22 protein-coding genes and 2 pseudogenes (1 of these 24 running past the window's edge) are annotated in these 57671 nt (G+C 74.2%); 9 read left to right on the top strand and 15 right to left on the bottom strand.

All coding sequences use genetic code 11. The annotated features are described in order from the left end of the window. The 5 genes and pseudogenes from ACFV9H_RS14860 to ACFV9H_RS14840 all read right to left on the bottom strand — a co-directional run. On the bottom strand, window positions 1-635 hold the 5' portion of the coding sequence (locus ACFV9H_RS14860; protein ID WP_385397710.1) for an SDR family NAD(P)-dependent oxidoreductase. It extends 15835 nt beyond the left edge of the window; only the first 635 of its 16470 coding nucleotides appear in the window; its start codon is at window positions 633-635; its stop codon lies beyond the left edge, outside the window. A 70-nt stretch (window positions 636-705) separates the two neighbouring features. Continuing rightward, entirely contained in the window at window positions 706-5652 is a 4947-nt protein-coding gene (locus tag ACFV9H_RS14855; protein WP_385397708.1) for a type I polyketide synthase, read from the bottom strand. A gap of 32 nt (window positions 5653-5684) precedes the next feature. Next, window positions 5685-8987, bottom strand: a pseudogene (locus tag ACFV9H_RS14850) (type I polyketide synthase); the annotation flags it as partial. 263 nt (window positions 8988-9250) lie between these two features. Continuing rightward, window positions 9251-19591: pseudogene (locus tag ACFV9H_RS14845) on the bottom strand (SDR family NAD(P)-dependent oxidoreductase); the annotation flags it as partial. 61 nt (window positions 19592-19652) lie between these two features. Further along, window positions 19653-36188 carry a type I polyketide synthase gene (locus tag ACFV9H_RS14840; RefSeq protein ID WP_385397706.1) on the bottom strand — a complete coding sequence of 5512 codons (16536 nt, stop codon included), beginning with the start codon at window positions 36186-36188 and terminating at the stop codon, window positions 19653-19655. Window positions 36189-36505: 317 nt separating this feature from the next. Between ACFV9H_RS14840 and ACFV9H_RS14835 the strand changes: the two genes are divergently transcribed. Genes ACFV9H_RS14835 through ACFV9H_RS14825 form a run of 3 tightly spaced genes read left to right on the top strand, consistent with a single transcriptional unit; the run spans window position 36506 to window position 39076 of the window. Further along, complete coding sequence (locus ACFV9H_RS14835; protein ID WP_385397704.1) at window positions 36506-38065, top strand: acyl-CoA carboxylase subunit beta; 1560 nt, start codon at window positions 36506-36508, stop codon at window positions 38063-38065. 26 nt (window positions 38066-38091) lie between these two features. Beyond that, complete coding sequence (locus tag ACFV9H_RS14830; RefSeq protein WP_385397702.1) at window positions 38092-38289, top strand: acyl-CoA carboxylase epsilon subunit; 198 nt, start codon at window positions 38092-38094, stop codon at window positions 38287-38289. Between the two features lie 28 nt (window positions 38290-38317). Beyond that, window positions 38318-39076, top strand: coding sequence for a thioesterase II family protein (locus ACFV9H_RS14825; RefSeq protein WP_385397700.1), 759 nt, complete (start codon window positions 38318-38320; stop codon window positions 39074-39076). 77 nt (window positions 39077-39153) lie between these two features. On the opposite strand, the gene pqqB is transcribed toward ACFV9H_RS14825, so the two are convergent. From pqqB to pqqA, 5 genes are read right to left on the bottom strand one after another with little or no spacing between them, the layout of a single operon-like run. After that, window positions 39154-40050 (bottom strand): pyrroloquinoline quinone biosynthesis protein PqqB, encoded by an 897-nt coding sequence (gene pqqB / locus ACFV9H_RS14820; RefSeq protein WP_385397698.1) that lies wholly within the window; start codon window positions 40048-40050, stop codon window positions 39154-39156. After that, window positions 40047-41159 (bottom strand): pyrroloquinoline quinone biosynthesis protein PqqE, encoded by a 1113-nt coding sequence (pqqE, locus tag ACFV9H_RS14815; protein ID WP_385397696.1) that lies wholly within the window; start codon window positions 41157-41159, stop codon window positions 40047-40049. The genes pqqB and pqqE overlap by 4 nt, the downstream gene beginning before the upstream one ends. Then, window positions 41150-41404 (bottom strand): pyrroloquinoline quinone biosynthesis peptide chaperone PqqD, encoded by a 255-nt coding sequence (gene pqqD / locus ACFV9H_RS14810; RefSeq protein WP_385397694.1) that lies wholly within the window; start codon window positions 41402-41404, stop codon window positions 41150-41152. Before pqqD ends, pqqE begins: the two co-directional genes overlap by 10 nt. Window positions 41405-41433: 29 nt before the next feature. Beyond that, window positions 41434-42159 (bottom strand): pyrroloquinoline-quinone synthase PqqC, encoded by a 726-nt coding sequence (pqqC, locus tag ACFV9H_RS14805; RefSeq protein WP_385397692.1) that lies wholly within the window; start codon window positions 42157-42159, stop codon window positions 41434-41436. A gap of 58 nt (window positions 42160-42217) precedes the next feature. Then, window positions 42218-42322 (bottom strand): pyrroloquinoline quinone precursor peptide PqqA, encoded by a 105-nt coding sequence (gene pqqA, locus ACFV9H_RS14800; protein WP_385397690.1) that lies wholly within the window; start codon window positions 42320-42322, stop codon window positions 42218-42220. Between the two features lie 203 nt (window positions 42323-42525). Between pqqA and ACFV9H_RS14795 the strand changes: the two genes are divergently transcribed. Further along, window positions 42526-43434 (top strand): ion transporter, encoded by a 909-nt coding sequence (locus tag ACFV9H_RS14795; protein WP_385397689.1) that lies wholly within the window; start codon window positions 42526-42528, stop codon window positions 43432-43434. Here the strand turns inward: ACFV9H_RS14795 and ACFV9H_RS14790 are convergent. The 4 genes from ACFV9H_RS14790 to ACFV9H_RS14775 all read right to left on the bottom strand — a co-directional run bounded on the left by ACFV9H_RS14790 (window position 43417) and on the right by ACFV9H_RS14775 (window position 51590). Beyond that, window positions 43417-47076, bottom strand: a complete 3660-nt coding sequence (locus ACFV9H_RS14790; protein WP_385397688.1) for an SAV_2336 N-terminal domain-related protein — start codon at window positions 47074-47076, stop codon at window positions 43417-43419. The genes ACFV9H_RS14795 and ACFV9H_RS14790 overlap by 18 nt on opposite strands. Continuing rightward, window positions 47073-48155: an AAA family ATPase gene (locus ACFV9H_RS14785; RefSeq protein ID WP_385397686.1), complete on the bottom strand. Its 1083-nt coding sequence runs from the start codon at window positions 48153-48155 to the stop codon at window positions 47073-47075. Before ACFV9H_RS14785 ends, ACFV9H_RS14790 begins: the two co-directional genes overlap by 4 nt. Before the next feature lie 73 nt (window positions 48156-48228). Continuing rightward, a complete protein-coding gene (locus ACFV9H_RS14780) occupies window positions 48229-50355 on the bottom strand; it encodes a hypothetical protein (protein ID WP_385397684.1) in 2127 nt (708 codons plus the stop codon). Then, window positions 50352-51590 carry a hypothetical protein gene (locus ACFV9H_RS14775; RefSeq protein WP_385397682.1) on the bottom strand — a complete coding sequence of 413 codons (1239 nt, stop codon included), beginning with the start codon at window positions 51588-51590 and terminating at the stop codon, window positions 50352-50354. Before ACFV9H_RS14775 ends, ACFV9H_RS14780 begins: the two co-directional genes overlap by 4 nt. A gap of 264 nt (window positions 51591-51854) precedes the next feature. Between ACFV9H_RS14775 and ACFV9H_RS14770 the strand changes: the two genes are divergently transcribed. Continuing rightward, a complete protein-coding gene (locus ACFV9H_RS14770; protein WP_385397680.1) occupies window positions 51855-52793 on the top strand; it encodes a trypsin-like serine peptidase in 939 nt (312 codons plus the stop codon). Window positions 52794-52840: 47 nt separating this feature from the next. Next, window positions 52841-53398, top strand: coding sequence for a proline dehydrogenase (locus ACFV9H_RS14765; protein ID WP_385397679.1), 558 nt, complete (start codon window positions 52841-52843; stop codon window positions 53396-53398). A 284-nt stretch (window positions 53399-53682) separates the two neighbouring features. Here ACFV9H_RS14765 and ACFV9H_RS14760 read toward each other — a convergent pair whose 3' ends face one another. After that, window positions 53683-54615, bottom strand: a complete 933-nt coding sequence (locus ACFV9H_RS14760; protein ID WP_385397677.1) for an oxidoreductase — start codon at window positions 54613-54615, stop codon at window positions 53683-53685. 179 nt (window positions 54616-54794) lie between these two features. On the opposite strand from ACFV9H_RS14760, the gene cbiE reads away from it, so the two are divergent. The 3 genes from cbiE to ACFV9H_RS14745 are packed head-to-tail and all read left to right on the top strand — an operon-like array spanning window position 54795 to window position 57533. Further along, on the top strand, window positions 54795-56042 hold the full coding sequence (gene cbiE / locus ACFV9H_RS14755) for a precorrin-6y C5,15-methyltransferase (decarboxylating) subunit CbiE (protein WP_385397675.1): 1248 nt from the start codon (window positions 54795-54797) through the stop codon (window positions 56040-56042). Next, a complete protein-coding gene (gene cobM / locus ACFV9H_RS14750) occupies window positions 56039-56788 on the top strand; it encodes a precorrin-4 C(11)-methyltransferase (protein ID WP_385397673.1) in 750 nt (249 codons plus the stop codon). The genes cbiE and cobM overlap by 4 nt, the downstream gene beginning before the upstream one ends. Next, on the top strand, window positions 56778-57533 hold the full coding sequence (locus ACFV9H_RS14745) for a cobalt-precorrin-6A reductase (protein WP_385397671.1): 756 nt from the start codon (window positions 56778-56780) through the stop codon (window positions 57531-57533). The genes cobM and ACFV9H_RS14745 overlap by 11 nt, the downstream gene beginning before the upstream one ends. Window positions 57534-57671: the final 138 nt, after the last annotated feature.

Below are 57671 nucleotides of genomic sequence, written 5' to 3'. Positions count from 1 at the left end.
GAGGAGGAGCAGGCCGTGTCGACGGTCACCGCGGGGCCTTCGAGGCCGAGGGTGTAGGAGATCCGGCCGGAGATGACGGCGGCCGCGTTGGCGGTGGTCATGTAGGCCTCGGCGACCTCGCCCGCCGCGCCGATGAGGTACTCGTAGTCCTGGATTCCGGAGCCCGCGAACACGCCGACGGGCTTTCCGCGCAGCGACGCCGGGTCGATCCCGGCCCGCTCGATGGCCTCCCAGGACACCTCCAGCAGCAGTCGCTGCTGGGGGTCCATGGTGAGGGCCTCGTTGGGGCTGATCCCGAAGAAGCCCGCGTCGAAGTCGGCCACGTCGTGGACGAAGCCGCCCTCGTTGACGTAGCTGCTGCCGGACCCGGTGGTCTCCGGCTCGTCGCCGCGGAGCCCGTCGAGGTCCCAGCCGCGGTCGGTGGGGAAGGTGGTGATGGCGTCCCGGCCCTCGGCCACGAGCCGCCACAGGTCGTCGGGGGTGCTGACGCCTCCTGGGTAGCGGCAGCTCATCGCCACGATGGCGATGGGTTCGTGGTCCTGGTTCTCGACCTCCTGGAGCCTGCGCCGGGTCTGGTGCAGATCCGCCGTGACCCGCTTGAGGTAGTCGAGAAGCCTTGCGTCGTCATTGGACATCTTGGGTCCCACCGAGTCCTTGTTCATGCCGTGAGGTCGAGTCGGGTCGTCGCGGGGTCGCGAGGCGCAGTCAGGTGAGGCCGAGTTCGTTGTCGATGAAGGCGAAGACGTCGTCGGCGGAGGCGGTCTCCAGCTGGTCGCCGATGGCCTGCCCGGCGCTGCCGGTCTTCGCGTCGAGGGTGCCGGTCAGCCGTGCCAGCAGGCTCTGCAGGCGGGCGGTGATGCGGGTGGCTTCGATGTCCTCGGCGGCGAGGGTCGCGGCGGCCGCTTCGAGCCGGTCCAGCTGGGCCAGCACGGGCAGTTCGCCACCGTCGGCGTCCTGGCAGAGCTCGGACCAGAGGTGGGCGGAGAGGGCCCCGGGGCTGGGGTGGTCGTAGATCATGCTGGTGGGCAGGGGGCGACCGGTGGCCGCGACGAGCTTGGTCCGCAGGTCGACGGCGGCGACGGAGTCGAAGCCGAGGTCGGTGAAGCCGCGGTCGGGCGCGACCTCGGCCGGGTCCTCGTAGCCGAGCAGCGCGGCCACGTGCGTACGGACCAAGTCCAGGAGCACGGAACGCTGTTCGGGCCCGCTCAGGCCGGCCAGTCGGCCCGCCAGGCCGGGATCGTCCCCGCCTCCTCCTTGAGATCCGTCCGCGCCGAGGGCGGCGCGGGCCTCGGGCAGGGCGTCGAGGAGCGGGCGCGGGCGGGCCAGTACGTAGGTGGGGGCGAAGCGCTCCCAGTCGAACTCGGCGACGACCGCGTGCGAGGTCCCGCCCTGCGAGGTGCCACTCCGCGCGGCACCGGCCAGGATGCGGCGCAGGGCCCCGACGGCCAGGTCGGGCCGCATGGCGGGGGCGCCGATCCGGCGCATGACGGCGGCCAGTTCGGCGTCGACCATGCCCCCGTCCCAAGAGCCCCAGGCCACGGAGGTGGCGGCGAGGCCGCGGGCGCGGCGGCTGTGGGCGAGACCGTCCAGGTAGGCGTTGGCGCTGCCGTAGGCGGACTGGCCGGCGCTGCCCCATACGGCGGCGCCGGAGGAGAAGAGCACGAAGGCGTCGAGCGGGGTGTCGCCGAGGAGTTCGTCGAGGTGGCGGGCGCCGAGCACCTTCGCCTCGGCCACCTCGGCGAGGTCGGCGAGGCTCAGTTCGCCGAGCGGGGCGACGCGCTGTGGCAGGCCGGCCGCGTGGAAGACGGCGGTCGGCTCGGGCAGCCCGGCGAGGAGGGTGCGTACGGCCTCCCGGTCGGCGATGTCGCAGGCTTCGACGGATACCCGTACGCCCGACTCCCGCAATTCGGCGGCGAGTTCTGCCGCGCCGGGGGCGTCCGGGCCGCGCCGTCCGACGAGGACCACGTGCTCGGCGCCGTCGGCGGCGAGCATCCGGGCGACGTGGGCGCCGAGTCCGCCGGTGCCTCCGGTGACCAGGACCGTGCCGCGGGGCTGCCAGGGCCCGCTCGGGTCGGGTTGCGCGGGGCGCACCATGCGGCGGGCGTAGGTGCCTTCGGGGCGGATGGCGACCTGGTCCTCGCCGGGGGTCCTGGCGAGGGTGTCGCAGAGCCGCCGCGCGACCGCTTCACCGAGGTCGGTCCCGGCCGGAAGGTCGACGAGGCCGCCCCAGGTGGCGGGGGCCTCCAGGGCGAGCGCCGCGCCCAGGCCCCAGACGGCGGCCTGCTCGGGGTGCACGGGGCGGGCCGCCGCGTCGGCGTCGTTCGTGGCCACCGCCCCCTCGGTGAGGCACCACACCGGGGCGGTCCACTGCCGGGCGGCCGTCTCCTGGAGCAGGGCGACGGTGGCGGCGAGGCCCCGGGAGAGCGCCGGGTGGTCGGGATGCGGGGTGTCGTCGAGGGCGAGCAGGCTCAGTACTCCGGCGGGCGCGGCGTGCGTGTCGGGGAGTACGGGGCCCTGCGCGCCGCCGGCCTCCACGAGTACGGGGGTCGCTCCCCGGGCGGTCAGCGCGGCCGCGAGGACGCCGGCGAGGGCCCGGCGCTCAGCGGTGTGCGGCACGAGCCAGTCCCCGGTGAGCGGGGCGGCGGCGGCCGGTGCGGGGTCGGCGACGGGCGCCCAGGCGATCCGGTAGCGCAGCGCGTCCACGGCGGAGGCCTCGCGGCGGCCGGCCCGCCAGCTGGTGAGGGCGGGCAGGACGGGGGCGAGGGCGGCGGGGTCGAGGCCGAGCCGCTCGGCGAGCCCGGTGGTGTCCTCGCGCTCCACGGCCTCCCAGAACTGGGCCTCGCCCGGGTCCGCGGAGGCCGGGGCGGTGGAGGTGGTGGGGGTGGTGGACGACGCGTTGGGCTGCCCGGCCCAGTAGGTGCGGCGCTGGAAGGCGTAGGTGGGCAGGTCCACGCGGTGGGGCCGGTGGCCGGCCGCCGTGAAGTACGCGTTCCAGTCGACGTGGACGCCGCGGGTGTGGGCGAGGGCGACGGCCCCGGCGAGCTCGCGTTCCTCGCCACGGCCGCGGCGCAGGACGGCGGTGAACACCGGCTGGTCCGCGCCCTCGTCCGGATCGGTGAGGCAGTCGGGGCCCAGCGGGGTGAGGGCGGCGTCGGGGCCGAGTTCCAGGAAGGTGTGGACGCCCTTGGCCGCGAGCAGCCGGACGGCGTCGCTGAAGCGGACGCTCGCGCGGACGTGGCGTACCCAGTAGTCGGCGCGGGCCAGTTCGTCGTCGCCCGCGAGCTCACCGGTGACCGTGGAGACGATGGGCGTGCGGGCGGTCCCGTACGCGATGCTCTCGGCGACGGTACGGAACTCGTCGAGCATCGGCTCCATCAGGGGCGAGTGGAAGGCGTGCGACACGGCGAGCCGCTTGGTCTTGCGGCCGAGTTCCGCGAAGTGCGCGGCGATGGCGAGGGCGTCCGCCTCGTCCCCGGAAACGACCACGGAACGGGGGCCGTTGAGCGCGGCGATACCGGTGGTCGGGGTGAGCAGCGGCTCCACCTCGTCCTCGGCGGCCTCGACTGCGACCATCGCGCCGCCCTGCGGGAGGGCCCGCATCAGTCGACCGCGGGCGGCGACCAGGCGGGCGGCGTCGGGCAGCGTGAGGACGCCGGCGACGTGGGCGGCGGCCAGTTCGCCGACGGAGTGGCCGGCGAGGTAGTCGGGGTGGATCCCCCAGGACTCGATGAGCCGGTACAGGGCCACTTCGCAGGCGAACAGGGCGGGCTGGGCGTGACCGGTGTCGTCGAGGAGCGGGCCGTCCTCGCCCCACATGGTGTCGCGCAGCGGGGTGTCGAGATACGGGTCGATCTCCGCGCAGACGGCGTCGAAGGCTTCGGCGAACACCGGGTGCGCGGCGTGCAGTTCGCGCCCCATGCCGAGGCGCTGGGCGCCCTGGCCGGTGAACAGTACGGCGCACAGCGCGTCGGGCCGGGCCGTTTCGCCTGCGGCGGGCTCGGCGGTGTCGGCGGCCAATGCCCGCAGGGCGCGTACGAGCTCGGCGTGGTCCTCGGCGATGACCGCCGCGCGGTGCTCCAGGGCGGCCCGGGTGGTGGCGAGGGACCAGCCGGTGTCGACGAGCGCGTCCCCCGGGTGGGCCTCCAAGTGGTCGGCGAGCCGGGCGGCCTGCGCGGCCAGCGCCTCGGGGCGGCGGGCGGAGACCATTACGGGCACGAACCGGGGGGCCGTACCGCCTGCGGCGGGCTCGGCGGTTGCGGGTGCGTCCGTGCCCGGGGGCGGGGTGGTTCCGCCGGGGGCGGCCGGGGCTTCTTCCACGATCACGTGGACGTTCGTGCCACTGAGGCCGAAGGAAGAGACGCCGGCGCGCTTGGCTCGGCCGCGGTCCGGCCAGGGGGTCGGTTCGGTCAGCAGACGTACGCTGCCCGCGCTCCAGTCGACGTTGTGGCTCGGTTCGTCCACGTGCAGGGTCCGCGGCAGCACCCCGTGGCGGATCGCCTCGACCATCTTGATGACTCCGCCGACTCCCGCGGCGGCCTGCGCGTGGCCGATGTTCGACTTGAACGAGCCCAGCCACAGCGGCTGGTCGGCGGGCCGCTCCCGGCCGTACGCGGCGATGAGGGCCTGCGCCTCGATGGGGTCGCCGAGGGTGGTGCCGGTGCCGTGCGCCTCGACGGCGTCGACATCGGCGGGGGTCAGCTGCCCTGACGCGAGCGCCTGCTGGATGACCCGCTGCTGGGAGGGGCCGTTGGGCGCGGTCAGGCCGTTCGAGGCGCCGTCGGAGTTCATGGCCGAGCCGCGGATGACGGCGAGGACGGGGTGGCCGTTGCGGCGGGCGTCGGACAGCCGCTCGACGAGGACCATGCCCGCACCCTCGGACCAGGTGGTGCCGTCGGCGGCCGCCGCGAAGGACTTGCAGCGTCCGTCGGGGGCCAGGCCCCGGTCCTGGCTGAAGCCGACGAAGGAGTCCGGGCTCGCCATCACGGTGACGCCGCCCGCGAGGGCCAGCGTGCACTCCCCGGTCCGTACGGACTGGACGGCGAGGTGGAGGGCGACGAGGGAGGAGGAGCAGGCGGTGTCCACGGTGACCGCGGGGCCCTCCAGGCCCAGGGAGTACGCCACGCGCCCGGAGGCGACGCTGGCCAGGCCACCGGTACCGCCGCCGCCCGGGTAGTCGTGGTAGACGACGCCGGCGAACACCCCGGTCCGGCTGCCCTTCAGGGAGGTGGGGTCGATCCCGGCCCGCTCGATCGCTTCCCAGGACACCTCCAGGAGCAGCCGCTGCTGCGGGTCGGTGTCCCGGGCCTCGCGCGGGCTGATCTTGAAGAAGTCGGCGTCGAACTGGCCGGCGTCGTGCAGGAAGCCGCCTTCGCGGCAGTACGTCTTGCCGGGCGTCGCCGGCTCCGGGTCGTACAGGGCGTCCATGTCCCAGCCCCGGCCGTCCGGGAAGAGCGAGACGGCGTCCCGGCCGGAGTCGACCAGCTGCCAGAGCTCCTCGGGCGAGGTGATGCCGCCGGGGAAGCGGCACCCCATCGCCACGATCGCGACCGGCTCGCTGCCGCGCTCCTCGGCCTCGCGCAACTGGCGCCGGGTGCGCTGGAGTTCGGTGGTGGCGCGCTTGAGATAGTCCCGGAGCTTCTCGTCGTTGCTCATCGAACCTCAACCAATCTAGAGCTGATCGCTGGCTAGGAGATGCCGAATTCGCTGTCGAGCACGTCGAACAGCTCCTCGTCGGTGACCGTTTCGAAGTCGGGGCCGTCATCGGTCGGCGCCGGGCCGCCGTGGGCGTCGCGCCAACGGCGTACGACGGCCTCCAGCCGGGCGGTGATCGCGTCGGCGCGGGCGCCTATCACCTCCGTGTCCCCGCCCGTGGCGGGAAATCCGGTGAGCACGGCCTCGATCCGGTCGAGTTCGGCCAGCGCCGCGGCGGCCGGGTCGCCGGCCGCCGACTCGGCCTCGGACTCCATCCGCTCCGCGAGGAAGGCGGCGGCGGCCCGCGGGGTCGGATAGTCGAAGATCAGGGTGGCGGGCAGGTCGCACCCGCTGGCGGCGGTGAGTCGCTTGCGCAGTTCCACGGCGGCGAGGGAGTCGAAGCCCATGTCGCGGAAGGCGAGATCGGTCTCGACGGCGGCACTGGAGTCGTAGCCGAGGACGGCCGCGACGTGTGTCCGCACCAACGCCAGCAGGACCCGCCCGCTCTCCGCCGCCCCGAGCCCGTCGAGCTTCGCCCGCAGGGCGGCCGCGGCCTCGCGGGACTCCTCGACGGAGGGAACGTCATGGCCGGCGGGCGCGGAGCCGGTGGCACCGGTGGCGTCCACCCAGTAGCGGGTCCGCTGGAAGGCGTAGGTGGGGAGGTCGGTGACGCGGGCGCCACTGCCGGCGTAGAAGGCCGGCCAGTCGACGCGCACGCCGTCCACGTACAGGTGGGCCAGAGCCGCGACGAGGGCTTCCGGCTCGGGCCGGTTCCTGCGCAGGGCCGGTACGAGGACCGCCTCGTCAGAGTCGAGTCCCTGCGAGGCGAGGCCGGTGAGGATGCCGTCCGGGCCGATCTCCAGGAAGCGGGTGACGCCCTGCTGTTCCAGCGCTGCGACGGCGTCGGTGAACCGGACGGCCTCGCGGACCTGGCCGACCCAGTACTCCGGGGACTGCCAGTCGGCTTCGGGGCTGCCGGTCACGGTGGACACGAAGCCGATCTTCGGCTCGGTATAGGTCAACTGCTGGGCTACGGTCAGGAATTCGTCGAGCATCGGGTGCATGAGCGCCGAGTGGAAGGCGTGTGAGACGGCCAGACGGCTCGTCTTCCGGCCGACTGCGGCGAAGTTCTCGCCGACCGCCAGGACGGCGGCCTCTACGCCGGAGACCACTACGGAGTCGGGGCCGTTGATCGCCGCGATGCCCACCTCGTCGTTGAGCAGCGGCAGGACTTCCTCCTCCGTGGCCTGTACGGCGAGCATCGCTCCGCCGGCCGGCAGCGCCTGCATCAGGCGGCCGCGCGCCACGACCAGCCGGGCCGCGTCGGCCAGGGACAGCACCCCGGCGACGTGTGCGGCGGCCAGTTCGCCGATGGAGTGCCCGGCGACCACGTCGGGCTTGATGCCCCAGGCTTCGACAAGTCGGTAGAGAGCGACTTCGAGGGCGAACAGCGCGGGCTGGGTGATCGCGGTCGCGTTCAGTGCCTCCGCGTCCTCACCCCAGACCACCTCGCGCAGGGAGTGCCCGAGGTGGGCGTCGATCTCCGCGCACACCGCGTCGAAGGCCTCCGCGAACACGGGGAAGGCGTCGTACAGCTCGCGTCCCATCCCGAGGCGCTGCGCGCCCTGCCCGGTGAACAGGAACGCCGTCCGACCACCGCGCCGGACGCGGCCCGTCACCACGCCGGGGTGGTACTCCCCCTCGGCGAGGGCCGCGAGTCCGCCTTCGCGGTCGCTCGCCAGGACGACCGCCCTCTGGGTGAAGGCAGTACGTGACGCGGCCAGGGAGAGCCCGATGTCCGCCGCATCGGTCTCGGGCCCTCCCGTGACCCGTTCCCGCAGGCGGGCGGCTTGAGCAGCGAGGGACTGCTCGGTCTTCGCCGACACCACCCAGGGGACCACGGGGAGTTCGGCCCGCACAGCCGTCTCCCCCGTGTTCGCGGGCGCCTCCTCGATGATCACGTGGGCGTTCGTCCCACTGATCCCGAAGGAGGACACGCCGGCTCGCCGTACCGCACCGGAGGGCTCCCATGCCCGCGCCTCGGCGAGCAGTTCCACGCTGCCCTCGGACCAGTCCACCTGGTCGGAGGGAGTCTCCGCGTACAGGGATTTCGGCAGGATGCCGTGGCGCATCGCCATGACCATCTTGATGATCCCCGCGACGCCCGCGGCCGCCTGACTGTGGCCCATGTTGGACTTGATCGACCCGAGCCACAGCGGCCGCCCCTCGGGCCGCTCCTGCCCGTACGTCTCCAGCAGCGCCTGCGCCTCGATCGGATCGCCCAGCGTGGTGCCGGTGCCGTGCGCCTCGACCACATCGACCTCGGCCGCCGACAGCCCGGCGTCCGCCAGGGCCCGGCGGATGACCTTCTGCTGCGCGGGGCCGTTCGGGGCGGTGAGGCCGTTGCTGGCGCCGTCCTGGTTGAGCGCCGACCCGCGCAGCACGGCGAGTACCGGGTGGCCGTTGCGCCGGGCGTCGGAGAGCCGCTCCAGCAGGAGCACTCCCGCGCCTTCCGAGCAGGCGACACCGTCGGCGGACGCCGAGAAGGACTTCGAGCGGCCGTCGGAGGCGAGGCCCTGCTGGGTGCTGAAGTAGACGAACATGTCGGGGGTGGACATGACGGTCACCCCACCGGCCAGCGCCAGGTCGCACTCGCCCGAGCGCAGGGAGCGGGCGGCCAGGTGGAGGGCCACGAGGGACGACGAGCAGGCCGTGTCCACGCTCACCGCCGGGCCTTCGAGGCCCAGCGTGTAGGCGACGCGGCCGGAGACGACGCTGCCCGCTGTGGTGCTTCCGGGCTCCCGGCCGAGCGCGTAGTCGTGGTACATCACCCCGGCGAACACTCCGGCCGACGTGCCCTTGAGGGTCGTCGGGTCGATCCCGGCGCGCTCGATGGCCTCCCAGGACACCTCCAGCAGCAGCCGCTGCTGAGGGTCCGTCATGAGGGCTTCGTTGGGGCTGATCCCGAAGAACACGGGGTCGAAGTCGGCGGCCCCGTAGAGGAATCCGCCTTCGCGGGCGTACGTCTTGCCGGGCGCGCCCGGCTCCGGGTCGTACACCTCCGGGTCCCAGCCGCGGTCCGCGGGGAACTCGCCGATGGCGTCGACACCTTCCGCGACCAGCTGCCACAGCTCCTCGGGGGTGGTGACCCCGCCCGGGTAGCGGCAGCCCATTCCGACGATCGCGATCGGATCGTCGTGGTGACTCGAGCGACCGGAAGCGGCGGGGCGACGCTCGGCCTCCGCGAGCCGGCGGCGGGCCTCCCGCAGGTCGGTCGTGGCCCGCTTCAGGTATTCGAGAAGTCGCTCCTCGTTGCTCACCGAGACCTACTCCCTCTGGTCGACGATCCGTGGCGACTCACTCGCGGGACGTCCAACGTTGATCGGATTTGAACGCTACTGAGCCCGCCGAGGGACAGCCCACCCTTAGCCCACCCCTGTCGCGAGCACCGGTCGGGAAGGGGAAAACACGCGAAAGGCCGGGGTGCGTGACGGCTGTGGTTCAGCGTCACGCACCCCGGCCTGGTGGCCGATCCGCCCTGGTCAGGCGGTCCGGCGCGTCAGGGGGTCGCGGAGGAGCCGAGCTCGTTGTCGAGGATGTCGAACAGCTCGTCCGCGGTGACCTCGTCGAGGTCCTGGCCAGGATCCGGGATCTCCGGCATGGCGTACCCCTGGTCGTGGATCTGTGGTCCGTCGAGCCGGCCGGCCAGCTCCCGCAGCCGCTCGGCCAGTCGTGTGCGTTCGGGGCCGACCGGCGGGGCGTCGGTCGTCAGCAGGGCCTCCAGTTTCTTGATGTCGGCTTCCACGCCGGATACCGGCGCGGCCGGGACGAGGCGTGCGGCGATGTACGCGGCCACCTCCGCCGCGCTCGGGTAGTCGAAGATCAGCGTGGCGGGCAGCCGCAGCCCACTGGCCGCCGTGAGCTGGTTGCGCAGCTCCACCGAGCCGAGCGAGTCGAAGCCCAACTCCCCGAAGGCGCGGTCCGGTTCGATCGCGTCACCGGAGGCGTGGCCCAGTACGGCCGCGGCGTGGCCCCGTACGACGTCCAGGATGATCCGGTCCCGCTCCTCCTCGTCCCGCCCGGCGATCCGCTCGGCCAGCGAGGCCCCCTTCGGCGCCCCCGCGGCGACCCGCTTGCGGGCTGCCGGGGCCATGGCGCGTAGCAGGGCGGGCAGTTCGTCGGTACGGGCGCGCAGCGCGCCCGCGTCCACCCGTAGCGGCACGGTGGCCGCCAGGCCCGAGACCAGCGCGGAGTCGAACAGGGCGAGCGCCTCGGCCTCGGAGAGGGCGGGCGTGCCCGCGCGGCGCATGCGCTCCAGGTCTGCGTCGGTGAGGTGGGATGCCATGCCGGTGTCGACGGCCCAAAGGCCGAAGGCCATGGAGGTGGCCGGGAGTCCTTCCGCGTGACGGTGGGCGGCGAGCGCGTCGAGGAACACGTTCGCGGCCGCGTAGTTGCCCTGCCCCGCCGCCAGCACCAGACCGCCGGCCGAGGAGAACATCACGAACGCCGACACGTCCAGCTCACGCGTCAACTCGTGCAGGTGCCACGCCGCGTCCGCCTTCGGACGCAACACCGCGTCCATCCGCTCGGACGTCAGCGCACCGATCACACCGTTGTCGGCGACACCCGCCACATGGACGACCCCCGACAACGGGTGAGCGGGGTCGATGTCGGCCAGCACCGCAGCCAAGGCCTCCCGGTCCGCCACGTCACACGCGGCGACCACGACCGAAGCACCCGAGTCCGCCAGATCGGCGAGGAGATCCGAAGCACCGGGCGCATCCGCACCCCGGCGTCCCAGCAGCAGCAGGTTCCGTACGCCATGGTCGGCCACCAGATGCCGGGCCACGAGCGCACCCAGACCACCCGTACCACCCGTGATCAACACGGTCCCGCCCGCATCCCACACCGGCTCCGCACCCTCACCCACGGACACGCGGGCCAATCGCGGCACCGACACCTCACCCGCGCGGACGGCCAACTCCGGCTCGCCCAGGGCCAGAAGCTGCCTCAAAGCCACCGAGCCGTCGGTGTCGACGAGCACGAACCGGCCGGGATTCTCCGCCTGCGCCGCACGCACCAGACCCCACACCGGAGCCTGCCGCACATCCACCGACTCACCATCGACGACGGCCACCGCACCACGCGTGACCACCGCCAACACCGCACCCTCCGGCCGCTCCACGGACAGCCAGTCCTGCACCGCCTCCAGGACCGCCCGCACGGTCGTGCGCACGTCGGCGAGTACGTCGTCGGTTCGCGGCACCCCGACGCAGTCGAAGACGACGTGGGCCGGCACGTCGTCGGCAGCCTGACCACGCATGGGCGCGGGCTGCCATCCGACGCGGAGCAGGGCGTCGCCCGCGCCCGCGCCGAGCTGCTCGGCCGAGACCGGCCGGGAGAGGAGCGACTCCACCGACAGCACGGGGTGGCCGTGCTCGTCGGCGACGGTCAGCGAGAGCCCGTCCTGCTGGGCGACGGGGGTGATCCGCACCCGCAGCGCCTTGGCCCCGGGCGCGTGCAACGCGACTCGGTTCCACGCGAAGGGCAGCAGGGTCTGCCCGCCGCCCTCGCGGCCCGGGATGTCGAGCAGCCCGACGTGCATCGCCGCGTCCAGCAGGGCGGGGTGCAGCCCGAAGCGGACGGCGTCCTCGTGGGCCTGTTCCGGCAGGCGGACCTCGGCGTAGAGCGCGTCGCCGAGTCGCCAGGCCGCGGTGAGGCCCTGGAACACCGGCCCGTAGTGATAGCCGGCGGCCGCGAGATCCGGGTAGGCGCCGGTGACGGGCACCTCTTCGGCCCCCGCAGGCGGCCAGTCCGTCAGTCCCTCCGCCGCGTCCGCTTCCGCCACCGGGGACAGCACTCCCTCGGCGTGGCGCGTCCACGGCAGGTCCGGCTGGTCGTCGGCGCGCGAGTGGACGGCCACGGTCCGGCGCCCGGTGTCGTCCGCCGCCCCGACCACCACCTGGACGGCGATCCCGCCCCGCGCGGGGAGGATCAGCGGAGCCTGCAGGGTGAGCTCCTCAAGGAACCCACAGCCGAGCCGCTCGCCCGCCCGGATCGCCAGCTCGACGAATCCGGTGCCCGGCAGCAGGACGCTGCCGAGGACGTCGTGGTCGGTGATCCAGCCGTGCGTGCCGGCGGTCAGGCGGCCGGTGAGGACGGCGCCGCCGTCGTCGGGGAGGACGACGGCCGCACGGAGCACGGGGTGGTCGAGGGCGATCTGCCCGGAGTCGGCGGTGCCACCGGCGGCGGCGGGGGCCGTCATCCAATAGCGGGAGCGCTGGAAGGGGTAGGTGGGGAGTTCGACGAGCCGGGCGCCGGTGGCGGCGTAGTAGGCCTGCCAGTCGATGCCGGCCCCGGACACGTGGAGCTGCGCGAGGGCGGTGACCAGCGTCTCCGCCTCGGGGCGGTTCTTGCGCACGGTCGCGGCCAGGACGGCCTCGTCCAGGCTCTGCGCGGCGAGACCGGTGAGGATCCCGTCGGGGCCGATCTCCAGGAAGCGGGTCACGCCCTGCCCGGCCAGCTCCTCGACGGCATCGGCGAAGCGGACGGCCTCGCGGACCTGGCCCACCCAGTAGTCCGGGGACCGCCAGTCCGCGCCGGGGCGTCCGGTCACCGTCGAGACGAAGCCCAGCTTCGGCTCGGTGTACGACAGCTGGAGCGCGAGGGCCCGGTACTCGTCGAGCATCGGGTCCATCAGGGCCGAGTGGAAGGCGTGCGAGACCGCGAGCCGGCTGGTCTTGCGACCGGCCGCCGCGAAGTGCTCGCCCACCGCGAGGACGGCGGCCTCGACGCCTGAAACCACCACGGAATCGGGTCCGTTGACCGCCGCGATGCCCACCCCGTCGGTGAGCAGCGGCAGGACTTCCTCCTCCGTGGCCTGTACGGCGAGCATCGCGCCGCCGGCCGGCAGCGCCTGCATCAGGCGGCCACGGGCCACGACCAGCCGGGCCGCGTCCGCCAGGGAGAACACCCCGGCGACGTGGGCGGCGGCCAGCTCACCGATGGAGTGTCCGGCGACCACATCGGCCCGGACGCCCCAGGCTTCGACCAGCCGGTACAAGGCGACTTCGAAGGCGAACAGCGCGGGCTGGGTGATCGCGGTCGCGTTCAGCGCGTCCGCGTCCTCACCCCACACCACGTCCCGCAACGACCGCCCGAGGTGGACGTCGACCTTCGCGCACACCGCGTCGAAAGCCTCGGCGAAGACCGGGAAGGCCTCGTACAGCTCACGCCCCATCCCGAGGCGCTGCGCACCCTGGCCCGTGAACAGGAACGCCGTGGACCCCTTGCCCGCGACGCCCCGCACCACGCTCGGATGCGTCTCTCCCCCGGCCAGTGCGACGAGCCCGGCCTCCCGGTCGCCCACCACCACCGCCCGGTGCTCCATGACACCGCGCGCCACGGCCAGGCTGTACCCGATGTCCTCGGGGCTGTGCTCCTCGGCCTCGGTCGCGGCCAGCAGCCGTTCCGCCTGACCGGCCAGCGCCTCGGCGGACTTGGCCGACAACACCCACGGGGTCACCGGGAGTTCGACCTCCGCGGCTTCGCCCGCCGGCTCCTCCGGTGCCTGCTCCACGATCACGTGGGCGTTCGTGCCACTCAGCCCGAACGAGGAGATCCCCGCCCGACGCGGCCGGCCGGCGGCCCCCCACTCCCGGGCCTTGGTCAGCAGTTCCACCTCACCGGCCGACCAGTCGATCTCGTCCGAGCGTTCCTCCGCGTGCAGGGAGGGCGGCAGCACGCCATGCCGCATCGCCATCACCATCTTGATGATGCCCGCGACGCCGGCCGCCGCCTGCGTGTGCCCGAAGTTCGACTTGACCGAGCCCAGCCAGAGCGGCTCCCCTTCGGCCCGGCCCTGTCCGTACGTGGCCAGCAGCGCCTGCGCCTCGATCGGGTCGCCCAGCTTGGTTCCCGTGCCGTGCGCCTCCACCGCGTCGACCTCGGCGGCCGTGAGGCCCGCGTCGGCGAGGGCCTGGCGGATCACCCGCTGCTGCGCGGGCCCGTTCGGGGCGGTCAGACCGTTGCTGGCACCGTCCTGGTTGAGGGCCGAGCCGCGGACCACCGCCAGGACGGGGTGGCCGTTGCGCCGCGCGTCCGAGAGCCGCTCCAGCAGCAGGACGCCCGCGCCCTCGCCCCAGCCGGTGCCGTCCGCGCCCGCGCCGAAGGACTTGCAGCGCCCGTCCGGGGACAGGCCGCGTTGCTCGCTGAAGTACACGAGCATGTCGGGGGTGGACATGACCGTCACACCACCGGCCAGTGCCAACGAGCACTCGCCCGACCGCAGGGCCTGCGCGGCCATGTGCAGGGCCACGAGCGAGGACGAGCAGGCCGTGTCGACGGTCACCGCCGGGCCCTCCAGGCCCAGCGTGTACGCGACCCGGCCGGAGACCAGGCTCCCCGCCGTGCCGCCCGCGTAGTCGTGGTACATCACGCCCGCGTACACACCGGTGCGGCTGCCCTTGAGCGCCGCCGGGTCGACCCCGGCCCGTTCGATCGCCTCCCAGGAGATCTCCAGCAGGAGCCGCTGCTGCGGGTCCATGATGAGCGCCTCGCGCGGGGAGATCCCGAAGAACGCGGGGTCGAACTCGGCCGCGTCATACAGGAAGCCCCCGTCCCGGGCGTAGGACTTGCCGGGCACGCCCGGCTCCGGGTCGTACACGCCCGGGTCCCAGCCCCGGTCGTCGGGCAGCGGGGCTATCGCGTCGACCCCGTCCGCGACCAGCCGCCACAGTCCGTCGGGCGTGGTCACGCCTCCCGGGTAGCGGCAGGCCATGCCCACGATCACGATCGGGTCCTCGCCCCCCGCCCGGACGGCGGCGGCCGGTACCGCATCGGGGGCGGCGTCCGGGGTGCCGTCGAGCAGCTCCTGGACGTACCCGGCCACGGCCTCGGCCGTCGGGTAGTCGAAGATCAGGGTGGCCGGGAGGCGCAGGCCGGTCTCCGCGTCGAGCCGGTTGCGCAGCTCGACGGCGGTGAGCGAGTCGAAGCCCAACTCGTCGAACGCGCGGCGGGGTTCGATGGCTTCGCCCGAGGCGTGGCCGAGGACCGCCGCGATCTTCGTACGGACCAGGTCGAGGACGGCGCCGGCCCGGTCCGCGCCGGTCAGGCCCGCGAGTCGGGTGGTCAGGGCCGGGGAGCCGGTACGGGCCGACCGGCGACCGGGGGTCCGTACGAGACCGCGCAGCAGGGCGGGGGTCTCGTCGGCGTGCGCGCGGAGCACCCCGAGGTCCAGGCGTACGGGGACCGTGGCCGGCGCGCCCGAGCGCAGAGCGGCGTCGAAGAGTGCGAGTCCCCGGTCGGCGGGGACGGCCGGAGTACCGGCCTGCCGCATCCGTTCGAGTTCGGCCGCGCCGAGCCGGGTGCCCATGCCACCGGGGGTGTCCCAGAGGCCGAAGGCCAGGGACGCGGCCGGGAGGCCGGCCGCTCGGCGGTGGGCGGCCAGGGCGTCGAGAAAGGCGTTCGCGGCGGCGTAGTTGGCCTGTCCCGTCGAACCGAGGGTGCCGGCGATGGAGGAGAAGAGGACGAAGGCGGTGAGGCCGAGGTCTCGGGTCAGCTCGTGCAGGTGCCAGGCGGCGTCCGCCTTGGGGGCGAGGACGCCGCGCAGGCGCTCGGCCGTGAGCGAGGTGATCATCGCGTCGTCGAGCACGCCCGCCGCGTGGACGATTCCACGCAGCGGGTGCGCCGGGTCCACCCCGGCCAGGAGCGCGGCCACGGCATCACGGTCGGCCACGTCGCACGCTGCGACGACGACCGCCGCACCCAATTCTGCGAGTTCCTGGCGCAGTTCGGTGGCGCCGGGGGCTTCCGCGCCACGCCGGCCCGCGAGCAGCAGGTGGCGTACGCCGTGTTCGGTGACCAGGTGGCGGGCCACGAGCGCGCCCAGCCCGCCCGTGCCACCCGTGATCAGCACCGTCCCGGCCGGGTCCCACACCGTCTCGGGACCGACGGGGGCGGTGACCCGCACCAGCCGCGGGGCCAGCACCCGGCCCTCGCGGACCGCCAACTCCGTTTCGTCACCGGCCCGTACGAGGCCGAAGTCCGCGGAGCCGTCCGTGTCGAGGAGTATGAAGCGGCCGGGGTTCTCCGCCTGCGCCGCGCGCACCAGGCCCCACACCGGGGCCTGCCGTACGTCAACCGGATCGACGTCGCCGACGGCCACGGTGCCGCGCGTGACGACCACGAGGGTGGCCGCGGCGAACCGCTGGTCCGCCGACCACTGTCGCAGTACGTCCAGGACCCGTTCGGTCAGGGCGTGGACGGCGGACGGCACGTTTTCGTCCCCCGTCGCGCAGTCCAGGACGACCGTGCCGTCCACCGGGCCCTCCGCGGGCACGTCCTCCCAGCACAGCCACTCCCCCGGCGAGGCGGAATGGTCGGCCGGCTGCCAGACGACCCGGTAGAGCGGATCGACGGCCGCGCTGCCGGTCCCGGACTCCTCCAGAGCGCGTCCGACGACACCGCCCACCGACGCGACCGGGGCGCCGGAGGCGTCCGCGATCTCCAGGGAGAGGCTCTGGGGGGTCGGCCGGGTCATCCGTACGCGAGCAGCCGAGGTGCCGACCGCGAACAGTCGTACGTCCTTCCACACGAACGGCAGCACCGTGCCACCGTCGTGGCCCTCGGCGCCGTCCACCAGCGCGGCGTGCATCGCGGCGTCCAGCAGCGCCGGGTGCAGCCCGTACGCGTCCGCCTGCACGTCCTGGTCCAGCGCGACCTCGGCGTAGACGACGCCGTCGAGCCGCCAGGCGGCCGTCAGGCCCTGGAAGGCCGGCCCGTAGGCCAGACCCTGCTCGCCCAGGGTCTCGTACGCGCCGTCGAGCGGGAGCGGGACCGCGCCCGGCGGGGGCCAGGTGGTCAGGTCGAAGGCGGGTTCCTCCGTACCCTCGGCGAGTACGCCGTCCGCGTGCAGGGTCCACTCGGGGTCCGCGAGGCTCTCGTCCCGCGCGTACACCCCGACGCTGCGCCTGCCCGAGTCGTCGGCGGCTCCGACGACCACCTGCACGGCAGCGGCGCCGCCCTCGGGGAGGAGGAGCGGCACATGGAGGGCGAGCTCCTCCAGCACGTCGCAGCCGGTGTGCTCGCCCGCGCGGATGGCCAACTCGACGAAGCCCGCGCCGGGGAAGAGGATCGCGTCCCGCACCACGTGGTCGGCGAGCCAAGGCTGCGCGGCGACGGCGAGCCGTCCGGTGAGCACGGCGCCGCCCGAGTCGGCCAGGGTCACCACCGAGCCGAGCAACGGGTGCGCGTGACCGGCGCTCCCGGGCTTCACCGCGTCGATCCAGAAGCGGGTGCGCTGGAAGGAATAGGTGGGGAGGTCGATACGGCGGGCGCCCGAGGCGCCGTAGAGGGCCTGCCAGTCGACGGGAACCCCGGTGGTGTGCAGCAGGCCGAGGGCGGCGACCAGGGTCTCGGCCTCGGGGCGGTTCTTGCGCACGGTCGCGGCCAGGACGGCCTCGTCCAGGCTCTGCGCGGCGAGACCGGTGAGGATCCCGTCGGGGCCGATCTCCAGGAAGCGGGTCACGCCCTGCCCGGCCAGCGCTTCGACCGCGTCGGAGAAACGCACTGCCTCGCGGACCTGGCCCACCCAGTACTCAGGGGACCGCCACTCCGTGGAGACGGCGCCGGTGACAGTCGACACCACGGAGAGCGCAGGCTCGTTGAAGGTCAACTGAGCTGCCACAGCCCGGAATTCATCGAGCATCGGGTCCATCAGGGCCGAATGGAAGGCGTGCGAGACCACCAGCCGGCTGGTCTTGCGACCGGCCGCCGAGAAGTGGTCACCGACCGCCAGGACGGCGGCCTCGACACCGGAGACGACGACCGACCTCGGGCCGTTGACCGCCGCGATACCCACCCCATCGGCGAGCAGCGCCGCGACCTCCTCCTCCGTGGCCTGTACGGCGAGCATCGCGCCGCCGGCCGGCAACGCCTGTATCAGGCGGCCACGCGCCACGACGAGCCGCGCCGCATCGGCCAGGGACAACACCCCGGCCACGTGCGCGGCCGCCAGCTCGCCGATCGAATGCCCGGCAACCACGTCAGGGGTGACCCCCCAGGCCTCCACCAGCCGATACAAGGCGACTTCGAACGCGAACAACGCGGGCTGCGTGATCGCGGTCGCGTTCAACGCCTCCGCGTCCTCACCCCACACCACCTCCCGCAACGACCGCCCCAGGTGGACGTCGACCTCCGCGCACACCGCGTCGAAAGCCTCGGCGAAGACCGGGAACGCGGCGTACAGCTCACGCCCCATCCCCAGCCGCTGCGCACCCTGCCCCGTGAACAGGAACGCCGTGCGTCCACCGGGCTGCGCCTGGCCGACGACCACTCCCGGGTGGTCCTCCCCCGCCGCGAGAGCCGCGAGCGCCGCGCGTGCGCCCTCCCGGTCGCCGACCACCACCGCGCGGTGCTCGAAGAGGGACCTCGACGTCACCAGGGAGTACCCGATGTCTTCGGGGCTGTGTTCCTCTGCCCCGGCCACGGCCAGCAGTCGCTCCGCCTGTCCTGCCAGCGCCCGCGCGGACTTCGCCGAGACGACCCACGGCGCGACCGGCAGTGCGGCGGCCGCCGCTTCGGCCGCCGGTTGCTCCGGTGCCTGCTCCACGATCACGTGCGCGTTCGTGCCGCTCAGCCCGAAGGAGGAGATGCCCGCCCGCCTCGGCCGGCCCTCGACCTGCCAGAGCCGGGCCTCCGTGAGCAGTTCCACGTTCCCCACGGACCAGTCGACCTGGTCCGACGGGGCGTCAACGTGGAGGGTGCGCGGCAGGACTCCGGCCCGCATGGCCATGACCATCTTGATGATGCCCGCGACGCCGGCCGCCGCCTGCGTGTGCCCGAAGTTCGACTTGACCGAGCCCAGCCAGAGCGGCTGTCCCGCGGGGCGCTTCTTCCCGTAGGTGGCCAGCAGCGCCTGCGCCTCGATCGGGTCGCCCAGCTTGGTTCCCGTACCGTGCGCCTCCACCGCGTCGACCTCGCCCGGCGTCAGGCCCGCGTCGGCGAGGGCCTGACGGATCACCCGCTGCTGCGCGGGGCCGTTGGGTACGGTCATGGCGCTGGACGCGCCGTCCTGGTTGACCGCCGACCCGCTGACGAGCGCCAGCACCGGGTGGCCGTTGCGTCGGGCGTCCGACAGCCGCTCCAGCAGCAGGACGCCCGCGCCCTCGCCCCAGCCGGTGCCGTCGGCGGCGGCGGCGAACGGCTTGCAGCGCCCGTCCGGGGCGAGGCCGCGCTGCTCGCTGAAGTACACGAGCATGTCCGGGGTGGACATGACCGTCACGCCACCGGCCAGGGCGAGCGAGCATTCCCCGGACCGCAGGGCCTGGGCCGCCATGTGCAGGGCGACCAGCGAGGAGGAGCACGCCGTGTCGACGGTGACCGCCGGGCCCTCCAGTCCGAGGGTGTAGGCGGTGCGGCCGGAGACGAAGCTGCCCGCGCTGCCGTCGGCGTAGTCGTGGTACATCACCCCGGCGTAGACACCGGTGCGGCTGCCCTTGAGGGTGGTCGGGTCGACTCCGGCCCGCTCGATGGCCTCCCATGAGATCTCCAGCAGCAGTCGCTGCTGGGGGTCCATGGTCAGTGCCTCGCGCGGGCTGATGCCGAAGAACGCGGGGTCGAACTCGGCCGCGTCGTAGAGGAACGCGCCGTCGCGGGCGTAGGACTTGCCGGGCACGCCCGGCTCCGGGTCGTAGACGCCCGGGTCCCAGCCCCGGTCGGCCGGGAAGCCGGACACCGCGTCGGTGCCTTCGGCCACCAGCCGCCACAGGTCCTCCGGTGTGCCGGCCCCTCCGGGGTAGCGGCACGCCATGGCCACGATCGCGATCGGGTCGTTGCTCGCCGCGGTGAGCCGTGCGTTCTCCTCGCGCAGCCGCTCGTTGTCCGTGAGCGACTTGCGCAGTGCTGCTACGACCTGTTCCACCGATGTGCTGCTCACGTCATCCTCATCATCCAGGTCGGGGTCAGCTGAGTTCGCCGCCGGCCATGGCGGCTCGTACGAGGTCGTCCACGTCCATCTCCTCGATGGCCGGGCCGCCCTGTCCGTCCGGGGCCTCGTCGGACTCGGTGGAACCGGTCCGCGCCAGGCCGAGCAGTGCGTCGAGGAGGCCGGCTTCGCGCAGGCGCGCTGCCGGGATCGACAGCAGGGCCCGCCTGATGCCTTCCTCGTCGAGGGGCGCTCCGACGGCGGCGGCTGCCGGCTCGGGCTCCAGTTCCTCCAGCAGGAACCCGGCCAGGGCCGCCGAGTTGGGGTAGTCGAACATCAGGGTGGCGGGCAGCCGCAGCCCCGTCGCCTTCTGGAGCCGGTTGCGCAGTTCGATGGCCCCGAGGGAGTCCAGGCCGAGCTCGGTGAAGCCCCGGTCGGCCGCGACGCCGGCCGTGTCGCCGTGGCCGAGTACGGCGGCCGCGTGGCCCCGTACGAGCTCCTCCAGGTAGCGGGCCTGCTCCGGTCCGACCGGCAGCCCGGCGAGCTTGGCCCGCACCAGGGAGCCACCGGCGTCGCCGGAGCCCGCCGACGGGACCGCGGTGGGCTTGGGGCCCTTGCGGGCGGGCGGGCCGGCCAGCGCCCGCAGCAGGGCCGGGATCTCGTCGGCCCGCTCGCGCAGGGCGGCGCGGTCGAGCCGGACCGGTGCCAGCAGGGCTTCGTCCAGGCCCAGCGCCGCGTCGAACAGCGCGAGCCCGTCGGAGAAGGACAGCTCCAGCACCCCGGAGCGCCCCATCCGGAGCAGGTCGGCCCGGCCCAGCTCCGGCCCCTCGCCGACCGTGCCCTCCCACAGGCCCCAGGCCAGGGAGGTGGCGGCGAGCCCGGCGGCGCGGCGCTCGGCGGCCAGGGCGTCGAGGAAGACGTTGGCCGCCGCGTAGGTGGCCTGCCCGGCGGCGAGGATCTGGCCGCCGGCCGAGGAGTACAGCACGAACGCCGACAGGTTCAGGTCCCGGGTCAACTCGTGCAGGTGCCAGGCGGCGTCCACCTTGGGCCGCAGGACCTTGCCGACCTGTTCCTTGGTGACGGCGCCGACCAGCGCGTTGTCCATGACGCCGGCGGCGTGCACGACCCCGGTCAGCGGGTGCTCGGCGGGGATCTCGTCGAGCAGCGCGGCGAGCGCGTACCGGTCGGCCGCGTCGACGGCGACGATCCGTACCGTGGCCGCACCCAACTCGGCGAGCTCTACGCGCAGTTCCGCCGCTCCGGGGGCGTCCGCGCCCCTGCGGCTCGTGAGCACGAGGTGTCTTACGCCCTGCTCGGCGACCAGGTGCCTGGCGAGTACCGCACCCAGCAGCCCGGTGCCACCGGTGATCAGCACGGTGCCGTCCGGGTCCCATGCCGGGGACTCGGCGCCGCCGCTCGTGGCGACGTAGCGGGGTACCAGCACCTTGCCCTGGCGGACGGCGATCTCCGTCTCGGCCGAGGCGACCGCGGCGGGCAGGGCCGCCACCGACGCGGGGGCCGCGTCGAAGTCGACGACGGTGAAGCGGCCCGGGTTCTCGGCCTGCGCCGCGCGCATCACGCCCCACAGCGGGGCCTGTACGCAGTCGACGCCGTCCGCGTCGCCCGCGAGCACGGCGCCGCGCGTGACGAGCACCAGGCGGGAGTCGGCGAACCGTTCGTCGGCGAGCCACTGGCCCAGTGCGTCGAGCAGCCGTCCCACCGAGGTGCGGACCTGCTCGGGTACGCCCCCGGTGGTGCCGAAGACGTCGGAGATGTCGGGTGCGGTGAGCACGACCGTGCCCGGGACCTCGGGCTCCGAGGTGAGTTCGGCGAACGAGGAGACCGACCGGAAGCCGGGCAGTGCGGCTCCGACGACGACCAGGTCGTCCACGGCGACCGGCGCGACGGAGGACGGGTGGGCCTGCCAGTCGATGCGGAACAGAGCGGCGCCCCGGCCGTCCCCGTCGCCCGCCAACTGCTCGGCGGACACCTCGCGCACCACCAGCGACTCCACCGTGGCCACCGGCTCGCCCGTCGGCGCGGTGATCCGCAGGGCGACGGCGTCGGGGCCCGGCTTGGTCAGCCGTACGCGCAGGGCGGCGGAGCCGACGGCGTGCAGGGTGACACCGTTCCACACGAAGGGGAGGGCGGCCCGGACGGGGCCCTCGTGATCCGCGTCGAAGATCCGCTCCGCGTGCAGGGCGGCGTCGAGGAGGGCGGGGTGCAGCGCGAACGCGGCGGCGTCGGTACGGGCGTGCTCGGGCAGGTTGATCTCGGCGAAGAGTTCGTCACCGCGCCGCCAGGCCGCCGTCAGGCCCTGGAACACCGGGCCGTACCCGTAGCCGAGGCTCGCGAGGTCCTCGTACATGCCGCTCACGTCGACCGGCCGGGCGCCGGCCGGGGGCCATGCCTCCAGGTCCGGGACGACGGGCGCCGCCTCCGCGGCGAGGACACCACGGGCGTTGCGGGTCCAGGGCGCGTCGGCCGCCAGGTCCTCGGCGCGCGAGTACACGGTGACGTCACGCCGCCCGGACTCGTCCGCCTCGCCCACGACGACCTGTACGGCGACCCCGGCCTTGGCCGGCAGCAGCAGCGGCGTCTCCTGGGTGAGCTCTTCCAACTGGGCGCAGCCCGCCTCGTGGCCGGCCCGGAGCGCCATCTCCACGTAGGCGGTGCCGGGCAGCAGGACACTGCCGTGGACGGCGTGGTCGGCCAGCCAGGGGTGCGTGGAGACGGAGATCCGGCCGGTGAGGACGGGGGCTCCGGTCTCCGGGGAGACGACCACGGCGCTGAGCAGCGGGTGCCCGGCGGGCAACTGCCCGAGCCCTGCCGCGTCACCGACGGCGGCGGGGGCGTCGAGCCAGTAGCGGGTGCGCAGGAACTCGTAGGTGGGGAGGTCGACCCGGCGGGCGCCGCCGGCGGCGTGGAAGGCCTCCCAGTCGACGGGAACCCCGGTGGTGTGCAGCAGGCCGAGCGCGGCGACCAGGGTCTCGGCCTCGGGGCGGTTCTTGCGCACGGTCGCGGCCAGGACGGCCTCGTCCAGGCTCTGCGCGGCGAGACCGGTGAGGATCCCGTCGGGGCCGATCTCCAGGAAGCGGGTCACGCCCTGCCCGGCCAGCGCTTGGACCGCGTCGGAGAAACGCACTGCCTCGCGGACCTGGCCCACCCAGTACTCAGGGGACCGCCACTCCGTGGAGACGGCGCCGGTGACAGTCGACACCACGGAGAGCGCAGGCTCATTGAAGGTCAACTGAGCTGCCACAGCCCGGAATTCATCGAGCATGGGATCCATCAGGGCCGAATGGAAGGCGTGCGAGACCACCAGCCGGCTCGTCTTGCGACCGGCCGCCGAGAAGTGGTCACCGACCGCCAGGACGGCGGCCTCGACACCGGAGACGACGACCGACCTCGGGCCGTTGACCGCCGCGATACCCACCCCATCGGCGAGCAGCGCCGCGACCTCCTCCTCCGTGGCCTGTACAGCGAGCATCGCGCCGCCGGCCGGCAACGCCTGCATCAGCCGACCACGCGCCACCACCAACCGCGCCGCATCCGCCAGGGACAACACCCCGGCCACATGCGCGGCCGCCAGCTCGCCGATCGAATGCCCGGCAACCACGTCAGGGGTGACCCCCCAGGCCTCCACCAGCCGATACAAGGCGACTTCGAACGCGAACAACGCGGGCTGCGTGATCGCGGTCGCGTTCAACGCCTCCGCGTCCTCACCCCACACCACCTCCCGCAGGGAGCGCCCCAGGTGGACGTCGACCTCCGCGCACACCGCGTCGAAAGCCTCGGCGAAGACCGGGAAGGCCTCGTACAGCTCACGCCCCATCCCGAGGCGCTGCGCACCCTGCCCCGTGAACAGGAACGCCGTCCTTCCGGCCGTCCGTGCGGATCCCCGTACGCCGTCACCCGCGCCCTCGGCGAAGGCCCCGAGCGCGCGCAGCGCGCTCTCCGTGTCCGTGGCCAGGACCACTCCGCGGTGTTCCAGTGCCGCCCGGCCGGTGGCCAGGGTGTACGCGACGTCGCGGAGGTCCAGTTCGGGTTCGGCGAGCAGGCGGGCGTGGAGGGCCAGGGCCTGCCGCGCCGGGGCGTCCGCGTCGGAGCCGGACAGCACCAGCGGCAGCGGCAGCTCGGCCTCGGGCCGTGCCCGTACCGCTTCCGCCTGCGGCGCCTCCTCGACGATCAGGTGGGCGTTGGTGCCGCTGAGGCCGAAGGAGGAGACGGTGGCGCGGCGCGGCCGGTCCGCTCGTCGCGGCCAGGGCCTGGCCTCGGTGAGCAGGCGGACGTTGCCGGCTTCCCAGTCGACCTCGGGCGAGGGCTCGTCGACGTGCAGGGTCTTGGGCATCAGGCCGTTGCGGAGCGCCATGACGGACTTGATGACTCCGCTGACGCCGGCCGCCGCCTGGGCGTGGCCGATGTTGGACTTGATGGAGCCGAGCCACACCGGGTCGTCCGCGGGCCGCCCCTGTCCGTAGGTCGCGAGCAGGGCCTGTGCCTCGATCGGGTCGCCGAGCCGGGTGCCCGTGCCGTGGCCCTCGACGAGGTCCACGTCGGCCGTGGTGAGCCCGCCGGCGGCGAGCGCGCGCTGGATGACCCGTTGCTGGGAGGGACCGTTGGGGGCGGTGAGCCCGTTGCTGGCGCCGTCCTGGTTGATGGCGGAGCCGCGGATCACGGCGAGGACCTCGTGGCCGAGGCGCTGCGCGTCGGAGAGCCGCTCGATGAGGAGCAGGCCGACGCCTTCCGCCCATCCGGTGCCGTCCGCGCCGCCCGCGAAGGCCTTGCAGCGGCCGTCGGCGGAGAGGCCGCGCTGCTGGGCGAACTCGACGTAGATCTCGGGGGTCGACATCACGGTGACGCCGCCGGCGAGGGCCATGCCGACCTCGCCGCGCCGCAGTGCCTGGCAGGCCATGTGGAGGGCGACCAGGGAGGAGGAGCAGGCGGTGTCGACGCTGACGGCGGGGCCTTCGAGGCCGAGGGTGTAGGCGACGCGGCCGGTGAGGATGGAGGCCGCGGTGCCGTTGCCGAGGTAGCCGGCGACGTCGTCGGGGATGTGTTGGAGGCGGGAGCCGTAGTCGTGGTACATCACGCCGGCGTAGACGCCGGTCTGGCTGCCGCGCATGGTCGTCGGGTCGATGCCTGCGCGTTCGAAGGCCTCCCAGGCGGCTTGGAGCAGGAGCCGCTGCTGCGGGTCCATGGCGATGGCCTCGCGGGGGCTGATGCCGAAGAAGGCGGGGTCGAACTCGGCGGCGTCGTAGAGGAATCCGCCTTCACGGGCGTACGTCTTGCCGTGCAGGCCGGGCTCGGGGTCGTAGATGGCGTCGGTGTCCCAGCCGCGGTCGGCGGGGAAGTCGGCGATGGCGTCGCGGCCTTCGGCGACGAGTTCCCACAGGTCCTCGGCGGAGCGGACCCCGCCGGGGAAGCGGCAGCTGATGCCGACGATCGCGATGGGCTCGTCGTCGGAGAGGACCACGGGCGCCGGCTCGGCCGACGCGGCCGCTGATTCGGCTTCGGTGCCGCCGAGTTCGGTGTCGAGGTAGTCGGCGACAGCTCGGGTGGTCGGGTAGTCGAAGACGAGGGTGACGGGGAGCCGCAGTCCGGTCGCGGAGTTGAGCGCGTTGCGCAGCTCCACCGCTGCGAGGGAGTCGAAGCCGAGTTCTTTGAAGGCGCGGTCGGCGCCGACGGTGTCCGCGGATTCGTGGCCGAGGACGGCCGCGACCTGGCCCGCGACCAGGTCGAGGAGGGCCCGGCGGCGTTCGGCGGCGGTGAGGGAGGCGAGGCGGCGGGCGAGCGGGTCGCCGACGGGTGCGGCGCCCGCCGCGCTGCGCCTGGTCGTGGGCCGGGCGGTGGCGGCGGCCGCGCGCAGCAGCGGCGGGATGTCGGCGCCGCGGGCCTGGAGGGCGGCCGGGTCGACGAGGAGGGGGGCGAGCAGGGCGTGTCGGGTGCGCAGGGCTTCGTCGAAGAGGTCGATGCCGCGGGCGGCGGGCAGGGCGGGGAGGCCGAGCCGGTTCATCTTCTCGACGTCGGCGTCGGTGAGTTCGCCGCCGAGGCCGGTGTTGACGGCCCACAGCCCGTACGCGAGGGAGGTCGCGGGCAGGCCCGCGGAGCGGCGGTGGGCGGCCAGGGCGTCGAGGAACACGTTGGCGGCGGCGTAGTTGCCCTGTCCGGCGGGCAGGACGAGTCCGCCGGCCGAGGAGAACATCACGAACGCCGACAGGTCCATTTCGGCGGTGAGTTCGTGCAGGTGCCAGGCGGCGTCCGCCTTGGGTCGCAGGACGGTGTCCAGGCGTTCGGGGGTGAGCGTGCCGATCAGGCCCGGGTCGACCACTCCCGCCGCGTGGACGATGCCCCCCAGCGGGTGCTCCTGCGGAATGTCGGCGAGGACGCCGGCCAGTGCGGTCCGGTCGGCCGCGTCGCAGGCGGCGATCCGGACGTCCAGGGCGCCGGCCGCGACGAGCCGGTCGCGGAGTTCGGCGGCGCCGGGGGCGTCCGGGCCGCGACGGCTGGTGAGCAGCAGGTGGCGTACGCCGTGCCGTTCGACGAGGTGGTGGGCGATGCGGGCGCCGAGGCCGCCGGTGCCGCCGGTGATCAGGACGGTGTCGTCGCCGTTCCAGGGCGCGTCGGCCTCCGGTACGGAGGTGCGCACCAGCCGAGGGGTGAGGAACCGGCCGTCGCGCAGCGCGAGTTCGGGTTCCCCCTGGGCGAGGGCGGCGGCCGCGATGGCCGGGAAGTCCGCCGTGTCGATGTCGGTTTCGGTGTCGAGGAGGACGATCCGGCCCGGGTTCTCGGCCTGGGCGGCGCGGACGATGCCCCACACGGGGGCCTGCGTCAGGTCGGGGGCGGTGTCGGCGCCGGTGGCGACCGCGCCGCGGGTGACGACGACGAGGGTGGTGAACTCGAACCGTTCGTCCGTCAGCCAGGACTGGAGCAGGCCGAGCACGTACGAGGTGATCGTGCGGGTCGCTTCGAGGGCGGGCCGGCCCACCGGGGTGGGGCAGCAGGCCAGTACGACGGCCGAAGGGTCGCCGAGGATGGCCAGCCCGTACTCGTCGAGGACGACGGTGGAGGAGGGCAGGGGTTCGGCCGGCGCGGGCAGCGGCGTCCACTCGATGTGGTGCAGGGCGTCGGAGAGGACGCCGTTCGTCGGCTCCAGCTGGTCGGCGGAGACCGGGCGGCAGATCAGCGAGGACACGGTCATCACGGGGTTGCCGGTCTCGTCGGCGACGACCATCGCCGATTCCTCGGCGCCGCGGATGCGGCGTACGTACACGCGCAGCGCGGCGGCTCCGGTCGCGTGGAGGGACACCCCGCTCCAGGCGAAGGGCAGCAGGGCTTCGGTGCCGCCCTCGCCCTGGTCGACGAGGACGTCCACGTGCATGGCGGTGTCCAGCAGCGCCGGGTGCAGTCCGTAGTCGGCGGCTTCGGCGCGTACGGAGTCGGGCAGGGCGGCCTCGGCGAACAGTTCGTCGCCGCGCCGCCAGGCCGCCGTCAGGCCCTGGAAGGCGGGGCCGTAGCCGTATCCGCGCTCGCGCAGCCGCTCGTAGGCCCCGTCGACGTCCACGGCGGTGGCGCCGCGCGGCGGCCACTGCGTCAGGTCGGCGTCGACCTTCGGGGGTGCGCCGGTGGCGAGGAAGCCGGTGGCGTGGCGGGTCCAGGAGTCCTCGGGGGCTCCGTCCAGGCGGGAGTGGATGTGCAGCGGGCGGCGGCCCGAGGCGTCGGGGGCGCCGGCGGCGACGCGCAGGGCCGCGCCGCCGGATGCGGGCAGGACCAGGGGCGCCTCCAGGGTCAGCTCCTCCAGGAGGTCGCAGCCGACCTGGTCGCCGAGGCGTACGGCGAGCTCGACGAAGCCGGTACCGGGGAGGAGCACCGCGCCGTGCACGCCGTGGTCGGCGACCCAGGGCTGGCCGGTGGCCGAGAGCCGACCCGTCAGGACCACGGATCCGGAGTCGGGCGACAGGACGGCCGCGCTGAGGATGGGGTGGTCGACGCGGTCGAGGCCGGCCGAGCCGACGTCGCCGGCCTTGGCGGGTACGTCGAGCCAGTACCGCTTGCGCTGGAAGGCGTACGTGGGCAGGTCGACGAGCGGGCCGGTGCGGCCCTGCGCGCCGAGTACGGCGGTCCAGTCGACGCCGGCTCCGCGCGCCCAGGCCGTGCCGATGCCGGACAGGGCCTCGCGGGCCTCGTCGCGGTCGCGGCGCAGCAGCGGGACGAAGACGGTGTCCTCGTCGGCGGCGGATCCGACGCCGAGCGCGGTCAGCACCGCGTCGGGGCCGATCTCCAGGAAGGTGCGGGCGCCCAGCTCCTCGGTACGGCGTACCGCGTCGGCGAACCGGACGGGCTCGCGGACCTGGTCGACCCAGTACTCCGGGGACTGCCACTGCGTGGAGAGCTCTCCGGTGACGGTGGAGACCACGGCGAGTCGCGGCTCGGCGAAGGTCGACTCCCGTACGACGGCACGGAATTCGTCGAGCATGGGGTCCATCAGGGCCGAGTGGAAGGCGTGCGAGACGGCGAGCCGGCTGGTCTTGTGACCGGCGGCGGCGAAGTGCTCGCCGACGGCGAGGGCGGCCGTCTCGATGCCCGAAATCACCACCGATCGAGGCCCGTTGACGGCCGCGATGCCCACTCCGTCGGTGAGCAGCGCCGCGACCTCCTCCTCGGTGGCCTGTACGGCGACCATCGCGCCGCCGGCCGGCAGCGCCTGCATGAGCCGGCCGCGGGCGACGACCAGCCGGGCCGCGTCGGCCAGGGAGAGCACGCCCGCGACGTGGGCGGCGGCCAGCTCGCCGATGGAGTGTCCTACGACCAGGTCGGGGGTGAGTCCCCAGGCCTCGACCAGCCGGAACAGGGCCACTTCGAAGGCGAACAGGGCGGGCTGGGCGATCGCGGTCGCGTTCAGCGCGTCCGCGTCCTCGCCCCACACCACGGCGCGCAGCGACTGCCCGAGGTGCGGGTCGATCTGGGCGCAGGCGGCGTCGAAGGCCGCCGCGAACACCGGGAAGGCCTCGGACAACCCGCGTCCCATGCCGAGGCGTTGGGCGCCCTGGCCGGTGAACAGGAAGGCAGTCTTGGCGTCCTGGGCGGTGTCGGCGTCCGAGAGCCGTTCCAACGCGCGGGAGAGTTCCGCCCGGTCGGCGCCGAGGGCGACGGCGCGGTGTTCCAGGGCGGCCCGGCCGGTGGCCAGGGTGAGTGCGGCGGGGGCCAGTTCTTCGTCGGTCAGGTCGGCGAGCCGTTCGCGCAGGCGGTCGGCCTGGGCGCGCAGGGCCTCGGGGGTGGCGCCGGATACCGTCCAGGGGACGGCGGGGAGCGCGGCCGTGGCCTCCACGGGCGCGGGCGCTTCCTCGGGCGCCTGCTCGATGATCACGTGGGCGTTGGTGCCGCTGATCCCGAAGGAGGACACGCCGGCCCGCCGCACCCCGCCGGGCGTCTGCCATTCCCGTGCCTCGGTGAGCAGTTCCACCTCGCCGGCCGACCAGTCCACCTGGTCGGAGGGGGTCTCCGCGTACAGGGTCCGCGGGAGCACGCCGTGGTGCATCGCCTGGACCATCTTGATGATGCCCGCGACGCCCGCGGCGGCCTGCGTGTGGCCCATGTTGGACTTGATGGAGCCCAGCCACAGCGGCCGACCCTCGGGCCGTTCCTGCCCGTAGGTCTCCAGCAGGGCCTGGGCCTCGATCGGGTCGCCGAGCCGGGTCCCCGTGCCGTGCGCCTCGACCACGTCGACCTCGGCGGCCGTGAGGCCCGCGTCGGCGAGGGCCTGGCGGATCACCCGCTGCTGCGCGGGCCCGTTCGGAGCGGTCAGACCGTTGCTGGCACCGTCCTGGTTGAGGGCGGAGCCACGGACCACGGCCAGCACCCGGTGCCCGTTGCGCCGCGCGTCGGAGAGCCGTTCCAGGAGCAGGACGCCCGCGCCCTCGCCCCAGCCGGTGCCGTCCGCGCCGACGCCGAAGGACTTGCAGCGCCCGTCGGAGGCGAGCCCGCGCTGGCGGGCCATGTCGAGGAACGTGTCGGGGGTGGACATGATCGTGACACCGCCGGCGAGGGCCAGCGAGCACTCCCCCGCCCGCAGGGAGCGGGCAGCCATGTGCAGGGCCACCAGGGAGGAGGAGCAGGCCGTGTCCACGCTGACCGCGGGGCCTTCGAGGCCGAGCGCGTAGGAGACCCGCCCGGAGACCACGCTGGCGAGGCTGCCGTTGCCGTGGTAGCCGGCCACGTCCTCGGGGAGCGGGCCGAGGCGCAGTCCCCAGTCGTGGTACATCACGCCGGCGAAGACCCCGGTGGAGCTGCCCTTCACGGACCGCGGGTCGATGCCGGCGCGCTCGAAGGTCTCCCAGGCGACCTCCAGCAGCAGCCGCTGCTGCGGGTCCATGGCCTGGGCCTCGCGCGGGCTGATCCCGAAGAACGCAGGGTCGAACTCGGCGGCGTCGTAGAGGAAGGCGCCCTCGGTGGAGTACGTCTTGCCGGGCTTGCCGATCTCCGGGTCGTAGAGGTCGCCGGCCCAGCCGCGGTCGGTGGGGAAGGGACCGATGGCGTCGGAGCCTTCGGCGACGAGTTGCCACAGCTCCTCCGGGGAGGACACCCCGCCCGGGTAGCGGCAGGCCATGCCGACGATGACGATCGGGTCGGCGGAGGCGTCCGCGGCATGCGTACGGGTCTCGGGTGCCGGGGCGGTCGTGGGGGCGGCCGAGCCGACGAGCTTGGCCACCAGGTGTTCGGCCAGGGCCGTCGCCGTGGGGTAGTCGAAGGTCAGGGTCGCGCTCAGGCGCAGGCCGGTCGCGGTGGCGAGCCGGTTGCGCAGTTCCACGGCGGCGAGGGAGTCGAAGCCCGTCTCGGTGAAGGCCCGGGTCGCGGTGACCTCCTCGGCGCTCTGGTAGCCGAGCACGGCCGCGGCCTCGGTGCGGACCAGCCGCAGGACGGTGGCGAGGCGGTCGGCGGCGCCGAGATCCGCGAGGCGGGCCGCGAGCGGCGCCGGTCCGCCGGCCGCGGCGGCGCTGCCCGCGGCGGGCACCGTCCCGGCGGCGGGGCGGCGTACGGGGGTGCGTACGAGCGCCCGCAGCAGGGTGGGGGTGCCGTCCGTACGGGCCCGTACGGCGCGCTGGTTGACGCGTACGGGGACCACGGTCGGCTCGGCGGTGGTCAGGGCCTTGTCCAGCTGGGCGAGGTTCTCCGCGAAGGACAGTGAGTCCAAGCCGAGCCGCTCGATGCGGGTGAGGGCGGCCGCGTCGAGGCTCGCGCCCATTCCGCCGCCGCCGGCCCACAGGCCCCAGGCGAGCGAGGTGACGACCTGGCCGGCGGCCGCGCGGCGGGCGGCGAGGGCGTCGAGGAAGAGGTTGGCGGCGGCGTAGTTGCCCTGGCCGGCGCCGTCGAGGACGGTCGAGGCGGAGGAGAAGAGGACGAAGGCGGAGAGGTCGAGGCCGGCCGTCAGCTCGTGGAGGTTCCAGCCGGCGTCCACCTTGGGCCGCAGGACGGTGTCGAGCCGTGCGGCGTCGAGGTGGCCGACCAGCCCGTCGTCGATCACGCCGGCCGCGTGCACCACGGCCCGCAGCGGGTGCCCGGCCGGGATGCCGGCGAGCAGCGCGGCCAGGGCCTCCCGGTCGGCGACGTCGGTGGCGGTGATGGTGGCCTCGGCGCCCGACTCGGCGAGGTCGGCGAGCAGTTCGCGCGCGCCGGGGGCGTCGGGGCCGCGCCGGCTGGTGAGCACGAGGTGGCGGACGCCGTGCTCGCGGACCAGGTGGCGGGCGAGTTCGGCGCCCACGCCGCCGGTGCCGCCGGTGATGAGCACGGTGCCGGCCGCGTCCCAGGGCGCGGGGCGCTCCTCGTCGGGGGCCGGTACCGCGGCCAGCCTGGGAACGTACGACTCGGCGCCGCGCAGGGCCAGTTCGGGCTCGGAGGAGGCGGCCAGGGCGCGGCCGAGGAAGGCCGGTCCGGCCTCGTCGGCGTCGACGAGCGTGAAGCGGCCCGGGTTCTCGGCCTCCGCCGACCGGACGAGGCCCCAGACGGGCGCCTGCCCGAGGTCGACGTCGGTGCCGGGCACGGCGGCCCCGTTGCGGGTGACGACGGCGAGGCGGGACTCCGCGTACCGCTCGTCGGCCAGGAAGGCCCGTACGGCGGCCAGCGCGTCGGCGGTGACGGCGCGGACGGCGCCGGGCACGTCGCCCGCCGGGGTGGGCAGGGCGCGGTACACGACGACGGGCGGCACGGGTCCGTCCGCCGCCTCGGCGAACTCTCCGAACTCGACTGTTTCGGTGGGCAGTTCGAGGTGGTTCCAGCGTACGGCGAGCAGCGGGTCGGAGCGGTCCCCGGCGAGCTGGTCCGCGGTGACGGCCCGCAGCAGCAGCGACTCGACGCGGGCCACGGGGGCGCCGGCCGCGTCGGCGACCGTCACGTCGAGCTCCTCGCGGCCGCGCGCGGTGATCCGTACGCGGACGGCGGAGGCTCCGGCCGCGTACAGGGCGACCCCGTTCCACGAGAAGGGGATCCAGGTCCCCTCGGGCCGGTTGCCGGCGGCGGAGAGGGCGTGGTCGGCGGGGTGCAGGGCGGCGTCGAGGAGGGCCGGGTGCAGTCCGTACGCCGCGGCGTCGGCGCGCGTGGGCTGCGGGGGTTCGACCTCGGCGAAGACCTGGCCGTCGAGGAGCCAGGCTGCGCGCACACCGTGGAAGGCGGTCCCGTAGCCGTAGCCCTCGTCCGCCATGTCGGCGTACAGGGTGCTGACGTCGAGCGGCACGGCTCCGGTGGGCGGCCAGGGCCCGGCGAGGGCGGAGGTGTCCGGGTCCGGAGCGGCGGGGGCCAGGACGCCGGTGGCGTGGCGCACCCAGCCGTCCTCGGCGCCGTCTTCGGGATCGGCGGCGTCGAGGGCGTCCGGCCGCGAGTAGCACTCGACGGTGCGGCGGCCCGAGGCGTCGGCGGGGGCGACGACCACCTGGAGCGCGACTCCGCCCGACGCGGGCAGCACCAGCGGGGCCTGGAGGGTCAGCTCCTCGACGAGCGCGCAACCGGTTTCCGCGCCGGCCCGCAGGGCGAGTTCGACGAAGGCGGTGCCCGGGAGCAGGGTGACCCCGGCGATGGTGTGGTCGGCGATCCACGGGTGGGTGCGCAGCGAGAGGCGGCCGGTCAGCACGGTGGCGCCGGCGCCCGCGAGGTCGACGACCGAGCCCAGGAGGGGGTGCTGGGCGGCGAGTTGGCCGAGCCCGGAGGGGTCGCCGGCGGACCGCTCGGGGGCGAGCCAGTAGCGGCGGGTACGGAAGGCGTAGGTGGGCAGGTCGTCGACGCGGCGGGTCGGGCGGCCGGCGTACACGGCCCGCCAGTCGAGGAGCGCGCCGCGGGCGTGGGCGAGGCCGGCCGCGCCGAGCGCCTCGCGGACCTCGTCCTTGCCGGCGCGCAGCAGGGGGGCGAAGACGGTGTCGGCCTCCCGCTCCTCGGGCAGGCAGCTCTGGCCGAGCGCGCTGAGCACGCCGTCCGGGCCGAGTTCCAGGAAGGTGCGGACGCCGCCCTCGGTGAGGAGCCAGTCCATGGCGTCGGAGAAGCGGACGGTCCGGCGGACGTGGCCGGTCCAGTAGTCGGGCGAGCACAGTTCCTCGGTCGTCGCGAGCCGTCCGGTGACGGTGGAGACGAGCGGGATGCGGGGCGCGGAGTAGGTCAGGATGCCGGCGATGCGGCGGAACTCCTCCAGCATCGGTTCCATGAGCGGGGAGTGGAAGGCGTGGCTGACCTGGAGCCGCTTGGTCTTGCGGCCCTGCGCGGCGAACCGCTCGGCGAGCTCGCCCACCGCGCGCTCCTCGCCGGAGAGCACGAGGGAGTCGGGGCCGTTGACGGCGGCGACGGCCACCGTCTCCCCGAGGAAGGGGAGGACTTCTTCCTCGGTGGCCTGGACGGCGGTCATGGCGCCGCCCGTGGGCAGTTCCTGCATCAGCCTGCCGCGGGCGGCGACGAGGGTGGCCGCGTCCTCCAGGTTCAGTACGCCGGCGACGTGCGCGGCGGCGATCTCGCCGATGGAGTGGCCGGCGAGGAAGTCGGGGCGTATGCCCCAGGACTCGACGAGCCGGAAGAGGGCGACCTCGACGGCGAACAGCGCGGTCTGCGCGTAGCGGGTCTCGTCGAGGCGGGCGGCGTCCTCGGTGCCCGGCTCGGCGAACAGGACGTCCCACAGGGAGACGTCGAGCTGGAGGTCGAGCCAACCGATGGCGTCGGCGAGGGCGTCCGCGAAGACCGGGTGGGTGTCGTACAGCCGGCGGCCCATGGCGAGGCGCTGACTGCCCTGCCCGGTGAAGAGGAAGGCGAGGCGCCCGGCGGGCAGCGCGCCGGTCCGGGTGCCGGGGCCGGCTTCGCCGGCGGCGAGGGCGGTCAGCCCGGCCAGCAGTTCGTCGCGGTCGGCGGCCAGCACGGCGGCCCGGTGTTCGAGCGCGGCGCGGCCGGTGCCGAGGGCGTACCCGAGGTCGTGGGGGCCGAGCTCGGTCCGCTCGGCCAGGAACTCCACGAGCCGCGCGGCCTGCGCCCGCAGCCCTTCCTCGGACCGCGCCGAAACGGACACGAGCGCCGGCCCGGCGCCCCCGCCGACCAGAGCGTCATCCCCGCCCAGCGGCGCGGCGGCGCCCTCGCGGGCCCCGGCACCGGTTTCACCGAATGGCGTGGCTGCGCCCCCGGCGGCCGCGGCGCCCTCTCCGCCGAGCGGAGCTGCGCCCCCGGCACGGGACACGGCTGCGCCCCCCGCAGGGGTCCCGGCGCGCGTGCCGAGAGACGAGGCTCCGCCGTCGCCGGGCAGAGTGAGGCCGCCCTCGCCGAAGGATCCGGCTGCGCCCCCGGTACGGGACTCGCTCGGGGGTTCCTCCACGATCACGTGGGCGTTGGTGCCGCTGATGCCGAAGCCCGAGACGCCTGCCCGGCGCGGGCGGTCCTGTGTCTGTGGCCATTCCACCGGCTCGGTGAGCAGGCGTACGCTTCCCGCCGACCAGTCGACGTTCCCGGTGGGCGCGTCGACGTGCAGGGTGCGCGGGAGCACCCCGTTACGCATCGCCATGATCATCTTCATCAGGCCGGCCACACCCGCGGCGGCCTGGGTGTGCCCGAGGTTGGACTTCACCGACCCCAGCCACAGCGGCCGGTCCTCGGCCCGGTCCTTGCCGTACGTGGCGATCAGCGCCCGCGCCTCGATCGGGTCGCCCAGGGTCGTGCCGGTGCCGTGCGCCTCGACCGCGTCGACCTCGTCGGCCGAGAGCCCGGCGTCGGCGAGGGCCTGGAGGATGACGCGCTGCTGGGCGGTGCCGCTCGGAGCGGTGAGGCCGTTGCTCGCGCCGTCCTGGTTGACGGCCGAGCCGCGGATGACCGCGAGCACCCGGTGCCCGTTGCGCCGCGCGTCGGACAGCCGCTCCACCACCAGCAGGCCGACGCCCTCCGCGAAGGAGGTGCCGTCGGCGCCCGCCGCGAAGGCCTTGATCTGCCCGTCCGGGGCGAGCCCGCGCTGCCGGCTGAACTCCGTGAACAGGCCGGGGGTGCTCAGTACGGTGACACCGCCCGCCAGCGCCATGGAGCACTCGCCGCGGCGCAGCGACTGGACGGCCAGGTGCAGGGAGACCAGCGATCCGGAGCAGGCGGTGTCGACGGTGAGGGCCGGTCCCTCCAGGCCCAGCGCGTAGGCGACGCGCCCCGAGGTGACGCTGAGCGCGCCGCCCGTGACGAGGTATCCGGTGAGGCTCTCGGGGGCGTCCTGCACGCGCGGCCCGTACTCGGAGGGGCCCGCGCCGATGAACACACCGGTACGGCTGCCGCGCAGCGAGGTCGGGTCGATGCCGGTGCGCTCCAGCGCCTCCCAGGCCGTCTCCAGCAGCAGCCGCTGCTGCGGGTCCATGGCGAGCGCCTCGCGCGGGCTGATCCCGAAGAACTCGGCGTCGAACTCGGCGGCGTCGTGCAGGAACCCGCCGGTGCGGGTGTAGCAGGTGCCGGGCACGGTGGGGTCGTCGTCGAACAGCGCGTCGAGGTCCCAGCCGCGGTTGTCGGGGAAGGGGCCGACGGCGCTGCCGCCGCGGTCGACCAGGTCCCACAGCTCCTCCGCCGAGCGGATGCCGCCGGGGAAGCGCCCGCTGATGCCGACGACGGCGATGGGCTCGCCGTCGAACGCCGGGGCGGCGTCCGGGGCCGGGCCCGTGGCGGCCGGGCCCGGCTCGGCGGGCACGCCGAGCAGTTCCGTACGGAGGCAGGCGGCCAGCAGTTCGGGGCTCGGGTGGTCGAAGGCGGCGGTCACCGGCAGGGCGAGCCCGGTCGCCGCGTTGATCCGCGCGTGCAGGTCGACGAGGGCGATGGAGTCCAGGCCGAGTTCCTTGAAGGAGGTCCCGGCGACGACCACCGGTTCGGTGTCTGGCCGGGCCTTGCGCAGGCACTCGGCGGCCTGCGAGCAGACCAGGTCGGTCAGGAGCCTGGTCTGCTCGCTCCCGGGAAGTCCGGCCAGCCGCTCGGCCAGTGCGGCCACCGCCTGCGAACCTCCCGGGCGCTCTTCGCGGCCCTCTTGGCGGCCCTCCGGGCGGACCTCCGCGCCGGACAAGTCATCAGCGACAGGATCGAAGCCCGCGGACATCTGCACGCTCCCAGCTCGGTATCGATTGCCCCGGGTCGGTTCCGGCCACGGGGTGATCGCACGCTAGGTCGGCGCGGAACGGCCGCGACACCCCTATCCCCCCAGGTGTTGACCCTGCCCACGGCCCTCCCGCGCCCCGCCCGGTCCGACGGGCGCCGCGGCCGCGCGCGGCGAGATGCCTGCTGGGCCGGGGTGCGGGAAGGCCCCGGTGCGGTCAGGGGGGTGGTCGGTGTTCTCCGCGCGCTCCCCGGACGCCTTCAATGGCACGCACTGCCCAGGGCGCCGCCATCGGCGGGCCCGATGGCCGAAGAGACGGGTGGAGCATGACAGTTGCCGATGTGAGTGTCCGAGTGGCCGAACTAGGAGCGATCAAGGAGTCCGTGGAGCTGGGCCCGTCCGCGAGCGCCTCCGAGGCGCAGCACGCGCGCGGCAAGCTGACGGTGCGCGAGCGGCTGGACCTGTTGTTCGATCCGGGTACCTTCCGGGAGATCGAGCAGTTGCGCCGGCACCGGGCCTCGGGGTTCGGCCTGGAGGACCGCAGGCCGCACACCGACGGTGTGGTGACGGGCTGGGGCCAGGTCGACGGCCGGAAGGTGTTCGTGTACGCGCACGACTTCCGGATATTCGGCGGTTCGCTCGGCGAGGCGCACGCGCAGAAGATCCACAAGGTGATGGACCTCGCGGTCGCGGCGGGCGCCCCGCTGGTCTCGCTCAGCGACGGCGCGGGGGCCCGTATCCAGGAGGGCGTCACCGCGCTCGCCGGGTACGGCGGCATCTTCCGCCGCAACGTGGCCGCGTCCGGGGTGATCCCGCAGATCAGCGTGATGCTCGGGCCGTGCGCGGGCGGGGCGACGTACTCGCCCGCCCTGACGGACTACGTGTTCATGGTGCGGGACATCTCGCAGATGTACATCACCGGCCCCGACGTGGTGCAGGCGGTGACCGGCGAGAAGATCACGCACAACGACCTCGGCGGCGCGCAGGTGCACTCCTCCGTCTCCGGGGCGAGCGCGTTCCTGTACGACACCGAGGAGGAGTGCCTCGAAGAGGTACGGCACCTGCTGTCGCTGCTGCCGTCCAACAACCGTGAGCTACCGCCGTCGGTGCCCTGCGAGGACCCGGCGGACCGGCGCGGTGACGCGCTGGCCCAGCTGGTGCCGGCCGACCCGAACCGCTCGTACGACATGCGGGCCGTGATCGAGGAGATCGTCGACGACGCCGATCTGTTCGAGGTCCACGCCAACTGGGCGACCAACATCATCTGCGGTCTGGCCCGGCTGGACGGCCACGTGGTGGGCATCGTCGCCAACCAACCCGCCTCCCTCGCCGGGGTCCTGGACATCCAAGCGGCGGAAAAGGCGGCGCGGTTCGTGCAGACCTGCGACGCCTTCAGCATCCCTCTGGTGACGCTGGTGGACGTGCCGGGCTTCCTGCCGGGCAGCGACCAGGAGCACAGCGGGGTCATCCGGCACGGCGCCAAGCTGCTCTACGCGTACTGCGCGGCCACCGTGCCCCGGGTGCAGGTGATCCTGCGCAAGGCGTACGGCGGCGCGTACATCGTGATGGACTCCCGCTCGATCGGCGCCGACCTGTCCTTCGCGTGGCCCACCAACGAGATCGCGGTGATGGGCGCGGAGGGCGCGGCCAACGTCGTCTTCCGCCGGGAGATCGCCGCCGCGGACGACCCGGAGGCGGCGCGCGCGCAGCGCGTCAAGCAGTACCGCCAGGAACTCATGCACCCGTACTACGCCGCCGAGCGCGGTCTCGTCGACGACGTCATCGACCCGGCCACGACCCGGCAGGTACTGGTGGACGCCCTGGACGTGCTGCGCGCCAAGCACGTGCCGGTGCCCGAACGCAAGCACGGCAACCCGCCGTTCTGACCACCTACCGAAGAGGAGAACGCCCGATGAGCGAGCGGGCCGAACCCCACCTGAGGATCGTGCGCGGCGCCCCGGACGGCACGGAACTCGCCGCCGTCCTGCTCGTGCTGCTCTCCACCGCCCGGGGCCGGGACGACGCCGAGGAGCAGGCCCCGCCCCGGCCCCGGGCCGCCTGGGGTCCCGCGCGCGGCTGGCGCCCGCCGGGCAGCTGGACCGCCCCGTGAACCGACTACGTAAGGACACCGACCACACATGAACGGTACGACCACGACCGTGCGGGCGCCCAGTGCCTGGCTGCGCCGCTTCCACCCCGCCGAGGAGGCTGCGGTGCGGCTGTTCTGCCTCCCGCACGCGGGAGGCTCGGCCAGCTACTACTTCCCCGTCTCCCGCGCCCTGTCCCCCGCGGCCGACGTGGTGGCGGTGCAGTACCCGGGCCGCCAGGACCGACGCGGCGAACCCTGCGTGGACGACGTACGCCGGCTCGCGGACCTGCTCGTGGCCGAGCTGCGGCCGTGGTGCGACCGGCCGGTGGCGCTGTTCGGGCACAGCCTCGGCGCGACGCTGGGCTTCGAGGTGGCGCTGCGGCTGGAGGCGGTCGGCATCACGCCCGTGGCCCTGTTCGCGTCGGGGCGCCGGGCCCCGTCCCGCCACCGGGAGAACGAGCAGGTCCATCTGGCCCCCGACGAGCGGCTGTTGGCCACGATCCAGCGGATGAGCGGCACGGACCCGGCGGTCCTGGCCGACGAGGAACTGCTGCGCTCGGTTCTCCCGGCGATCCGCGGCGACTACAAGGCCGCGGAGACCTACCGGTACCGCCCGGGTCCGGCGCTGGCCTGCCCGATCGTGGTGCTCAACGGGGACAGCGACCCCGAGGTGACCGCCGAGGAGGCCGAGGGCTGGACCGAGCACACCGACGGCCCCTGCTCCTTCCGCACCTTCACCGGCGGGCACTTCTACCTCAACGAGCATGCCGCCGAGGTGATCGAGCTGGTGCGCGAGCGGATCGCGTAGCGCGCCTGACACAGGAAGAGTCCGGCCACCCCGATCGGGTGGCCGGACTCTTCCGTACCGTCATCGGCATTCGGGGCTCAGAGCTTGACGCGCGTTCCGTCGGCCGGGATCTCCGCGCCTCCCGCGCACACCTCGCGGTGGGCGTCCGAGCGTGGATCCGCCATCGGGTTGGTGTTGTTGAGGTGGGTGTACGCCCACCTCGTCCCCGGCCGCTCGTCCCGCAGCCGCCGGATGCGCTCCAGGCTCCCGCCCGGGCCGGTCACCGGCAGGTGGCCCATCGCCGCCTGTGCGGCGCCCGCTCCGGCCTCGCGCGTGGCGCCGCCGAACTCCGCCGCCGAGTGGAAGGTCCCGTCGAGCAGGACGTACCCGGCTCCGGCCGTGAACGCGTCGAAGCCGGTCGGCCAGGAGGCCAGGCACGGCGCGTACACGAAGGCCCCGCCGGTCTCCGGGTCCTCGAAGCGGTAGGCGACCACCCAGGGGCCGCTCGCCCCGGGCAGCGCACGGGCGTACTTGGGCCGCTTGTCGCCGACCGCGAAGGTGGTGACCAGCAGCCCGCCCACCTCTTGCCCGGCCGAGGTCCGCGACCACTCCCAGCCGCCGTAGCCGCCGAGGATCCCCCGCAGCGGGAACCCCGTGTCCAGGGCCCCGAGCACCGCCTTCGGCGCCCACACCCGCAGCCCGGCCCCTTCGCGGAGCATCATCAGGCCCAGCGTGTGGTCGAGTTCGGCGTCGGTGAGCAGCACCCCGCGGACCGGTGTCTCGCGCGGTCCGGGGCCGGCCGCCAGCTCGGGGGTGGCGAGGATCTGCGCGCGGATGTCGGGCGAGGCGTTGACCAGGTACCAGTCCTTGCCGTCGGCGCTGACCGCGACCCCGTCCTGGGTCCGCGCGGGCGCGCCCGACACGCAGACCGGGCAGGCGCAGTTCCATTGCGGGCAGCCGCCGCCTGCGGCGGTGCCGAGCAGCACGATCCTCATCGGCGTGCCGCCACGGGTCCGCGCATCACCAGGGCGGGGGGCTCGGCTCCCGGATCGGCCAACAGCAGGTCGACCAGTCCGCGTTGGTCGGACTTGGAGCAGACGGGGTCGGTGGCGGCCGCGTCCCCGGTCAGCAGGAAGGCCTGGCAGCGGCAGCCGCCGTGGTCGACGGAGCGCCGGTCGCAGCTGCGGCACGGGTCGGGCATCCACTCCTCGCCGCGATAGGCGTTGAAGGAGCTGGACTCGTACCAGATCTCGGTCAGCGGCCGCTCGGCGACGTTGTCGAGGTCCAGGGTGGTGATCGCGCCGGCCGCCGGGCAGGGCAGTACGGTCCCGTCGGGCGCGACGGTGAGCTGGAGCGCGCCCCACCCGTGCATGCACGGCTTGGGGTACGGCTCGTAGTAGTCGGCGAGCACGTACACGATCTCCATCGTGCCCTTCAGCCGCTCCATGGCGGCCCGGACGATCGGTTCGGCCGCCGCGAGCTGCTCGGGGGTGGGCATCAGGGCGGCCCGGTTGCGCAGCGCCCAGCCGTAGTACTGGGTGTTGGCGAGCTCCAGCCGGTCCGCGCCCATGCTCTCGGCCAGCTCGATGAGGCCCGCGAGCTGGTCGTGGTTGGCACGGTGGAGTACGGCGTTGACGGTCAGCGGCAGGCCCTGCGCGCGGATCAGCCGGGCCGCGGCGATCTTGTGGTGGTGGGCCCTGGCGCCGGCGAGCAGGTCCGCCCGCGCCGCGTCCGCGCCCTGCACGGACAGTTGTACGTTGTCCAGCCCGCGCTCGACGAGGTCCGCGAGCCGGGCTTCGGTGAGGCCGAGGCCGCTGGTGACGAGGTTGACGTAGCAGCCGAGGCCGCTGACGTGCGAGACGAGCTCGGGCAGATCGGGGCGGGCCAGTGGCTCGCCACCGGACAGGTGCACCTGGAGCACGCCGATCTCGCGCGCCTCGGTGAACACCCGCTTCCACTGCTCGGTGCTCAACTCCTTCTCCCGTTCGATGAGTTCGAGCGGGTTGGAGCAGTAGGCGCAGTGCAGTGGGCAGCGGTGCGTGAGCTCGGCGAGCAGCCCGAGCGGCGGCTCCACGGTGGCGTTCCGGTCAGGTGTCAGATCCATCGCACGACACCGCTCTCGGTCAGCCGGTCCAGCACGCTGTCGACCTCTTCCTCCCGCACTCCGGCGTACCTGTCGCCGAGCGCCACCGTGATCTGCGGGACCGTCGTGGCCCCGTCGCAGAGTTCGAGCACCGAGACGGCGGTGCGGTTGGGCACCAGCACCCCCTCGGGGTGGAGCACGACATGGGTCTGCCGCGTCCTGTCGTAGATGAGCCGCACTCCGCGGCCGAGCACGGGCCTGTCCACGGCCACTCCTTCGTACGCTGCGACGGGTCCTACGGCTTGTGCTGGTCGTCCGCCGCGGCGCGCTCGATCGCGTCGAGCATCTGCCACAGCACCTCGGTCTTGAAGCGGAGCGCGGCCACGGCCGCGTCCTGCTGCTCGCGCGTCGCGCAGTGCCGGACGACGATGTCCAAGGTGCCCTTGCCCTCGCCGGACACGGCCTCGATCCGGTCCGTGAAGTAGGCCAGGTGTTCCGGACGGATCCAGTCGTAGTGGGCGAGCATGTCGGTGACCCGGCGGGTCATCAGGTGCCCCGCGAACATCTCGGTCAGCCCGGAGGCGATGGCCTCCGGCCACGGCCGGGTACGGGCGAAGGTCACGTACGCGTCGACCGCGAAGCGCACGCCCGGCACCACGTGCCGCTCGTCGATCACCTCGTCGCGGCTCAGGCCGACGGCCTCGCACAGCCGCAGCCAGCGCTCGATCCCGCCCTCGTCGCGCTCGGTCCCGTCGTGGTAGGCGAGGCGGTCCACCCAGGCGCGCCGGATCTCGGGCAGCGGGCAGTTGCTGATGATCGCCGCGTCCTTCTGCGGCAGCATCCGCTGGTAGTACCACCGGTTGGCGGCCCACAGCCGCAGCGCCCGCCGGTCGAGCCCGCCGTCGTGGAGCCGGCGGTGGAAGGGGTGGGAGCCCCAGTAGGAGGAGGAGAGCCCGCGCAGGACGCCGATGAACTCGGCCTCGTCCAGCGCTGCCGCCGTTTCGGTTGCCATTGCCGTCATGTCATCTCCCGCCACGGCGGGAGTCCGTCGCCCGGACTCCCGCCCGCCGACCGTCGGTTCACTTCTCCAGACGCGCGGCGTACGCGGTGACCTCGAAAGCCGTCTCGTACGCGACGAAGTCCGGGGTGGTCCACGTCTCGGTGGTCTCGGTGACCTCAGCCATGGCGATGCTCCTTCGCTCGATGCCCATCGTTCCGCCAGGAACCTATGGCCTGCCCGCGGCGCCGCCGATCCCCTAACCGCCCCTAACCACGCACTTCCACCCCTTCGGGGCCGCGCGACGGGGTGAAACCCGATCGGCTGTAACGCGTTAGAGGCATGGGCCGACCGATCGCCCGCGACGCAGTCGAACGTACGAGGAGCACGATGACCAGCACGACGACGAACCCGATGCCCGCCGGACGCGGCCGGATGAAGCTGGCGGCCAGATGCCGGCTCGCGACGGAGGCACCCGCCTTCGGGATCGTCGTCTTCTGCGCGATCCTGTTCAACGCGGCGCTGATGGGCCTGGAGACGTACAGCGGTCTCGCCCGCGAGTACCGACTGCTGCTGGGCGGCGCCGAGGAATGCTGCCTGGCCCTGTTCACGCTGGAGATCCTGCTGCGCATGGGCGCGCACGCCGATCAGCCGAAAGCATTCTTCCGCGACCCGTGGAACGTCTTCGACCTCGTGGTCGTGGCCTGCGCCTTCCTGCCGTTCATCCGCGAGAACGCCACCCTGCTGCGACTGCTGCGCCTGGCCCGCGTACTGCGCACCGCGCGCTTCCTCCCGCACCTGCGCATCCTGCTGATCGCGGTGGGCCGCAGCCTGCCGGGCACCGCCAGCTTCCTGTTCATCGGGGCGCTGGTGGTGTACGTGTACGCGATGATCGGCTGGGTCTGCTTCGCGGAGGCCGACCCCCGGCACTACGGCTCGGTCGGCCGGGCGGGGCTCACCCTCTTCCTGCTGACCACACTCGACGGGCTCACGGACGCCGTGCGGGCGGGGCTGCAGATCTCGCGGCTGAGCATCATCTACTACGCCTCGTACGCGCTGTTCGCCTCCTTCGTGCTGGTGAACGTCCTGATCGGCGTGGTCCTCAACTCCCTCGACGAGGCACGCGAGATCGAGGAGGAGAACAACCGGGTCCCGGCGCAGGGCGGCGCGGACGTCCACGAGCGGATCGCCACGGCCCGCCGCGCCCTCGACGAGATCGAGGCGAGCCTGTCGGCGGCGGCGTCGTCGACCGACGGCCGGCCGGAGCGCCGGCTGGAGGCCTCACGCTCCGGAGCCTGACTCTTCCTCGTCGGGTTCGAGCAGGCTGATGTCCCACGAGCCGTCCGATCGCCGTTCGACGACCCAGCGGTGGTGCTCCGGGGCGGGCGGGAGCGGGAAGGTCGGGTTCGCGGCGAACGTCATGCGTTCGAAGCTCACCCGGCCCCGGAGTTCGGCGTGGTCGAAGGTCACCGGGCCCTCGAACCGCATCCCGGTCGACAACAGACCTCGCTCCCATACCGCATGGGCGAAGGTCACGAGGCCGAGGAACTCGGCCTCGTGCAGGCCGATCGGCTCGCGGAATCTCGTCCGGGTGAAGTGCGCCGGCTCCTCGAAGCGGCTCCCGTTCATGTCCGATGGGGCCTCGAACACCCCCTGGTCGAAGAAGACTTGCGCGTTGAAGGTGCATTGCGTGAACCCGGTGGTATCCATGAACACCGCGCGGCGGAACGTTGCCACGTCGGCGAACAGACTCCGGCCGAACTCGGCCGAGCTCCGGATCACGACATCGTCGAAGACGACCGGCCCGGCGAACGTGGTCTCCAGGAACAGCGCCCGCCCCTCGAACTCGGCTCGCCGGAAGGAGGCATGTCCCGCGAAAGAGGCCCCGACCGTGCTCCAGTGGTCGGTGAAACGCGCGTGGTCGAAGATCGCCGGACCCAGTCTCACCTCACCCGAGCCCAGGTCACGCAGCGCCTCCAGCAGCTCCGTGAGCAGGCCTCCGTCGAACGTGGTCCCCCGGAAGTCCACCGGCGATCCCGGCCGGACCGTCCCGAGGAAAGAGGCCCGCTGCCCGGGCTCCAGGTGGGCCAGGCAGCGGGTGTGGCCGAGTACGCAGATGCCGATGCACCACAGCCTCCCGGGGGCCTCCGGGTCAGTGAAGTCGCAGGTCTGCCAGACGATGTCCGTGCCCAGGATCCCGTGAGCCTCGGCCACTAGACGTCCCAGCTCTCCCGCGACGCCATTGCACGACCATCCCTCCAGCCCGCCTGCCAGCGGTGTCAGGGATGCCAGAGCGGCGGGGCCGAGCAGCTCGCCGACCCGTTCGTACATGGCGTGGGACAGCACGACGTCGAGCGGGCGGGTTTCCGACGGCCACTGCCACCGTTCGGCGAGCTCGGGAAACCGGATCAACCGCAGGGCCTTCCCCAGCGTCCCTCCGTATCCGCCCCCTCCGTAGCCGACCGTCTCGGGGCTGTCCTCGTCGACACCCATCGACACCGCGAGCGCCAGCATCCATTCCGGGCGGGCACGTTTGAAGGCGAACAGCCTCGCATCCACTTCGGACAGCAGGCGACCGGCGTATCCGAGGGCGCGAGGCTCACGCATCACCACGAGGAGGTCCGCCGGTGAAGTCTCGATCACCTCTCCGGTCGCCCCGATCTCGTCCATGACCTCCCTCAGGAGCGCCGCGACCTCCGGCACTGCCACCTGTCGGGTCACTTCCGTGCTGACCCGTACGGTCACCCCCAGGTACACAGACCCGCCCCGGTCCCCGGTCTCCGGGGACTCCCCGGAGCGACCCCGCGCGTGCTCCGCCATCGCCGCATGGAAGCCGCTGCCGTGCTCCAGCAGCGCGTGGGCCGCCAGGAACACCATGCGGTCCGGCCAGACGCCGTGTACCACCCCGATCAGTTGTCCGTCGCGGGAGACCGGCCCGCCGCGGAAGTGCATCCAGGTTTCCGGCTCCGTGGAGAGCCGCACGAGTTCGCCGTTGCGGGTGCCCTCGTCCGGAAGCAGCTCGCCCGTCAGCGTGACCGGGTCCCCCCGGTCGGTGGAGCCGTCGACGCGGACCCGCTCCGGCGCCACCGCTCCGAACGCCCAGCCCAGAGGTCCCGGCCAGGCCTCCGGCTCCACCAAGTCCTCGTCCGCCAGCAGCAGGAACACCCGGGGCAGTGCCTCGTCACCCCACACCGGACGACACGGGAGCTCCCGGCCCCCGCGCACCCGGACCCAGGCGACCGTGTTCCGCGCAAGGAGGTCGTCCCCGACGGTGAGCACCAGCCGGGGTGTCAGCAGCGTGCCGACCTCCTGCGGCTCCGGCATCGCGTCGTACCGGACCCGGACCACGCGGTCGGTCAGGCCCGGCCCCGGCAGGCCCGGTCGCGGCCGCGCCGCGAAGGGCAACGCCTCGTCCGGCACCAGCCGGCGCCCCTCCCGCCCGTTCGTGACGCGGGTCGCGGAGAAGTCCGGCCCGGGGCCGCGGTTGCGGGACATGTACTCCCAGACGCGGCGGCGTACGAGTTCCCGTACGGCGGCCACCTCCCCGCGCAGCTGTGAGCCGAGCAGGGCCTCCCGTACGCCGGGCAGGAACTCGAACTCCACCTCCTCGGCGCTCTGTTCCGCGCCCCACGGCTCGAAGAGCCCGCCCAGGGCGACTTCCGCCAGGTGCCCGTGTTCCGAGTCGCGCAGCAGGGAGCGGCGGACCAGGGTCATCACCGGCAGGGTCAGCGGTACGGCGGCGAGGTGGGCGGCCAGTTGCTGCGCGGTCGGGGAGGCATTCGCGCGGAAGCGGTCGACGGCCTCCAGGGCGGTGGGGGCCGCCGGGGCGGGGGCGGCAGGCGGGGCGACGTACCCCGGTTCGGCGTCCAGGCTCAGGCAGGCCAGGCGCCGCCACCGGCCGTCCCCGGACACCACGCGCAGCAGCCGGGCCAGGCTCGCCGAGGCGAGTCCGACGACGGGGACCATGCCCCTGGAGGGGCGTCGGCGCCGGGCGCGGCGGGCGGTCGGTACCCGCTGCCAGCTGCGGGTGGCGGCGGCCGGGCGGTCCGCGCGGACGGCGAACGGGGTGGGCCGGACGGCGCCGCGGGTCCAGAGCCGTTCGGGCAGCACGTTGAGCACGGCCACCGGGTTGTGCCCGCTCCAGTGCCGCAGCACCGCCTGGAGCGGGGCTTCGCGCCAGCCTCCGGCCACGGTGTCGGAGAGCACGAGGAACAGGCGGCGGCCCGCCGGGTCGGCCAGTTCGAGGGGGTTGCGGGGCGGGCCGCCGCGGCCGCGGTTGACCATGGGGGTGGCACCGGAGCCGGTGCCGGTCAGCTGCCAGGTGCGTACGTCGCGGAAGACCCCGCTGCGGGTCAGGACCCGGCGGAGTTCGTCCACGAGGTCCGCCCAGAGCAGCATCGAGTGGTGGGTGTCGACGACCAGGGCGAGGTCCAGCCAGCGGCTCTCGGCCGGCCGCAGGACCGGGGTGGGCACCATCCGCTCGATGCTGCGTTCCACGGTGAGCTGCTCGTCCAGTTCCTCCCCCGGCCCGCCGATGGAGCGCCTGCCGAGCGGGCGCAGGGAGCGCATCAGGCCGAGCGGGTCGTCGAGGGATCCGGCCCGGGGCAGCCGCAGGGGCGTGCCGCGGCGGCCACCGGTCGCGTCGGCCGGTTTCCCGGCTCCGGCGCGGACGGGGACGGCGGCCGGGTACAGCTGCACGGCCGGCTCCGCGCCGTCCCGGCCGCCGCCGGAGGCCGGTCCGGCCTCGGGCGGCTCGGGGGCGCCGGCCGGCTGCTGCTCGCCCCCGGGAGGGGCTGGTGGCTCCGCGGGCGTGCGGGCGCCCGCCGGGTCCACCCGGGCGGCCAGCCACAGGATGTCGGCGATCTCCTCGACGCCGACGCCGGGGCGCGGGCCGGTGTCCCCGGCGCCGTCGGCGAAGGCGGCGAGCAGCTTCTCGATCACGCCGTCGGCCCGGTCAGGTGGTGCATGACGGTGGCGAGGAAACGGTCCCGGTCGCCGGGCGCCGACCAGGCTCCGGCGAGGCGGAGTTGGATGGCGTTGAGGAGCTGGTCGGTGGCCAGGTCGCCGTCCTCGGCGCGCTCGAGGAAGGACTGCACGAGTTCCCGGTATTCGTCGTTGGCCTCGATGTCGACGCCGAGGCGGCGGCGCACGATGCGGGCGAGTTTGTCCGGTCCGGGTGCTTCCAGGTGGAGGCGGACGCAGCGACGCAGGAAGGCGGGCGGGAAGTCCCGTTCGCCGTTGCTAGTGAGGACGACCACGGGGAAGTAGAGGCACTGCACGACACCGGCTTTGATGCGTACGGCGGCGCCCGCGCCGTCTTCCGTTCCGATGTCGACGGCGGGGCTCTGCGCGGCGAGGCGGGCGAGTTCGGGGATGACGAACCCGCCGTCCTCGAAGACGGTGAGGAGGTCGCCGGGCAGGTCGATGTCGCTCTTGTCGATCTCGTCGACGAGCAGCACGCGCGGGCGGTGCTGCGGCAGCAGGGCGGTGCCGAGCGGCCCCAGGCGCAGGTAGCGGGAGATGGAGGGGGCGGTGGGGGGCCCGGCGTTCGCCGGCTGGGCGGGCCGGCCCGGGTCGGCGCCCGGCGGGCTCAGCTGCTCCAGTCCGGCCTCCTGGAGGCGCCCGACGGCGTCGTACTGGTACAGCCCGTCGCGCAGCACGGTCCGGCTGGTGATCGGCCAGTGCAGTACGGGGCCCAAGCGCAGGTCCGTGGCGATGCTGTAGGCGAGGGTGGACTTGCCGACGCCCGGTTTCCCGGTGATGAGCAGCGGCCTGCGCAGGTGCAGTGCCGTGTTCACGACGTCCATCTCCGGCTCGTCGGGCACGTACCCTTCCCCGCGCTTCTCGGTCTGTTTCCAGGCCTTTCCCACACAGCCGGGCGGCGCGTACTCCGGGTCCGGCTCGCCCTCGAATTTGCGCCAGGGCGGCGGGGGGCCGGCCTCCAGACGGGCACGCCGGTCCGTACCCTCACCGGTCCCGTGGTACAGCCACCAGTCCTTCGCCACTGCCTCTGCCTCCATCGTCGGTGTCGCCGTCTTCCGTGGTCGGGGATCGGGGCCCGGGGGTGAGGGCCGAGGGGTCAGGGTTCAGGGGTCAGGGCTCAGGGGGGCAGGCCAGGGGGCGCAGGCCCGGCACGTCGTCGGGATCGTCCCACAAGAGCACCAACTGGTCTCCCCCTGAAGGCCGTTGTCGAGGGCGCGCGCCTTCTGCCGCCGCGCCCGCGCCCACTCCGGCGGCCTTCCGGCGCACCTCCCGCATCCGCGCGGGCAGGTCGAGTACGTCGAGCGCCCCGGGGTCGGGACGGCCGTCGGGCCCGGCGGGTGCCAGCAGGTCGAGGAGTGCGGGCGCCGGTACGCCGCCACCGCGCCGCCACACCGCCACCGGGACGCCGCCTTCGAGTACGGCCTCCAGCAGCCCCTCGTGCGGGGCGGTGGTGGTGTGGGCGAGGACGCAGGCGGGCGCATGGCCCGCCGCCAGCTCCAGGCCGAGCACCTCCGTGGTCGCCTCGGCGTCCCCCACCACCCGGACGGCTTCGGGGTCCCGGCCGCCCCGGACGCACAGCCAGCGCCACTTGTTGTGCCACTCGGCCCGGGTGTCGGCCCGTTCCTCCGGGCAGCGCACCACGACCTGGTAGAGCAGGCCGAGGGCCCGGGGGCGGCGCGCCGGGCCGCGTGGCACCGGCCACTGGTCGAAGCCGGCGTCCAGCAGCTCGTACGGAACGTGGAACTCGATCCGGTCCACCGCCCTGTACGACTGCCCGGGCGCGGGGTCGCCCGCCCGCGCCCCGCCGATGAGGGCGAGCTGCCGTACCAGTTCTTCCCGTACGGCGTCCAGCGGCAGCGGCTCGCCCTCCGACTCCCACACCTGACGCGTCCCGTCCGCGCGCAGCCACATCCGCACCAGGAAGCCGTCCTCGCCGCCCGGCGGCACGTCCAGGCGGACGTCCACGACGGTCCGGGGTGCCGGGCTCGGGGGCGGCGGCAGCACGGGCAGGCCCAGCCGTTCGCGGGTGTCTCGTACCCAGTCCAGCAGCCCGGCCGCCCAGGCCTCGTCGGCCGCCGCCGCCCGGTCCGCGAGGAACCTCACGAACGGCACCGCCAGCGGCATGCCGGTGCTCCCGGTGCTGCCGCCCTGGCGCTCGTCCAGGTCCTGGACCACGTCGAGCAGGGTGTCCCCGGGCAGGCCGACGCCGCCCACCGGGGTGGTGCAGCCGGCCGCCTTGAACGCCCACGCGTAGGCCTCGTGGGCGTGGCGCGGCAGACCGCGGCCCGCGAAGAGGGCTCCGAGCCGGTCCCAGGCGATCTGGTCGAGGCGGGCCGCCCGGGGCGGAGCGGGCCGCGGCGGGGCTGCGCCGGGCAGGTCGTCGTCGAGGAAGGAGCAGGCGTCCCAGTTCCGGTCGACGATGAACTGCGGCAGCTGCCAGCCCTCGCCGCGCTCCCGGCGCTCCCGGAACGTGCGGTGGATGGTGCGGGCGGAGGCGGCCAGTCCGTTGACGCTCTCCTGTACGGACCGCTGCCCGAGTTCCGTGAGCAGGGCCTCGCTGAAGAGCCCTTCGCCGCGTTCGGCGTCGTTCTGCGCGGCCTCGCCCTCGCGGGAGGCGTAGAGCCGGAACTGGCGTCGGCCGGGTACCGAACTTCCGCCGCGGTAGTCGTTGTCGGGGAAGTTCCACCGGGTGTCGCGGGGCGCGTCGACCCGGCAGGCGTCGACGAGTGCCGCCTGGAGCGGGAACCGGCGGTGCTTGACGAGGTCGGTGCGCCACCAGCGCAGCATCGAGTCGAGGTTGAGGTGGAGGATCTGGCCGGCGTGGGCGTCGGCGCAGGGGAGCATCAGCTCGTCGCGGGGCCCGAGGTAGCCGTGTCCGGCCCAGAAGATCCAGAGCAGGTCGCCGTCGCACTTCGGGAGTTCGTCGAGCAGCACCGATTTCACGTTTCCCTCGGTCGCCGGCCGGTACTCGCTCCGGAGGGTCTCCATGGCCGGGGAGCCCGACCAGTCGAGGGTGTCCGGCTCGTCGATCGGGGACAGCAGCAGCCGGACGTTGTCGGGCGGCACCTGCGCGGGGCCGGTCAGCCAGCGGGCGAAGCGCAGGGCGTCGCGGGCCGGGCCGCGCAGGTTCCAGCGGTCGCTGATGGTGTAGCGCTCGACCCCGGCGACCAGTGCGAAGGTGCGCCCGGGTTCGAGGGCCGCCGGCAGGACGCCGGGGCCCATGGCGTCGGGGTTCACCCGATCCCCGCCTCGGTCACCGCCTGTTCGATCCGCTCGTAGAGGGTGTTCTGCTTCCAGTAGGCGCTGTGGCAGGCGGGGAAGGGCTGCCTGCTGCCCACCTCGTGGTCGCTGATCCTCGGGTCGCCGGGGAAGACGGGGCCCGCGAGGTAGGCGAGCACGTCCTGGCGGTCGTACACGTTGAGCCAGCGCGGGAAGCCGTGGGGGAGTTTCGCGCCGGGTTCCAGGGCGGTCAGCGCGCCGAGTTCGTACAGGAAGGGGGCCTGGGAGCCGACGGTGACCAGCAGTTCGGCGCCGGGGACGGGCTCGCCGCGGGCGGCGGCGAGGGCGAGGAGGTCGACGAGGGCGATCCCGCCGAGGCTGTGCCCGATGAGTACGGTCGGCCCCGGCCGGTCGGTGATCCGGGCGTGCAGGAACGCGCGCAGGTCGTGGCCGCGGGCCTGGTAGCGCAGGATGTCGCCGAGCGCGGGGGTGGCGCCGACGGTGAGGGAGCCGCGCCAGGCGTTGAGCAGCGGCTGGGTGGTGACGCGCATCGCGAGCCGGCCCAGTACGGCGGCCGCGCGGGCGCCGGGCACCCGGGCGTCGCCGCCGAGGCGGGCGGTGAGCAGCTCGACGAGCCGGTCCCGTTCGGCGCCGGTGCAGTCGGCCTCGGCTCCGGCGGAGGCGAGCGCGGCGGCGGTCACGGCCCGCGCGAGGGCCGTGGCCAACTCGCGCGCCTGCGCCACGTCGGCGGCCCGTGCCCCGGCCCGCGCGGCCTCGTCGGAGCGGGCGACGGAATCCAGGGCCGCGGCGTGGTGGGCGCGGAGCCCGGTACCCGCCAGCAGGCCGCCGAGCTCGTCGCCGTCGTCGCGCTCACCCGACATTCCCGCGAGCAGGGCCAGTACGCGGGCCCCCTCCGACTGCACGCCGGGCATGCCGAAGCCGTCGTCATCACCGCTTCCGGCGTCCCAGCCCGCCTCGGCCAGCACCCGCACCTCGCACAACGGGTCGGCGATCAGCAGCGCCCACGCGGCCGTCTCGGCGTCGACGGGATCCGCGGCGGCGTCCGGCCTCGGCCGCAGCCCCGGCACGGACCGGCCGCCCGCACCGAGGCTCGCACCGAAGCGATCACCCCAGTAACAGGAGTCGACGTCCGCCCCGGGAAAGCGCCCCACCAGCCGCTCCCGAACCAACGCGAACAGCGAGTCGTGCCGCTCCCGCCGCACCCCCGTACCGTGGACAAAGAGAAACCGCATCCGCACCCCGCCCCCTCGCACAGTCGCCCCCGCCCGGCACGATAGCGCCGAGCCGCCAACCGGGGGCAGAGTATGGCGAGTTCGCAATCCGCGACCGAGTTCCCTCGACCGGCCCCCCGGCCGACGGCGACTGGGGACCGGGCGCGGCAGGACCGGCCGGCCGCGGGTCGATTGTGAGCACCGACACGTTCCCGATTCGGAACCGGCCCCGGCGCCGCCCCATCTGACGGAGGGTCGAAGATGTCTGTGGGGTGGGAGAACCGGATGGTCAGCAGGGTTGAGGCGCGGGTCGTACGGGGCTCCGCGCTCCTCGCCGTCCTGTGCGCGCTGCTCCTCGCGGGCGGCTGGTACGTCTGGGAGCTGCGCGCCATCGCCGCCCACCTCGCGGACGGCGATCCGGAGCGGGGCGTGTACCAGCAGGACCCCGAGCGCGCGGACCGGACGGCCTCCGAGGTGCTCGACGGGATCGTCCAGGAGGCCGCGGAGCCGCCGATGGACGGCAAGGCCTTCGGCGGCGGCCCGGTGAGCTGGCGCTCCGGCGGCTGGCAGCCCTCCGACCCCCTGGAGGCCCGGCCGGCCGCGGCCGAGCCCGCGATCGGCGCGCTCTTCTCCCCCGGTCCCGACGCCGACCCCGACCACCACTGTTCGGCCGCGGTGGTCCACTCCCCCGGCGGCGACCTGATCGTCACCGCCGCCCACTGCGTGTACACCGGCGGCTTCCGTACGAACCTGGCCTTCGCCCCCGGATACCGGGACGGCGTGGCCCCGTACGGCGTCTGGGTGCCGACCCGCATCGACGTGGACCCCCGCTGGATCGACGACCAGGACCCGGACCTCGACGTCGCCTTCCTCCGGCTGCGCCGCCCCGGCTACCCGGGCCAGCGGCTGGAGGACGTCACCGGGGCCGAGACCATCGCCTTCGGGCCCGAACTCCCCGCCCCCACCCGGGTCATGGGCTATCCGAACGACTCCGAGGAACCACTGGACTGCCGCAACACGGCGGTCGCGGCCGGGCCGACGCAGCTGCGTCTGGACTGCGCGGACGTCCCGAACGGCACGAGCGGCGGCCCGGTCCTGACCGACGGCACCACCCTGATCGGGGTGATCGGCGGCCGCGACGGGGGCGGCGACGACGAGACCTCGTACAGCAGCTACTTCGGCGACGGCGTCCGGGCCCTGTACGAGCGCGCCACCAAGCCTTAGGACAAGGCGATGGCCCGAACCGGCCTGGCCCCGAGGAGAATTGCCCCATGGACGCAGGACTCACCGCACTGCTCGGCGCCGCCGTAGGCTCGCTCACCACCCTTGGCACGGCGATGCTGACGGGACGTACGGCGGCACGTTCGCAACACGAGCAGTGGCGCAGGCAGCACCGCCGGGAGGCCTACGCGAACTACCTGGGCGCCCTGCACGACCGCGACGTCGCGCTGGACGCCGTACTCGGCGCGCTGCGGCCGGAGAGCCCGGATCTGCGTGACGTCGACGAGAAGGTGGAGCGCTTCGTCGCACTGGCGCGCACAGTGCACCGCTCCGCCGAGATCGTCCACCTCGAAGGGCCGCCGCCCGCGGCGCAGGCGGCCGACCACGTGGCCCGCGCCTCCGAGGCCCTCTCCGCGGTCGTACGGCGGATGGTGGAGGACGCCCGCGCGGGAGACACGACCCGCAAACCTGCCGACACCGCCCTCGCCGCAGAGCGGGAGCACGCGCTCTGGCAGGCGGTGAAGGACTTCCGCGCGGCGGCGGGTGCGGTCCTGGGGCAGATCAACCGGGCACGGCCGGTCTCCCCGGGCAACAGGGCTTCGACGTAGCCGAGCTCTCGCAAGCGGGGCGGCGGCCTTCCGGCGCAGCGCCTCCGCGGCTCCTCGGTGGCGCGGGCCCCGTCGGGCACCGCGCGATCGTGGGCTTCTGGGTGGTTGTCCGTGTCGTCGTCGCTCATGCCGCCGAGTCTCCCGGGGCGGGCGGCGGGCAGGTCAGGTGCCGTCCGGGGCGCCCGAGGCGCCCCGGGGGCGGACGGGCTCACGGTGGGGCGCCCGCACGTACGCGCGGTTCCGCCCCAGGGACCGTCCGGTGGTCCGGATTCGCCTCCGCGAGGTCAGCGCGGCAGGGACGCGTACGAGACTCCCGTGAGCTTCTCGGAGGCGGCCCAGAGCGCTTCGCCGGACTTGTCGTCGAGGGTCCACTTCGCCCGCCAGGACCGGGCGGGCGCCCCGCGCCAGCCGAACCGCGGCCCGATGAAGTCGTCGGAACGCACGCCGGGCGCGGTGGCCGCGTAGAGGGTGGGCAGCGCACCGGAGGCGGTGGGCTGCGCGATGACGGCGTTGCCGACGGCCGACATCCGCGAGATGAGGCTGGGGCCCTCCAGCTTGGAGGCTCCGGAGTGCAGGTTGCTGGAGGCGTAGCCGGGGTGGGACGCGGCGGCGGTGATCGCGGAGCCGGCGGCGGTGAAGCGCCGGGCCAACTCGTGGGTGAAGAGCAGGTTGGCGGTCTTGGAGCGGCCGTAGGCGACCCAGCGCCGGTAGTCGTGCTCGTCGCCCAGGGCGTCGAGGGCTATGTCGGAGAGCGCGTGGAACCCACTGGAGACGTTGACGATCCGGGCGCCGGGCGGCGCGGCCCGCAGCCTCGGCAGCAGCAAGCCGGTCAGGGCGAAGTGGCCGAGGTGGTTGACCCCGAACTGGGTCTCGAAGCCGTCGGCGGTGCGCCCGAACGGCAGGGCCATCACTCCGGCGTTGTTGACCAGCAGGTCCAAGGATTCGTGGCGCTTCCCGAAGGCCCTCGCGAACTCCCGTACGGACGCCAGCTCGGCGAGGTCGAGCTCGGCGAACTCCACTTCGGCCGCGGGGACTTCCACGCGCAGTCGCACCACGGCGGCCCGTCCGCGCGCCGCGCTGCGACAGGCCAGCACGACCGTGGCGCCGCGCCGGGCGAGCTCGCGGGCGGTGATGTAGCCGATCCCGCTGTTGGCCCCCGTCACGACCGCGGTCCGGCCGCGCTGGTCGGGGATGTTCGTGGCGTTCCAGCCGGGCATGGCGTCTCCCTCGCGACAGATGGGTTACCGAGGGTAGCCCGCGTCGGCGCGGGCCGGGAGCCAGGGCAGGCTCCCACCCCGGATCCGCAGGCCAGTAGGCTGCGGTTCCGCAGTCGTTCCGCTTCCGCCCCCTCCCCGCCCTCCCGCCCACCCTCTCCCCGTCCCCGAGGTACCGCGCAGTGAGCTCCGCACCGCCCCCCATACCCGTGACGGTCGTCGGCCTCGGCGCCGACGGCTGGGCCGGGCTCACCGCCGCCGCGCGGTCCGCGCTGTCCCGCGCCGAGGTGCTGATCGGGGGGCCGCGCCAGTTGGACCTGCTGCCGGCCGCCGAGTGCGCCGGGGCACGGGTGCCCTGGCCGAGCCCGCTGCGGCCGGCCGTGCCGAAGCTGATGGCCGAGCACGCGGGCCGCCGGATCGCGGTGCTGGCCAGTGGCGACCCCATGTTCTACGGGATCGGCCGCGCGCTCTCCGAGGAGCTCGGACCCGGCGCCCTGCTGGTCCACCCGCACCCCTCCTCCGTTTCCTATGCGTGCGCCCGCCTGGGCTGGCCGGTGGAGGACACCGAGGTGGTCACGGTGGTGGGCCGCCCGGTCGCCCGGCTCGCGGCCGCCCTGTACGAGGGGCGCCGGGTGCTGGTGCTCAGTGCCGGAGCGGCGACCCCGAACGAGATCGCCGCTCTGCTTCGAGAGCGGGGCTTCGGCCCGAGCCGGATGCGGGTGCTGGAACAGCTCGGCTCCGAGCGCGAAGACTCGTACGAGGGCACGGCCGACGACTGGCACCGCGCGCCCGGCGACCCCCTCAACGTGGTCGCCGTCGACTGCCGCCGCGACCCGGCCCACCGGGCCCCCCGCCTCGGCGCGACCCCCGGCCTGCCGGACGCCGCCTACGAGCACGACGGCCAGCTCACCAAGCGCCACGTCCGCGCCGCGACCCTGTGCGCGCTGGCCCCGGCCCCCGGCGAGCTGCTGTGGGACATCGGCGGCGGCTCCGGCTCCATCGGCATCGAGTGGATGCGGACGCACCCCTCGTGCCGGGCGGTCGCGGTGGAACGCGTACCGGAGCGGGCGGCGCGGATCACCCGTAACGCGGCGGCGATGGGCGTACCCGGCCTGCGCGTGGTCGTCGGCGCCGCACCCGACGCGCTCGCCGGCCTCCCGGCGCCCGACGCGGTGTTCATCGGCGGCGGGTTGACCGCACCGGGCCTGCTGGACGCGGCCTGGGCGGCCCTGACCCCCGGCGGCCGGCTCGTCGTCAACACCGTCACCCTGGAATCGGAGGCGGTCCTCACCGACCGCTACCGCCGCCACGGCGGCGAACTGGTGAAGCTCGCCGTCGCACACGCCGTGCCCGTGGGCGGTTTCACCGGCTGGCGCCAGGCGATGCCCGTCACCCAGTGGTCAGTCACCAAGCAAAAGGACCAGTCATGACCGTGTACTTCATCGGTGCCGGCCCCGGCGCCGCCGACCTGATCACGGTGCGCGGTGCCCGGACCCTGGCCGCCGCACCCGTCTGCCTGTACGCGGGCAGCCTCGTCCCGCGCGAACTGCTGGCCGAGTGCCCGCCGGACGCCCGTCTGGTCGACACCTCGCAGCTGAACCTGGACGAGATCGTCTCCGAGTGCGTACGGGCCCACGAAGCGGGCCAGGACGTCGCGCGGCTGCACTCCGGCGACCCGTCCGTCTTCAGCGCGGTCGCGGAGCAGATGCGGCGGCTCGACGCGGCCGGCATCCCATACGAGGTCGTCCCCGGCGTCCCCGCCTTCGCGGCGGCGGCGGCCGCCCTGAAGCGGGAGCTGACCGTCCCCACCGTCGGCCAGACGGTCATCCTCACCCGGATCGCCCAGCAGGCCACCCCGATGCCGCCCGGCGAGGACCTGGCCACGCTGGGCCGCAGCGGCGCCCTGCTGGTGCTGCACCTCGCCACCCGCTACGTGGACCGGGTGGTCGACGAACTGCTGCCGCACTACGGGGCCGAGTGCCCGGTGGCGGTGGTCGCGATGGCGAGCCGCCCCGACGAACTGATCCTGCGCGGCACCCTCGCCGACATCGCGGCCCAGGTGAAGGAACACGGCCTGGTCCGCACCGCCGTCATCATCGTGGGCCGCACCCTCGGCGCCGAGCAGTTCCGTGACAGCCACCTGTACTCCCCCGAGCGCGACCGGCATGTCTGCTGAACCCACGCACCACGTCCTGATCCTGGGCGGCACGACGGAGGCCCGCCGCCTCGCGGAGGCCCTGTCCGCCGATCCGGCATACCGGGTGACCACCTCGCTCGCGGGCCGGGTCACTTCACCCGTCCTCCCGCCGGGCGAGACCCGGATCGGCGGCTTCGGCGGCGTCACGGGCCTGGCCGCCTGGACCGTCGCCCACGACGTCACCCACGTCATCGACGCCACCCACCCCTTCGCGGAGCGGATGAGCTTCAACGCCTGGGAGGCCGCGGCCCTTTCGGGGATCCCGCTGCTGGCGCTGCGCCGGCCCGGCTGGACCCCGGAGCCGGCCGACGACTGGACCTTCGCGGACTCCCTGGCCGACGCGGCCGACCGGCTCCCCGCCCTCGGCACCCGCGTCTTCCTCACCACCGGCCGGATGGGCCTGCACACCTTCGCGCACCTCACCGACACCTGGTTCCTGATGCGTTCGGTGGATCCGCCGGCCGGCCCGGTACCCCCGCACCTGGAAGTCCTCCTGGCCCGGGGCCCGTTCACCCTCTCCGACGAGCGGGAGCTGCTGGCCCGCCACCGCATCGACGTACTCGTGACGAAGGACAGCGGCGGCTCGGCCACCGCCCCCAAACTCACCGCGGCCCGCGAGGCCGGCATCCCGGCCCTCGTCGTACGCCGCCCCCCGGTCCCCGACGGCGTACCGGAGGCCGGATCGGTACAGGCGGCCCTGACCTGGCTCCGGACGACGGCGTAAACCCCCGCCGGGACGCCCCCGCGGGGCCCGGCCCACCCCGCCGGGGCCGGGTGTGCGTCGGGGCGTCCCCGCAGGGCGTCGAACGCAACCACCCTCGGCCCTCCGACCCCTGGAAACGTTCGACGCCCGAGGAGACGC

This window comes from Streptomyces sp. NPDC059874, from assembly GCF_042731135.1.
GTDB lineage: Bacteria > Actinomycetota > Actinomycetes > Streptomycetales > Streptomycetaceae > Streptomyces.
The sequence above is the reverse complement of the archived record's forward strand: the minus strand, read 5'-3'. Positions and strand labels throughout refer to the sequence as shown.

What these genes read in the sequence shown, in the direction of transcription:
- ACFV9H_RS14855 (WP_385397708.1), bottom strand. Translation starts at nt 5,652, where the DNA reads ATGAGCAACGACGAGAAGCTCCGGGACTATCTCAAGCGCGCCACCACC.
- ACFV9H_RS14835 (WP_385397704.1), top strand. Translation starts at nt 36,506, where the DNA reads ATGACAGTTGCCGATGTGAGTGTCCGAGTGGCCGAACTAGGAGCGATC.
- ACFV9H_RS14830 (WP_385397702.1), top strand. Translation starts at nt 38,092, where the DNA reads ATGAGCGAGCGGGCCGAACCCCACCTGAGGATCGTGCGCGGCGCCCCG.
- ACFV9H_RS14825 (WP_385397700.1), top strand. Translation starts at nt 38,318, where the DNA reads ATGAACGGTACGACCACGACCGTGCGGGCGCCCAGTGCCTGGCTGCGC.
- pqqB (WP_385397698.1), bottom strand. Translation starts at nt 40,050, where the DNA reads ATGAGGATCGTGCTGCTCGGCACCGCCGCAGGCGGCGGCTGCCCGCAA.
- pqqE (WP_385397696.1), bottom strand. Translation starts at nt 41,159, where the DNA reads ATGGATCTGACACCTGACCGGAACGCCACCGTGGAGCCGCCGCTCGGG.
- pqqC (WP_385397692.1), bottom strand. Translation starts at nt 42,159, where the DNA reads ATGACGGCAATGGCAACCGAAACGGCGGCAGCGCTGGACGAGGCCGAG.
- pqqA (WP_385397690.1), bottom strand. Translation starts at nt 42,322, where the DNA reads ATGGCTGAGGTCACCGAGACCACCGAGACGTGGACCACCCCGGACTTC.
- ACFV9H_RS14795 (WP_385397689.1), top strand. Translation starts at nt 42,526, where the DNA reads ATGACCAGCACGACGACGAACCCGATGCCCGCCGGACGCGGCCGGATG.
- ACFV9H_RS14785 (WP_385397686.1), bottom strand. Translation starts at nt 48,155, where the DNA reads ATGGAGGCAGAGGCAGTGGCGAAGGACTGGTGGCTGTACCACGGGACC.
- ACFV9H_RS14775 (WP_385397682.1), bottom strand. Translation starts at nt 51,590, where the DNA reads ATGCGGTTTCTCTTTGTCCACGGTACGGGGGTGCGGCGGGAGCGGCAC.
- ACFV9H_RS14770 (WP_385397680.1), top strand. Translation starts at nt 51,855, where the DNA reads ATGGTCAGCAGGGTTGAGGCGCGGGTCGTACGGGGCTCCGCGCTCCTC.
- ACFV9H_RS14765 (WP_385397679.1), top strand. Translation starts at nt 52,841, where the DNA reads ATGGACGCAGGACTCACCGCACTGCTCGGCGCCGCCGTAGGCTCGCTC.
- ACFV9H_RS14760 (WP_385397677.1), bottom strand. Translation starts at nt 54,615, where the DNA reads ATGCCCGGCTGGAACGCCACGAACATCCCCGACCAGCGCGGCCGGACC.
- cobM (WP_385397673.1), top strand. Translation starts at nt 56,039, where the DNA reads ATGACCGTGTACTTCATCGGTGCCGGCCCCGGCGCCGCCGACCTGATC.
- ACFV9H_RS14745 (WP_385397671.1), top strand. Translation starts at nt 56,778, where the DNA reads ATGTCTGCTGAACCCACGCACCACGTCCTGATCCTGGGCGGCACGACG.